Raw genomic sequence first — 54,439 nt, forward strand, 5'->3', positions numbered from 1 at the left:
AACATCAGGAAGGTCGCGGAGAAGATCGTGAGGTGCAGCTTCCAGTGGGTCAGGCCGGCGATGATGGCTTCGCGCGACAGGCGCGCGCCGTGCAGGAAGAACAGCAGGCCGACCGCGATGTTGGTGATCCAGCCGAACACGACCACGCCTTGCCCGTGGGCGGGCACGATGCTGGCGATGATGACGGTGCAGATCAGGTAGAGGGTGAAGCGGTCGGGAAGAAGGCGGGCAAGGCGTGACATGAGGGATGGAAGGGGGAGGGCGGACGGAAAGCGCCGCGGGCGCCGTAAACGGGCCGTATTGTAGTCCCGGGGACGCCTTGCTTCCTGACAGCCAGTTGTCAGCGCTGCTGGGCCACGGCAGGGCCGTGGCGCCGCGCTCAGGGCGTCATGGCCAGCGCCAGGTCGAACGCCGCGACCAGCGAGGCATGGTCGGCCAGGCCCTTGCCCGCGATGTCGAAGGCGGTGCCATGGTCCACGCTGGTGCGTACGAAAGGCAGGCCCACGGTCACGTTCACGCCATGGTCCAGGCCCAGGTACTTGACCGGAATGAGTCCCTGGTCGTGGTACTGCGCCACCACGATATCGAACTCGCCGCGCCGGGCGCGCATGAAGATCGTGTCGCCAGGCCAGGGACCGCTCGCGTCTATGCCTTGCGCGCGGGCGGCGGCGATTGCGGGTTCGATGATGTCGATGTCTTCGCGGCCGAACTTGCCGCCTTCACCCGCGTGCGGATTCAGGCCCGCGACCGCGACGCGCGGCTGGGCAATGCCCATCTGGCGGCAGGCCTGGTCGGCCAGGCGCATGGCGGTCAGTTCCGCTTGCGGCGTGATGCGCGCGATCACGTCGGCCAGCGCCACGTGTATGGTCACCAGCAGCACGCGCAGCTCGTCGTTGGCCAGCATCATCGCGAAGTCGCGCGTGTCCGAGCGCTCCGCCAGGATCTCGGTGTGGCCGGGGTAGTCGATGCCGCCGGCATGCATGGATTTCTTGTTCAGCGGGGCGGTGACGATGGCGCGGATGCGGCCGGCCCGCGCATCGTCGATGGCGGCGCAGACGTAATCGTAAGCGCCGCGTCCGGCGGCCGCGCTGATCTGTCCCAAGGGCAGGTCGGCGGGCAGGGCGGGGCTGCAGGCGATGACGTTGATGTGGTCCGCGCCCGGCGCTGCCTGGCTGACATCGGCGACCTCGACGATCTCCAGCCTGGCGCCCAGCTGGGCGGCTGCGCGGCGCAGCGCGCCGGCGTCGCCATAGACCACACAAGGCGCGTTCAGGCCTTGCGCGTAGGCCTTGACGACGATTTCGGGGCCGATGCCGGCGGCATCGCCCATGGTGATGCCTACGGGCAGGGAGGTGTTCACGATGCGGGGACTGAGGTTGTGTTGCGGATCAGGGCGGGCCGCCGTCTCACTTCGAGGAATTCTTGGGCGGCTCGATGACGCCGCATTCGAAGGTCACGGTGGCGCGCTTGGGCCCCAGGCCGGTCGCGTGGTTGGACGTGATCTTGGGCTTGACCAGCTTGCGGTCGATCGACTGGCAATACTGTTCGGCCCGCAGCAGGGCCTGGTTCTTGATTTCCACCCAGGTCATCATCTGCGAGCCGGAGCTGTGGGTGACGCTGTAGGTGTCCTTGCCGACGGGCGTCACCTCGCTCATGCTGGAACAGGCGGTCAGCAGGGCAAGCAATACGGCGGCGGGGGCAAGGCGTGCAAACATGGGGTGTCCTGAAATGGCGGTTGCCCTCATTACACCATCATTTCATGGCGCGGCCACGGCGCTGCGGCGGTCGAGCTTGCGGCTCAGGACGATGGAAGTCTGGGTCTGCTTGACCCCGTCGATCAGGCCGATGCGATCCAGCAGTTCGTCCAGTTGTTCATGGGTTTCGCAGCGCAGGAAGATGAGGTAATCGTAGGGGCCGCTGACCGAGGAGACCTCCTCGACCTCGGGCATCTTCTCCAGTTCGCGGATCACCGCGGCGGGAGTCTTGGGCAGCACGCTGATGAAGCAATAGGCGCGCACCACCGCTTCTTCCAGCAAGCGCCCCAGGCGTACGCCATAGCCCGCCACGATGTGCTCGCGTTCGAGCCGCGCAATGCGCGCAACCACCGTGGTGCGGGCCAGGCCGAGCTTGCGCGCCAGGATGGCTGCGGGTTCGCGCGCATTGGCTTGCAGCAGGCTGAGCAGTTGCCGGTCGATGGCGTCGAGTCGTTCGTTCATACGGGGATGGGCGGCATGGAGCGAGAGGGCGCGAGTGCCGACGGTACAGGCCCGGGCCTGCCCGCGTCAATGCGCGGCAGCCCGCGCACGCCAGCATGGCGCCGCGCGCTAGCCGTCGGATTCGGGCGGAATGCCGCCCTGATAGATGCGCCCGTCGAACTCGAAACGCGTGATGGTCTTGCGCGCGGCATCGAAGATGCGGTCGCGGCTGGAGTCGTCCAGGCCATCGTGGTCGGCGAAGCTGAAGCGGCACAGATCGATGTCGCTATCGTAGAAGGCCGAATGCACATAGCGGCTGACGTCGGCCTCGTGCGCGAAATGCGCGAACTCGCGCAACTGCTCCATTTCGTGGAAGGAGCCGTTGCGGCTGACCAGCAGCATGCCGAACTTGCGCTCTTCGTCGGCGACGGGTTCCGGCGCGGGCAGGGCGTCGGGATGCCGTGTGTCCTGGTAATCGAAGCGCGCGCCCAGATCGTGCATGGCCGCCAGCACGCGCTGCCATTGCGCTTCGTCCAGCGTGAGACGGGCCGCAACAAAAAACAGGCGCTGGCGGCCCAGCGAGCGCGGCTCGGCGCCGCCGATAAAACTGTGCCAGGGGATGGCTGCGTTCAGTCCGGCCAGCTCCGCCATGCGCGCGTCGCTGTACCCCAGCCGGTCCTGCAGGCGCCGCATGGACTGGGCGTCCGGCGCAACGTAGTTCTGGATCGTCTTCATCGGAAGCCTCCGGTTGCACCGGATGCTCGCGGGCGCGCAGCCCTGGAAACGGAGCCGGTGACGTGCGCCGCCGTGCCTCTGCGGCTACGCTTCATGCTAGCGCGGCGCGCAGGGCTTGCCTAGCATGGGTGGGCGTGGCGCCATGCTAGGATTTGCGCCGACTTCAATGCCAGGAGGCTTACACATGGACATCCAGGAACAAATCGCCGTCATCGTGCACACCATTTCGCATCAGGGCGGCCGCATCGATGCGCTGAACTCGACCGTGCTGTCGATGCTGCATCTGGCCAAGGCCTCGCCCGGCCTGCGCGAGGCCATCGAAGCCCAGCTCGAACAGAACTATTCCAGCCTGCTGGCCCGCTCCGAGAATCCGCAATACGTGGCCGGTTTCGAGAGCGTGCGCGACATGATTCTGGGCGCCCTGAAATAGGCTGCCGTGCGGGTCCAGGCTTGCAAGAGTTACCCACAACTTCTGTGGACAAGCCTTAGGATAGTGCGGGCATAGATGTTCATTTTCCTTTAATTACAAAGGCTTGCATGGGGCGGTCAAACCTGGCTCCAATTGCTCGTTGCGGCAGCGCGCAGCAAGCGCTGCCGCAGGTCATGCAAGCCGGGTAATATGCGGCCCCATGCGGAATCAGTATTCATTGGAATGCCGGGGCGGATCGATCGCGATGCGCGTCTCGGAAGCAGCAAAGCTGGCGGCGTTCGACCCCGGCAAACTTTCCCCCGAGGCGCGCCAGAGCTGGGAGCGCATGGGGCATGGCTTCAAGGCCTGGCACGACTTCGACCAGCGCCATCCCATCCTGCGCCGCCTGGCGCGCTTGCCCCTGGTGGGCCGCTGGTACCGCAACGCGCGGCGCCGTTATGTGCTGCGCGCCAGCGGCAAGCTGGTGGTCTGAGCGCCGTTATTTGCGGCGCTTGCCCAGCAGGTGATACGCCAGCCAGATGAGCGCGCCGATCGCGACGGCCACGGCCAGTTTGGTCTCGACGCCGTGCAGGCGTCCCAGCATGGATTCGATCGTCTGGCCGAACAGATAGCCCAGGGCGCTGAAGCACACCGCCCAGATGGCGGCGGCAATGGCGTTGAGCGCCAGGAAGCGCAGCGGCGGCACGCTCGATACGCCCAGGGCCACCGGCCCCACCGTGCGCAGGCCATATAGAAAGCGCAGGCTGAGAATGAAGCCGTGCGGATAGCGGTCCACCGCCGCCAAGGCCTTTTCGAATGCCGGCTTCTGGCGGACCTTCCGGACGTAGCGATGATCGCGATAGCGGCGGCCCAGCAGGAACAAGACCTGGTCCGCAAGGAATGAGCCGGCGAACGCGCACAGCATTACATAGGGTAGGTGCAGCAGGTGCTGGTGCGCCAGGAATCCGGCGAACACGACCACGCTTTCGCCTTCGAGCAGGGTGCCGGCCAGCACCGCCCACAGGCCGTAGTCGACGATGAACTGGTGCAGGGCGGGATTCATCTGGGCCGCTCGCCCACGATGCGCGCGAGCGTCTGCAGGGCAGCGGTGATCTCGGGCGTGGTGCGCTGCCCGCAGCTGATGCGCAGGAAGTGGTTGTAGCGTATGCCGTTGGAAAACATGGCGCCCGGTGCAACCCGGATGCCCTGGCGCAGCGCGGCTTCGAACACGTCCGTGCCGGAACGTCCATCGGGCATTTCCACCCACAGCAGCATGCCGCCCTGCGGCACGCTCAGGCGGGTGCCGGGAGGGAAGTGCGCGGCGATGGTCTCCGCCGTCTGGTCGCGCTGCATCTTCAGGTGCCGGCGCAGGCGCGACAGATGGCGGTCGTAGGCGCGCGAGCCCATGAACTCGGCCACGGCGATCTGCGCCAACGGTTCGTTGGGCCGGCTCTGGGCGAACTTCAGCATGGCGATGCGGGCCTTCCAGCGCCCGCCCAGCAGCCAGCCCAGGCGCATGCCCGGCGCCAGCGTCTTGTGCATGGACGAGCAATAGATGACATTGCCGGTCGCGTCCCAGGACTTGGCGGCGGCCAGCGGGGTGTCGTCGTCGGTCAGCGCGCCGTAGGTGTCGTCTTCGATCAGGGGCACCTGCTGGCGTTCGCACAGGGCGACCAGCCGCGCTTTTTCCGCATCGGGCATGACGCAGCCCAGCGGGTTCTGGAAGTTGGGCACCACCACTACGGCACGGATGTTGCCGTGGGTCTGGAACGCCAGGTCCAGCGCTTCGATCGACAGGCCGTGCTGCGGGCTGGTGGGGATTTCCAGCGCCCGCATGCCCAGGCTTTCCAGAATCTGCAGCAGGCCGAAGTAGGCGGGCGATTCGACCGCGATCGTGTCGCCGGGACGCGCCACCGCGCGCAGCGCCAGGTTCAGCGCCTCGATGCAGCCGTGCGTGACGATGACGTCGTCCGGCGTGGCGTTGATGCCGTTGGCCAGCGCGCGGCGGGCGAGCACGGTGCGCAGGTCCGGATGGCCCTGCGGCGGAACCGGGCTGACCAGCACCTGTGGCGACTGGCGCAGCGCCCGCGCCATGGCCTGCTTCAGTTCTTCCAGCGGATAGGCCTCGGGCACCGCCGCGGCCAGGGCGAAGTTGGCGCTGACCGGGTGCGCTTCGCACTTGGCCACGAAGTCCGAGACCCGGTCGTGGATGCCCACGTATTGCGCGGCGCCCAGCGTCTGGCGGATGTCCGGCTCGTCCACGGGCGGAATCGTGTTGCGCCGCGGCTTGAGCACGAAGTAGCCCGAGCGCGGCCGCGCTTCGATCAGGCCGTCATCTTCCAGCTGGCGGCAGGCCTGCAAGGCCGTGGACAGGCTGACGTGATGGGTGCGCACCAGGGTGCGGACGGAGGGCATGCGCTGGGCGGGCGCCAGCACGCCCGTCTGGATGGCGCGCCGGTAATGGTTGGCCAGGCGTAGATAAAGCGGTTGCGGATCCATGCGCCGATCATGCTCCCCGAGGTTGGTGTGAGACTAGGCACAGATTCAGGCAAAGTACACCATAACAGCGCATAAATCGAGGATCTGCATCGGTACAGAAACCTTGAGAGTGTGACTGTTGCGCATAGCAGGGCGCGCGTAGTCTGTGGTTGTCCGACAGGAGACGACGATGATTGCGACGTACACCCCCGATGCCCAGGCCCGCCGCCTGGAACTTGCCGCCGGCGCCAGCCGGAAACTGGTCCTGCGCGCCGGCGCCACCCTAGTGTGCGTCAGTGGCAGCGTGCGGATCGAGGAACCGGTGAACGGCCCGGAAGCCGCGGGCGGACTGCCTCGCGCGGTTTCGGTGCGCATCAACGCGGGGGAAGGGCATGGCCTGGGCTACGGCGGCGTGGCGCAGGTCACGGCCATCGGCCCGGCCGAGGTGATATGCATGGACATGCCGGGCTATGCACGGCGCTTTTTTCAGGCGGCTGCCGCATTTTTTCAGCTGAATTTGGCCAAAAACCGAAAAAATTCCCTCGGTGCGCTGCACAAGATTTCAAAATGATGTATGATTCACACATCAGACGCGGGGTGGAGCAGTCTGGCAGCTCGTCGGGCTCATAACCCGAAGGTCGTAGGTTCAAATCCTGCCCCCGCAACCAGTTTCAAGCAGAAGAAAGCCGCGATATTCATCGCGGCTTTTTTTTCGCCTCGCGGCTGGATTTTTGGCGCTGCTTGCTCTGCGTCAAACCTTTGTTCCAGTCCGGACTTTCCCTGGTATGCGCGGCCGCACAGGTCCGCAGCCCTGCGCTACCATGGGTCACGCGCGCTACGTTGCCGCACTCGAGGAGGGTCCATGGGAACAGCAAAATACGATCATCCCGGCTATGTCGCCGATACGGGCGCTGACGGCAAGTACCACGTGGGCATCTGGTGCCCCCACGGCTATCCCGCCCATATTCATATCGGCAGGCCCGCCGAACGCGGCGATCCCCAGGCGCTGCTGCGCCTGCGCATACCGGACGGGGTGTTCCAGTCCTTGCCCGACGATCCTGAAACCCTGTGCCGCCGCGCGCTGGGTCAGGCGCTGGGTGCGGGCCTGCTGCCTTCCGTCTCGGTGGACGGGGAATACCAGGAATTGCGCTTCCAGATCGACGCCGAACCCTGGTCCGGCCCGATGCAGTCTGCCGTCCACGCCTGAATCCCGGCGCAAAAAGCCGACTGAATTACCCACAGCAACTGTGGACAAGCCTTGGGATAGCCTCTGCGCATTTCGGGTTTTCCCTGTGATAACAATGACTTGCTAACACCGGTCAATAAACGCCCCACTGGGGCGTTTATTGCTTCCGTCCTGCCCGACGGCCCGGCTATGCGACAATCTTTTCCCTTCCTGGCGTTCCCGCGCCTGTCTTGCCATTCCCACCCGGTTCGTTCCCCATGCTTAGTGCTACGCGTATCCATTCCTGCGGCCTGAAGGCGCCGTTGCCATGAGCCCGGCTGTCGCGCGCGTCGCCGTCATTGGCGGCGGTCCTGCCGGCCTGATGGCCGCCGAGCGCCTGAGCGCGCAAGGCGTGCAGGTGGATGTGTTCGATGCGATGCCATCGGTCGGCCGCAAGTTCCTGATGGCGGGGCGGGGCGGCTTGAACCTGACCCACAGCGAGCCGGCCGAACCGTTTCTGGCACGCTACGGCGACCGCGCGTCCCATGTCGCGCCCTGGCTGCAGGCGCTGGACGCGGGCGGTTTGCGCGAATGGACCCATGGCCTGGGCATCCAGACCTTCGTGGGCTCGTCCGGCCGGGTGTTTCCCCAGGAGATGAAGGCGGCGCCCCTGTTGCGGGCCTGGCTGGCCAGGCTGCGCGCCAGCGGCGTGCGCTTGCATATGCGGCACCGCTGGCTGGGATGGCCGGCGGGTTCCCGGCCTGGCGCGGGCGCGCTGCGCTTCGACTCGCCCGAGGGGGAGCAGCGCTATGCGGCAGACGCCGTGGTGCTGGCGCTGGGCGGAGGCAGCTGGGCCAAATTGGGGTCGGACGGCGCCTGGGTCGACGGCCTGCAATTGCACGGCGTTGCCGTCGCGCCGCTGCGGCCGGCCAATTGCGGATTCGACGTGGCGTGGTCGGACCATTTCCGCGAACTCTATGCGGGACAGCCCGTGAAATCCGTGGCCATGGCCTGCGAAACCGCAGCCGGCGTGACGCCCGCCCGTCAGGGAGAGTTCGTCGTGTCGGAAACCGGCATAGAAGGCAGCCTGGTCTACGCCCTGTCCGCGCCGCTGCGCGACCGGATCGACGCCCAGGGCCATGCCATCGCCATGCTGGACCTGGCTCCGGACTGGTCGCAGGAAAAGGTGATGGCTGCGGTGACGCACCCGCGCGGCTCGCGGTCGATGTCCAGCCATCTGCAGAGCCGGCTGGGGCTGACCGGGGTCAAGGCGGGATTGCTGCGCGAATGCGCCTCGGCGGAAGACTTCCGCGACCCCGAGCGCCTGGGCCTGCGCATCAAGGCCTTGCCGCTGCGTCTGCTGCGGGCGCGGCCCATGGACGAAGCGATCAGCACCGCGGGCGGCGTGTCGTTCGCCGCGCTGGATTCCGGCCTGATGCTGCGCGAAATCCCTGGCGTGTTCTGCGCAGGGGAAATGCTGGATTGGGAGGCGCCGACAGGCGGCTATCTGCTGACGGCCTGCATGGCGAGCGGCGTGGTCGCCGCGGCCGGCGTCATGGCGTTTCTGCGGTCTGGCGGGCGGGCGTTGCCAGGGGCCTGAGGCCGCAAGGGCTCAGGAGCCCGAGGAGTAGGGCGCCAGGCCCAGCGGCGCGCGCGGCGCCAGATCGCCGACGACGTGGCCCACCACGGGCTCGCCGCCTTCCGGTTGCGTGACGATGCCGATGACGCGGGTAATCGCGCTGGCAGGAATGTCCGTGCCGTGCGCGGGATCCTGCACCAGCTGCCAGATGGTGGCTTCTTCGGGGATGGCGTTCTGCTCGGTCAGGTCGGAGCTGTCCAGGCAACTGCGGGCAAAGGCCGACCAGTCCGAGGCATTGCAAGGCAAGCCGTGAGCGGTGGCCAGGCGGGCCAGGGCCAGCGGCGCGTCCGCCTGGCTGGCCGCATGCTGGGCGGCGGCTCCCAGGGAGACATCCAGCGACAGCAGGCGCAGGAACTCTACGACGTTGTCGGTATTCTTCATTGTGCGGTCTCCTGCGGTGACTGTTCTGGTTATGGCCCTGAGCCTGCTGGCAAGCCGGGCGGCGTTTCAGGCCGGGCCTTGGCCCAGCATCGATACCAATGACTGTTTCAGGCGCGCCGAAAAAATCGGTACCGTATGGGATACCCCATCGCGGTCGACGCCCTCTTTGAGTTCGACCGATTGGCCGAGGAAAATATCCGGTGCGGCGCCAATTTCGTTGTAGCGAGCCAGCAATTCGTTCACGTTCTGCTGCGCGTCGGCCAGCGTGCTGCTTTCAGCCAGCTTGCCGGCGGCATGCGCCTGCAAAATGCGATGGAGATCGTCGATGAAGAGCGCCAAAGCCGCCTGCCCGCGGCATTGCGGCTGTTCCCAGCCCCAGCTCTGGTGAGCCGAACCGGCGCTTTGCGATGTGTGTTTCTTGGTCATGTCCGCATCCTAATCGATTGGCGCTAATTGCGCGACAGGCGAACGCAAGCCTTTCCAACGGCGTTTGGTCCTGGGTCTGGCGCTCATGGCGGCAGCCGCGGCGTCCGGTCTGGCCGGTGCGCAAATGAGGGTCTTTGGGGTATGCTGACTTCACTTTCCAAGCCCAGACAGGAGATGTCCATGAAGAACAAAGTCTTTCTCGTCATGTTGCTTTCGATCGCCGCGCTCTCGGCCGGTTGCAACACCGTAGCGGGGGCAGGCAAGGACATCCAGCGGGGCGGCGAGAAGATAGAGGGCGCTGCCACCAAGTAGGCCTTCGCTCCCTGCGCCGCAATCCGGCCCGCAAGCCGCGAGACATGCCTTGGCATCCCTCTCGCGGCTTTTTTGTTGACGCCCGGCTTCGGGGGAAGGGCAGCAGGCGGGGGCGTCGCGAGGACTCTTCCCCCTGGCATAATTCGAGGAGTTGAATTCGATCGTGGGAAGTGTCATGCGCAAGTCTTTGTGGTTGGGAATGGCGTTTGCGGCCTTGTTGGCCGGCTGCGCGAGCAAAGGGGTCTACGAATCCGATGCCGTGCTGACGGAGACCTTCACTGTCAATACCAACTACGAAGCGGCTTTCCGCCGGGCCGGCGAGTACGTGCGCACCTGCCACGTGCAAGTGCAGCATGCGTATAACGTCGCCTATGCCTGGCGCCACGTGAAGGGTGAAAAGGGGGCGCCGGACGAGGTGCAGCTCTATAAGGTGACGGAGCCCGCCAAGGTGCTGGAACTGATCGCCGCCGAAACCGCCACGCCGTCGACGTCCAAGGTGACCATCACGGTGCTGGGCGAGGGGCGTTGGGACGCTGCTGAAATCGCCGCTGCCCGCGCCTCGATCCAGAGCGCCACGCCGGTCTGCCGCAAGGGCGGGGAAGGCTGATCCGTGGACGCCCGCGCCCAGCAGATACGCGCCAGCGGCCTGTCGTTCTCGCTACTGGCGGGGGCGTTTCGCTTCCTGGGCTGGCTCAATGGCGGCGCGGCGCTGATCCTGACGGGCTTTTCGCTGGGCGTAGTGGGCGGCGACATCGCCGCGCCGGATCTGCAGCTGCCGCTGGCGCTGTTGCTGGGCGGCCTGCTGGCCGCCTGCCTCGGAATCCTGTTTGCTTACCTGGCGCAGGTCAGCCTGTTGCGCCAGGGCTACACCGGACATCTGACGCGCGCCCACTGGCCCGCGCAGCTTCTGGCCATGGTTTGCTATCTGATCAGCGCGCTCGCCTTCTGCGCTGCCTGCTGGCTGGCGGCGGGACAGGCGATCACGGATGCGCCCCAGACGACTACCGCCTACGTGAGACGTTAGTTGCGGGTAAACCCGTGTGCGCAAAAGTGTTGGACTTGAATTTGTGTTGAGAATAATATGCGCAGTGCGTATATAAATCTCCTGTTCGGGGCCCGTCATGACCATTTCCCAGCAAGCCTTCCTGCGCGACGCCATGCGACGCCTGAATCTCACCCGCGACGTGTTCGCAACCCGCATCGGCGTCAAACGCCGCGCGTTGGATACCTGGCTGTTGCCCGAGGGCTCGCAGGAATTCCGCGCCATGCCGGAAGTGGTGCAGCGCTTCGTCAGCGAAATCGTCCAGAACGGCGTCTTGCTGGAAAAATATACGCAAAGCGTACAAGAAGGCCCGCTGCGTGACCGCATCGCGGTGGAAGGCAAGCACCAGTTGCTGTCGGTGGACCAGTTCACCCGCGAATCGGTCGAGGACCTGTTCCGCGTGGCCGACATGATGCAGCCCATCGCCCGCCGCCAGAAGGTGTCCCGCGTGCTGGAAGGCGCGGTGCTGGGCAACCTGTTCTTCGAGGCCAGCACCCGTACCCGCGTGAGCTTCGGTTCCGCGTTCTGCCGCCTGGGCGGCTCGGTCTGCGACACCACCGGCTTCACGTTCTCGTCCATGGCCAAGGGCGAGTCGATCTACGACACCAGCCGCGTCATGAGCGGCTACGTCGACGCCATGGTCATCCGCCATCCGGACCAGGGTTCGGTTGCCGAATTCGCGCGCGCCACCAACATCCCCGTGGTCAACGGCGGCGACGGCCCCGGCGAGCATCCCAGCCAGGCCCTGCTGGACCTGTACACGATCCTGACCGAGTTCTCGCGCCTGGGCAAACTGCTGGACGGCGCCCACATCGCCATGGTCGGCGACCTGAAGTACGGCCGCACCGTGCACTCGCTCATCAAGTTGATGGCGCTGTACAAGAATGTGAAGTTTTCGCTGGTGTCGCCCAAGGGCCTGGAAATGCCGGCATACATCATCGAGCAGGCCAGCCGCAACGGCAACATCATCGAGCAGAAGAGCACGCTGGCCGAAGGCCTGGCCGGCGCCGACGTGATCTACGCGACGCGCGTGCAGAAAGAGCGCTTCGCCAACGAGGAGAACGAAGGCTATACGCCGGACTTCCAGATCAGCCGCGCCATCATCGACGCCTACTGCGGCCCCGATACCATCGTGATGCACCCGCTGCCGCGCGACAGCCGTCCCGGCGCCAATGACCTGAGCGTGGACCTGAACCACGATCCGCGCCTGGCCATCTTCCGCCAGACCGACAACGGCATCCCCATCCGCATGGCGATCTTCGCGGTGCTGCTGGGCGTGGAAGGCTTGGTGCAGCATTCCTTGCGCGACGTGACCTGGCAGCATCCCTCCCACGTCGGTCCGGACGATTCCGCCTTTCACGGACTCGAATAAGCGCGCGGCTCCGGGCCGAATACCCCTCTGAACCAGGCCCCTGCGCGGCCTGGTCGCGGGGTTTTCAAGCATAATCCGCGCTGGCTTTTTTTCTGTCGCGTGTCGTTTCCGGACACGCCGTGGGGCCTGCGGACGGATTATCTATGTCTACAAGCAGTATTGGCGTTCCGCCAACTTCCGATCGTCACGCCGGCTCATCCGGCCAGGCGTGCTACCTGAGCGCGTCCGACGAGCAGGCCTGGATAGCGGTCTACCAGTCGGTTGACGCCTATACGCGCGGGCAGGTCGCCGCGGTGGTGGGCGACAGCCTGTCCGCCCTGGTCGACGCCTTCTATTCCACGCTGCTGGCCGATGCCGAGGCCGGCCCCCGCCTATCCCACGACATCGTGTCCAGCCGCCTGCATGCCGGCATGACCCGCTGGCTCAAGGGGCTGCTGTGCGTGCGCGACCAGGGCGATATCGCCGCCCTGATGGCCACGCAGAAAAAAGTGGGCGAGGTGCACGCCCGCGTCCACATCCCGATCCATCTGGTGATGGCTGGCGCCCGCATCCTCAAGAACGAGATCGCGTTGCGCCTGCGCGCCAGCGACCTGGACGGCATGGCCGCGTCGGTCGCCACCCAGTACGTGTGCAACTTGTTCGACCTGGCGGTCGAGCAGATGAGCCGCGCCTTCATGCGCGACATCAGCCGCGGCGCCCGCAACGACGAGGCCTACCGTCTCTTCGCCCTGGGGCAGAACATTTCCACGGAACGCGAACGCCAGCGCGCCGCCTTGCTGGAGTGGAGCCAGTCGGTGCTGATCGGCTTGCATTACCGCGCGCCGGGGCAAAGCCTGCCGCGGCTGGCGGCCTCGGAATTCGGATTGTGGCTGCAGCACAAGGGCGGGGCGATGTTCGAAAGCGCCCCGGGCCTGCAGCAGATCACGGACGCCGTCGCGCAGCTGGACGGGGTAGTGCTGCCGCAATTGATGCGCGGCGAAGAACAGGGTCTCGCCGCTTCGATGCCGGACCACGTGCGCGAGTTGCAGGAGCTGGTGGCGCGCATCAAGCACCTGCTCAACGGCCTGTTCGACATGGTGGCCGAGATCGAGAGCGGCAGCGATCCGCTGACCAATGTGCTGAACCGGCGCTTCCTGCCCTCGGTGGTCGGGCGCGAAATCTCGATCGCGCGGCGCCAGCGCAGCTCGTTCTCCGTTCTGCTGCTGGACATCGATCATTTCAAGGCCATCAACGACCAGCACGGCCATTCCGGCGGCGACCAGGTGTTGCGCCAGTTTGCGGAAGTGCTGCATCAATCGTGCCGCTCCAGCGATTTCGTGTTCCGCTACGGCGGCGAGGAATTCCTCGTGGTGCTGGTGGATGCGCAACAGGAGGCCGCGCTGGCGACGGCCGAGAAGCTCGGCGCGGAGATCCGCCGCCATGTCTTCACCATTCCCGAGGCAGCGCCGCTGCACATCACGGCCAGCATCGGCGTGGCGACCTTCGACGGCCATCCGGACTATGCCTATCTGATCGACCGCGCGGACCAGGCGCTGTACCAGGCCAAGCAGGCCGGCCGCGACCGGGCCGTGGCGGCCTGAGGCCCAGCTCGCGCGCATGAAAAAGGCCGCCCGGTCAAGGGCGGCCCGCGGTTTGCCTGGCGCCAGGGCGCCTGAGGCTTACACCTTCTTTTCGCCGCCCAGCGCGTCGACCAGCTCGGCCATCATCTTGGCCAGTTCGCCCGTCATCAGCATCATGTCGGAATCGAACTTCTCGTCGTCGTTGGCGGCCACGCCTTCGTTGCCTTCCTTCAGCACGTCCAGGGGCGCGACGCGCTTGACGTCCAGGCCTTCGGTGAGCACGAACGAAATGCGGTCGGCCCAGGTCATGGCCAGGCGGGTGCACTGCTTGCCCGACTGGATATGGCGGCGCACGTCATCGGCGTCGATCGAGTGCTTGACGTAGCGGATCGCCGCGCCGCTTTCGCCCGACGAACGCAGCTCGGTGTCCTGGTCGATCGAGAAGTTGGCCGGAGCCTCGTCCTCGGCCAGCCAGCCGGTCATGGCCGAGGCCGGCGACTGCGCCACGTACAGGTTTTCGAGCGGGAAGGGATCCACGCACTTGGCCAGGAGGCCGATGACTTCGTCGGCCTTGGCCGAAGCGGCCGCATCGATCACCAGCCAATGGTTCTGCGGATCGATCCAGACGCGGGTGTCGCGGTACACGCTGAAGGCGCGCGGCAGCAGCTCGTCGGTGACGCGCTCCTTGATTTCCTTCATCTGCTTGCGGCCCGGCTTGTAGCCTTGCTGCTCTTCGATTTCCTGGGCGCGGGCCTTGGCGACCTGGTTCACCACGGTGCCCGGCAGCAGCTTCTTTTCGGCGCGCAGGCTCAGCAGGATCTGGCCGTTGACCACATGCGCCAGGCCGCCGTTCTCGCGCGGAGGAACCCAGCCCAGGCTTTGCATTTCGAGGTTGTTGCCGCTTTGGTAGGCATGCCGCGCGAGCGTTTCTTCAAGCTGGTCGCCGACCAGCGTCCACGGCGAGGAGAGGCGATAAATCTTGAGATTCTTGAACCACATGAGCGTCGGCCAAAAGGGTTGATTCTATACGACGCGGCCGCTTTGCCGAAGTGCGGCAATACCGCAGCGTGATGCGACACCTTCTGTCACTGACAGCGGCGAGCCGATGCGCTACTGTCCGCGCAGCAAGTCGAACTGGAGATAAAAAATGAAGATCATCGGCGCCATTCTGATCGTTCTGGGCATCGCCGCCCTGGCCTACAAGGGCTTCAACTACAAGTCCGAGGAGACCGTGCTGCAGATCGGTTCGGTGAAGGCCACCGCCGAGACCGAGAAGTCGGTGGCGATTCCGGCCTGGGCCGGCATTGCGGCCATCGTGGCCGGCGTGGTGGCAATCGGCGTGGGCATGCGCCGCTGATTGCGGGCGGCCGCGACCGCTGTCGGCAGGATCCGATCATGGCGACCGAGAGGTCGCCATTTTCACGTGCGCGGCATAAAAAAAAGCGGCCCGGCTCATTGAGGGCCGGGCCGGTACGGGAGCACGCAATACCGCGTCATAAAAGGCTCGCGGGGAACGCGGTATCGGTGTCAGAACACTGGCCCTGCAATCGTCCGACAGGGGGATCAATCGTCGGTCGATCTGGCGCAAGGCCGTAATCTGAGCGCCCAGTCTAATGGGGCGGGTCTGACATGGTCCTGAAAGTGCGGGCCTCTTTTTAGCCCGCTCGCTCCCTGGGGGCCGATCCTGCTTGATTGCGCGCAAAAAAAAAGCTCCATAAGGAGCTTTTGAAAGGCCGGGCGGGCGCAGCAGTCCCGTCCGGCGGGGGATGGCCTTTTAAGCGTTGATGTCGTTGTCCTTGGATTCGCGCACGAACAGCGTGCCGATGACCAGGGTCATGACTGCAATGATGATCGGGTACCACAGGCCGTCGTAGATGTTGCCGGTGGCCGCGACCACGGCGAAGGCGACCGGGGGCAGGAAGCCGCCGAACCAGCCGTTGCCGATGTGATACGGCAAGCTCATCGACGTGTAGCGGATGCGCGTCGGGAACATTTCCACCAGCATGGCTGCGATCGGGCCGTACACCATGGTCACGTAGATCACCAGGATGGTCAGCAGCACCACGACCATGACGTTGTTGCTCTGGGCCGGATCAGCCTTGGCGGGGTAGCCGTGGCTGCGGATCGCGGTGGTCAGGGCCTTGTCCAGTTCGGCGGCCTTGGCCTTGAAGTCGGCGGGGGCCATGGTCTTGCCGTCGAACGAGGCGAACTCGTCGTTGCCGATCTTGACCTTGGCGACCGAGCCGGCCGGCGCCGCTTCGTTCTTGTAGTTCACCGAGTTGCGGGCCATGAACGACTTGACCACGTCGCAAGAACTGGTGAAGGACGAAGTGCCTACCGGGTTGAACTGGAACGAGCAGGTGGCGGGGTCCGCGATCACGGTGACCGGGGCCGTGGCCTGGGCCTTTTCCAGCGCCGGGTTGGCGAAGTGCGTGATGCCCTGGAAGATCGGGAAGTAGGTCGCCGCGGCGATCAGGCAGCCGGCCATGATGATGGGCTTGCGGCCGATCTTGTCCGAAAGCGCGCCGAAGATCACGAAGAAAGGCGTGCCGATCAGGAGCGCGATCGCGATCATGATGTTGGCGGTGTTGGCGTCGACCTTCAGCGTCTGCGTCAGGAAGAACAGGGCGTAGAACTGGCCCGTGTACCAGACCACGGCCTGGCCGGCGGTCAGGCCCAGCAGCGCCAGGATCACGACCTTCAGGTTCTTCCACTGGCCGAACGATTCGGCGATCGGCGCCTTGGAACCCTTGCCTTCTTCCTTCATGCGCTGGAAGGTCGGCGATTCGCTCAGTTGCAGGCGGATCCACACCGAGATGCCCAGCAGGACGACCGAGATCAGGAACGGAATGCGCCAGCCCCAGGCTTTGAAGTCGTCTTCGCCCATGAACGTGCGGATGCCGAGGATGACCAGCAGCGACAGGAACAGGCCCAGGGTCGCGGTGGTCTGGATCCAGGACGTGTAGAAGCCGCGGCGGCCATGCGGCGCGTGCTCGGCCACATAGGTCGCCGCGCCGCCGTACTCGCCGCCCAGCGCCAGGCCTTGCAGCAGGCGCAGGACGATCAGGATGGCGGGAGCGGCCAGGCCGATGCTGGCGTAGCTGGGCAGCACGCCGACCAGGAACGTGGACAGGCCCATGATCACGATCGTGACCAGGAAGGTGTACTTACGTCCGACCAGGTCGCCCAGGCGGCCGAATACCAGGGCGCCGAACGGGCGCACGGCGAAACCGGCCGCAAACGCCAGCAGGGCGAAGATGAAGCCCGCGGTGGGGTTCACACCCGAGAAGAAGTGTTGCGCGATGATGGCGGCTAGCGAGCCGTACAGATAGAAGTCGTACCACTCGAAAACCGTGCCCAGCGACGACGCAAAGATGACGCGGCGTTCATCCTTGGTCATCGGGCGCGGATCCGCGGATGGACCGCGGCCTGCCATGGTTGTTGTGCTCATGATGTCTCCTCGGTTTTATGGCCGGCGGTGGTCCGCCGTGCTGCGCCCGCCGCCGGCGAGCCGACATTGAGCTATATGCAACATTGGGGGGTGAGGCTGACGAGGTTCTGACGGGATACTTACTTGAGTCTTAAAATTGAAACTGAAAGTAACGTATCCCTGGGAGGCTAGGGATAGTCCTAGGAGACGTCGGCGAGGTCTGACAACTCAGCGTAGAGCGGAAAGATCACGCGGATCCGCATGCCGGGCAGGTTCGAATACGTCGTGGGGTGATCGCTGATTTCGACGCTGGCCTGGTGCTTCTGGGCGATCTCGCGCACGATGGCCAGCCCCAGGCCGCTGCCGTCGGACTGGGTGCCCAGCACGCGGTAGAAGCGGTCGAACACGCGTTCGCGTTCCTCGGGCGGAATGCCTGGCCCGGAATCCTCCACCTCCAGCACCGCGTGTCCGTCCTGGACCTGCGCGCGGACCGTGATGTGGCCGCCGCGCGGCGTGTAGCGCAGCGCGTTGTCCACCAGGTTGTTGAGCAGTTCGGCCAGCAGCAGGGGGTTGCCGTTGATCTCCACCGGCTGGTCCGAGCCTTCGAAGCCCAGGTCGGTACTCAGCGAGAGCGCCTGCGGCACCCAGTGCATGGCCTGTTCGTAGGCGATGGCGTTGATGTCCGTGCGCGTCATGCCGATGGCGCTGGGGTTCTCGGCCCGGGCCAGCAGCAGCAGCTGGTTCACCAGGCGCGTGGCGCGTTCGGAGCCGGTCACGAGCTGGCGCAGGCTGGACTGCATTTCCTCGGGGCTGGCGTCGCGCAGGGCCAGTTCGGCCTGCGTGCGCAGGCCGGCCAGCGGGGTCTTCAGCTGGTGCGCGGCGTCCGCGACGAAGCGGCGCTGCGCCTGCACGTTGGACGAAAGCCGATCCAGCAGGTCGTTCATTGCGGCCACCAGGGGCGCGATCTCGGTGGGGGCGGCGCGCTCGTCGATGGGCGACAGGTCGTCGGGCCGGCGGGCCCGCAGGCGCTGCTGCAGCGCATTCAAAGGCGCCACTCCGCGCGACAGCCCGAACCACACCAGCAGCACGGCGACAGGCAGCACCACGAACTGCGGAATGATCACGCCCTTGATGATGTCGTTGGCCAGTTGCGTGCGCTTTTCGACGGTTTCGGCGGCGATCAGCAGCGCCGGCTGGGTATCGGGCAGATGCAGGTCCACCCAGGTGAACGCCAGCCGGACCCCGAAGCCGCGCAAGGTCGCGTCTTCGTACTGGACTTCGCCGGGGCGGGGCTGGCCCACGGTGGACGGCAGGGGCAGGGCGCGGTCGCCGCCCAGGTATTCGCCGCGGCTGCCCAGCGCCAGCCAGAACACGCTATCGGTCTCGTCGGCGTGCAACACCTCGCGCGCGGTGTTGGTCATCTTCAGCACGGCCCGGCCGTCCTGCGCGTGCACCTGCAAGGTCAGTACATGGAGGTTGTTGGCCAGCGCGCGGTCGTAGGGCACGTTGGCGATGTTCTGGGCCACCACATAGGTGATGGCCACGCTCATCGGCCACAGGAGGAACAGCGGCGCCAGCATCCAGTCGAGGATTTCGCCCAGCAGGGAGCGCTGCGGCGGCGCGAAGCTCGGGCCCTTGGCCCCCGCCCGCATGACATCCAGTGCTTCCTGGTTCAGCGCTTCCGGCGGCGCCGCTTCAGCTTGCGAGGTACGCCGCACCCTGGTCCCGCTCAAGACAGTAGCCCAGGCCGCGCACGGTCACGATCTTCACGCCGCTGGGTTCCAGCTTCTTGCGCAGGCGATGGACGTAGACCTCGATGGCGTTGGTGCTGACCTCTTCGCCCCATTCGCACAGGTGGTCGACCAGCTGCGTCTTGCTGACCATGCGGCCGCTGCGGGTCAGGAGGATCTCGAGCAGGCTGACTTCGCGCGCCGACAGGTCCAGGGTCTGGTCGTCGACCATGGCGACGCGGCCGGTCTGGTCGAACAGCAGGCGGCCGTGCTTGATCATGGTGGCGCCGCCGCCCGCGCCGCGCCGGGTCAGGGCCCGTACGCGGGCCTCGAGCTCGGACAGCGCGAAAGGCTTGGCCATGTAGTCGTCGGCGCCCAGGTCCAGGCCTTTGACGCGCTGTTCGATGCTGTCGGCCGCCGTCAGGATGAGTACCGGCAGGGCGGAATTGCGGGCGCGCAGGCGGCGCAGCACTTCCAGCCCGGCCAGCTGCGGCAGGCCGAGGTCGAGGATGAGCAGGTCGAATGCCTGGGCCGCCAGCGCCGAATCGGCCGCCAGTCCGTCGCGCACCGCATCCACGGCATAGCCGTTGTGGCGCAACGAGCGGGACAGGCCGTCGGCCAGGATGCTGTCGTCTTCGGCGATCAGGATACGCATGGGCTACAGTGAGAAAAGGCCCCGCGGCGCAAAGGGGACAAAACGCCGGGTTCGTCTGGCATTCTGGCATAGGGCGCCAAGCTTGCCACTCAGGGTATACGTGCAAAACAGTGGCACACTGGTTTTATGTACAGTATAATCCGATGCCATAATCTGACCCGTTGCTCAAAGCACCCGCCTAACCCTGCGGCACTTCCCTAGACACCAGATACGTTACAGACAGGACTCTACATGGACGACAAAACCACCAAGGCCGCCGCATCGGAAAAGGCCAAGGCGCTTGCCGCCGCGCTTTCGCAGATCGAAAAGCAGTTCGGCAAGGGCTCGATCATGCGCTACGGCGACAACGATGTTTCGCATGACATCCAGGTGGTTTCCACGGGCTCGCTCGGTCTGGACATCGCGCTGGGCGTCGGCGGCCTGCCGCGAGGCCGCGTGGTTGAAATCTACGGTCCGGAATCCTCGGGCAAGACCACGCTGACGCTGCAAGTGGTCGCTGAAATGCAAAAGCTGGGCGGCACCTGCGCCTTCGTCGACGCCGAACACGCGCTCGACGTGCAATACGCCTCCAAGCTGGGCGTGAACCTGGCCGACCTGCTGATCTCGCAGCCGGACACGGGCGAGCAGGCCCTGGAAATCACCGATGCGCTGGTGCGCTCCGGTTCGGTCGACCTGATCGTCATCGACTCGGTGGCCGCGCTGGTGCCCAAGGCCGAAATCGAAGGCGAAATGGGTGATTCCCTGCCCGGCCTGCAAGCCCGCCTGATGAGCCAGGCGCTGCGCAAGCTCACCGCCACCATCAAGAAGACCAATTGCATGGTCATCTTCATCAACCAGATCCGCATGAAGATCGGCGTGATGTTCGGCAACCCCGAAACCACCACCGGCGGCAACGCGCTCAAATTCTACGCCTCCGTGCGCCTGGACATCCGCCGCATCGGTTCCATCAAGAAGGGCGACGAAGTCGTCGGCAACGAAACCCGCGTCAAGGTCGTGAAGAACAAGGTCGCGCCGCCGTTCAAGCAGGCCGAATTCGACATCATGTACGGCGCCGGCATCTCGCGCGAAGGCGAAATCATCGACCTGGGCGTAGCCGCCAATGTGGTGGACAAGTCCGGCGCCTGGTACAGCTACAACGGCAATCGCATCGGCCAGGGCAAGGACAATGTCCGCGAGTACCTGAAAGAACACAAGGAACTGGCCATCGAAATCGAGAACCGCGTTCGCGAGAACCAAGGCATCGTCAGCCGCGCGGCAGAATTCGTGCCGACCGCGGAAGATACCTCCGAAGAGTAATCGGATCGGTGGCGGGCCTGGCGCGGCGCAATTCAGCTTCGCCGCAAACGGCCGGCCTATCGCGTCGGGGCAGCCCGAACAGTTGCGGCAGGCGCCAGGACGGGCCTGCCGTTATGCATAGCAAGCAGGAAACGCATGAGCTGGAAACCGCCGCCCGCTTCAGCCGAACGCCTACGCGCCAAGCTGGACGATGAATTCGAAACCGTGGCCAAGCCCCAGGGCTTGCGCCGCACTTCGGATGCGCGCCGCGATCAGGAAGCGGAATCCAGCAATGCGCCAGATCAGTGGAGCCGCAGCTCGGAAGCCGGCAATGCGCGCCGCGGCCGCCGTGCCGTCGCCGGAGCCGAGGACGGCCCGGATGCGGACGGCCAATCCGCCCGCAAGGGGCCGTCGCTGAAGATGCGGGCCGTGGGCTATCTGTCGCGGCGCGAGCATGCCCGCGAAGAGTTGGCGCGCAAGCTTGCCGCCTACGCCGAGGACCCGGGCGAGGTCGAGGCCGTGCTGGATGCCCTGGAAAAAGAAGGCTGGCTGTCCACCGAACGTTTTGCGCAAAGCCTGGTGCACCGCCGCGCATCGCGCCAGGGGGCGGCGCGCATCGTGCAGGAATTGCGCCAGCATGGGGTGGACGACAACCAGGTCGCCGAATTGCGCGAACAGCTGCGGGCCACCGAGTACGACCGCGCGCTGGAGGTCTGGAAGAAGCGCTTCAGCGCCAAGCCGGAAGACCGCGCGGCCTACGCCAAGCAGGCGCGCTTTCTGGCCAGCCGCGGCTTTGCGCATGACGTGATCCGCCGGATACTGGGCGAGGGCGACGAGGATTGAGCAGCCCTGTGCGGGGCTTGTCCGTACGCCCATGAAAATCCGCCGTGGCGGATTTCCCAAAAAGCGAGGCGACGGGCCTTATTCCTGGATGGCAGACAGGAAATCCGGGTCCTTGGCCAAAGCTTCGGTGCTGAGCCGTATCGAATCGTTTAGCGAAGTGAAGAAATTGGCGAACTTGTTCGTGCGTCGCTTGGTTTCCTTGGTTTGCGTGTACACGGGCTTCTGCGTGGCCTTGTCGGTCACGACATAGGCGATACGCAATGTCCAATCCACCGAATACCCCAGGTCGTCCGCCAGGAATTCCTCGACTTCGGCGGTCAATAGACGGCGCTGTTGGTTGCCATTGACCTTGACGCCGATGAAGCGCAGTTCGGCAAAGGTGGCATCCCGGACAAAGTCCTTGACGTCCTTTTCGAGCAATATGCTGCCGATTGCGGTGTTGCGGATCTGATTCGGAGCGATTTGCGGGGCGCGGTAGCTGCCAGTGGAGTTCGGTGAGCTGGCCTGCTGCGAGGTCGACAGGCCGGCGTTGGCGTAGCGCTGGGGTTTGGGCTGTTCTGCCGCCTCTTTCTTGTTGGGTTCGTAGGTGAAATCGCCGACTTCGACAGCCCCTTCAGCGCTGATCACCGAGGAAGGCGAATACTGCACCGGGAGCGTGTTCGGAACGTTGCCGCAACCCGCCAGCAAGGCGATGGAAGCAAGAATGGCCGAACGGCCGACAACGCGCGCTGAGAACAACGATGGCAAGAGCATGTTTTTGCTGCTGGCTCGAAGGTTTGAGGGAGCAGCATTCTAAGCCTTATGTACTAAATTGAATCTTATTATTTTTTAATGTATCGCGAGTCGGCGACATACGGCAGGGGCGCTATTTTGCTGACTTGATCCCCGACAAGGTCTTGAAGCACACATCCCGGGTAATGGTCAGGAACTGATCGATGTACGAGGCCTCCGTGTCCTCGCTGCGCACCGTCGCATACAGCGTGCGCCACACGCCTTGCGGGCCCAGCCGGCACTGCCGCAGCCAACCCTGATTCATGTATTCCGTCAGCGCCCAGTTGGGCAGCGCGGCCACGCCGCGGTTGCTGGCCACCAGTTGCGCAATGATGGGGGTGAGTTCCGCGCGGCGGATGGCGGCCGGCTCCACGTCGGCGGGGTCGAGGAAGGCCGTGAAAATGTCCAGGCGCTGCTTGTCCACGGGATAGGTGATGAGCGTCTGGTCGGCCAATTGGTCCGGCATGACGAACTTGCTGCCGGCCAGCGGATTGGATTCCGACACGGCCAGCACAAGCTCGTACTTGAACAGCGGCAGGTATTCCACTGCGTCCAGCGGCTGGGGATCGGAGGTGATAACCAGGTCCAGGTCGCCGCGCACCAGGGCGGGCAGGGGAGCGAAGGAAAACGCCGCCGACAGATCCAGCGCCACGTCCGGCCATTGCACGCGGAAGGCATCCAGGGCCGGCATCAGCCACTGGAAGCAGGAATGGCAGTCGATGGCCAGGTGCAGCCGGCCGGTGCGGCCCGCGGCCAACCGCTGCAGGTCCCGTTCCGTGGCGCGGATGCGCGGCAGCACTTCATCCGCCAGCGCCAGCACCCGCAGTCCCGCCGTCGTCAGCCGTGCCGGTCGCGTACGGCGGTTCAACAACGGCGTGCCCAGCCGGGTTTCCAGGTCGCGCAACTGGTGCGACAGGGCTGATTGGGTCAGATGCAGGCGCTCGGCGGCTTCCTGCAGGCTGCCGCCGTCGCGGATGGCGGTAAGCGTTTCAAGATGGCGGACTTCAAGCATGGGTGCCTGCAGGGATGGGAAATAAGCTCATATTTTATGAGATTTTCTCATTCTATAAATGTAGACATTGATTTTGATTCATTTTGATTTGGCCTCAAAATGGCTGTCACTTGAACAAATTTTGTCTAATGGTGGTGATCCATGACTACGATTCATAATTTGGGGTTCCCCCGCATCGGCGCGCAGCGTGAACTGAAGCGCGCGGTCGAAGCCTATTGGGCCGGCCGGCAGACCGCCGGGGATCTTGAGCAGACGGGCCGCGAGCTGCGCGCCAGGCACTGGAAGCTGCAGGCCGCCGCCGGCCTGAAGTTCGTGCCGGTGGGCGACTTCGCCTGGTACGACCAGATCCTGGAATGGACCACGCTGCTGGGCGCCGTGCCTGCCCGCTTCGGCCAGAACGACAGCGAACCCGTCACGCTGGACACGCTGTTCCGCATGGGCCGCGGCCGCGCGCCGTCGGGCAAGCCCGCCGCCGCCTGCGAAATGACCAAGTGGTTCGACACCAACTACCACTACATCGTGCCGGAACTGGCGCCGGGCCAGACCTTCCGCATCGCCCGCGAATCGCTGTTCGAACAGGTCCGGGAAGCGCAGGCCCAGGGTTGCGCGGTGAAGCCCGTGATCCCCGGGCCGTTGACCTGGCTGTATCTGGGCAAGGGCGACGCCTTTGCCGCCGGCGCCGCCGATGAGGGCAAGCTGCAACTGCTGGCCGCGCTGCTGCCGGTCTACCAGGAAGTGCTGGCGCGCTTCGCCAAGCTGGGCGTGCAGTGGGTGCAGATCGACGAGCCCATTCTGGCGCTGGACCTGCCGCAAGCCTGGCGCGGCGCGTTCAAGCAGACCTATGAGCAGCTCTCTGCCAGTCCGGTCAAGCTGCTGGTGGCCACGTACTTCGACGGCCTGAAGGACAATCTGCCGACCGCTCTGGGCCTGCCCGTGGCCGGCTTGCATGTGGACCTGGTCCGTGCGCCCGAGCAGCTGGCGGAAGTGGCCGCCGGCCTGGGCGCCGAGCAGGTGCTGTCCGCTGGCGTCATCAACGGGCGCAACATCTGGCGCACCGACCTGGACGCGGCCATCGCCACGTTGACCCCCATCAAGCAGCAATTGGGCGACCGCCTGTGGCTGGCGCCGTCGTGCTCGCTGCTGCACGTGCCGGTGGACCTGGCGCATGAAACCGAGCTGGACACGGAACTCAAGAGCTGGCTCTCCTTTGCCGCGCAGAAGCTGGAAGAACTGAGCCTGCTGGGCCGCGCCCTGGACCGCGCCACGCAAGCCGCCGCGCAGGACGGCCTGGCCAAGCAGCGCGCCGCGCTCGCCGCCCGCCGCGCTTCGACGCGCATCCACAATCCGGCCGTCGCCCAGCGCATGGCTGGCGCTGCCGCGGTGTCGCGCGACCGCGCGCCGTTCGCCGGCCGCATCGCCCGCCAGCAGGAACAGCTGGGCCTGCCCGCCTACCCGACCACGACCATCGGTTCCTTCCCGCAGACCGCGGAAATCCGCGCCTTGCGCCGCGACTGGAAGTCGGGCGCATTGACGGATTCTGGCTACGAGGCCGCCATCCGCAAGGAGATCGAGGAAGTCATCCGCTTCCAGGAAAAGGTGGGCCTGGACGTGCTGGTGCACGGCGAACCCGAGCGCAACGACATGGTGGAGTACTTCGGCGAGCTGCTGGCCGGCTTCGCCTTCACCAAGAACGGCTGGGTTCAGAGCTATGGCTCGCGCTGCGTCAAGCCGCCTGTCATTTTTGGCGACGTCGCGCGTCCGGCGCCGATGACGGTGGGCTGGTCGTCGTACGCGCAGTCGCTGACCGACAAGCCGGTCAAGGGCATGCTGACCGGCCCGGTCACCATCCTGCAGTGGTCGTTCGTGCGCGACGACCAGCCGCGCGAGCAGACTTGCCGCCAGCTGGCGCTGGCGCTGCGCGACGAAGTGGTGGACCTGGAAGCCGCCGGCATCAGCGTCATCCAGATCGACGAGCCCGCCATCCGCGAAGGCCTGCCGCTGCGCCGCGCCGATTGGCAGGCCTACCTGGATTGGGCCGTGGATTGCTTCCGCCTGTCGACCGCCGGCGTGCGCGACGAAACGCAGATCCACACCCATATGTGCTATTCGGAGTTCAACGACATCATCGAGTCCATCGCCGCCATGGACGCGGACGTGATCACGATCGAAACCTCGCGCTCCAACATGGAGCTGCTCAAGGCGTTCGAGGACTTCCGTTATCCGAACGATATCGGTCCCGGCGTGTACGACATCCATACGCCGAACGTGCCGGAAGTGGATTGGATGGTCGGCCTGATGCAGAAGGCCTCGGCCCGTCTGCCCAAGGAGCGTCTGTGGGTCAATCCTGACTGCGGACTGAAGACGCGCGCCTGGCCTGAAACCGAAGCCGCGCTGATCGGCATGGTGCAGGCGGCCCGAGCCTTGCGCCAGGCGGCCTGAGCAGACAGCTTGCCGCAACGCCGCCGGATCCCCTGGGGCCGGCGCCAGCCCTGATCCGCGCATGCCGCGCGCGGATCAGGGCTTTTTCTTTGCGGCCGCAAGATCCCGGTGATGGCTGCAAGCCACAGCTGGGGCGTGGCGCCGATTTTTTTTCAATCTTGCTTGAACGAATTTCCGCGGCGTGGGTCAATACGCAAAAATCCCATTGCTGGATCCTTGCCGTTCCTATGATTCTCCAAGGCCCCTGTCGGCCCGACCTGCTGCTCGCAGAGACGCTGCCCGACATTCTGGAAGCCACGATCCGCCGGCATCCCGCCGCCGTCGCCATTCATTGGCTGGATCACACTCTCACCTACGACATACTCGGCCAACGCGCCGATCTGGCCGCGCATCATCTGATCGAGGCTGGCGTGCGGCCCGGCGATATCGTGGGCCTGTGCCTGCCGCGCGGCGCCGACCTGCTGGTGATGCAGGCGGCCATCGCCAAGGCGGGCGCGGCCTGGCTGCCGTTTGAATCCGACACGCCGGCGGACCGCATGCTGGTCTGCCTGCAGGACGCGGGCGCTCGCGGACTGGTCGCGGGCGCCGAGGTCCGGCTGGACGGCATGGTCACCTGGACCACCTGGGCGCTGTCGGAGCCGGTCGAGGGCGTTTTGCGCAGGCGGGAAGGGCTGCTGCCCGAGCATCCCGCCTACGTCATCTACACCTCGGGCTCCACCGGCAAGCCCAAGGGCGTGCCCATCAATCACGCCAGTATCTGCCACTTCCTGCGCAGCGAAAACGCGGTGCTGGGCGTGCGCCACGAAGACAAGGTCTACCAGGGTTTCTCGGTCGCCTTCGACATGTCGTTCGAAGAGATCTGGATCAGCTATCTGGTCGGCGCGTCGCTGTGGGTGGCCCCCAAGATGCTGACCACGGACCCGGAAGGCCTGCCGGACGCGCTGGTGCGGGAGGGCATTACCGTGCTGCACGCGGTGCCGACCTTGCTGGCGCTGTTCGCGCGCGACGTACCCGGTTTGCGCATCGTCAACCTGGGCGGCGAGGTCTGCCCGGACTTCCTGGTGCCGCGCTGGGCCACGCCCGGGCGGCGCCTGTTCAATACCTACGGCCCCACCGAGACCACGGTGTCCGCCAGCCTGGCCGAACTCCTGCCCGGGGAGCCCGTGACCATAGGCACGCCGCTGCCCAACTACGGCATGCTGGTGCGCGGCGAGGACGGCGCGGTGCTGCCGCAAGGGCAGGTGGGCGAGCTGTGCATCACCGGTCCCGGCGTGGCCGGCGGCTATCTGGGCCGGCCCGAGCTGACGGCCGAGAAGTTCCTGGCCAATCCGCGCCCGGCTGGCGATTACGACACCCGCATGTACCGCAGCGGCGACCTGGCGCGCATCGATGAACACGGGCAGATCCACTGCCTGGGCCGCAGCGACGATCAGGTCAAGGTGCGGGGTTTCCGGGTCGAACTCGGGGAAATCGAAGCCGCGCTTTACCGACTGCCGGGCGTGGGCGCCGCCGCCGTGGTGCTGCGCGATCTCGCGGGCATCGAGCAACTGGTGGCCTTCCTCAAGCCCGAGGGCGAGGAGCGGCTGGACCCGCACGCGATGCGCGCCGCGCTGGGCGCGGACCTGCCCGCCTACATGATTCCGGCGCGCTTCGAGCTGGTGGCCGACGTTCCCCGCCTGACCTCGGGCAAGATCGACCGCAAGGCGCTGAAGGCGCGCGAACTGGAGGCCGTGTCCGAGCCCAGCGGCGAAGACGACGTGCCCGTCACGGCGGGCGAGCAGGCCTTGTTCGACGCCTTGCGTCCACTGTTCCCAGGGCAGCCGCTGCGGCTGGCCAGCGACTTCTTCCGCGATCTGGGCGGCCACTCGCTGCTGGCCGCGCGTCTGGTGTCGTCGCTGCGCAAGCATCCGCATTTTTCCGCGCTGACCATGCACGAGCTTTACCAGCACCCTGTGCTGGGGACGCTTGCGGCCCGGCTGGACGCGCTGGCCTTGGCCGAAAATGCCGCGGCCCAACCGGCGGGCGTCGCTGGGACTGGCGCCGATCCGGCGCCCGCGCCTGAGTGGCGCCGCTGGACTTGCGGCCTGGCGCAGTTGGCGGCCTTACCGCTGCTGATCGGCGTACGCATGCTGATCTGGCTGACGCCGTTCTTCACTTACCACTACTTTACGGGTGACGAGGGCGACTCCGTCTTGCGCGCGGTGGCCCTGTCCATCGCCAGCTACCTGGCCTGCAATCTGTTGAGCTTCGGCGTGGCCGTGGCCTGCAAGTGGGGAATTCTAGGGCGGCTCAAGCCCGGCAGTTATCCGATGTACGGCTGGCTGTTCTACCGCTGGTGGCTGGTGGACCGGGTGATGGACATTCCGCCCGCGCATCTGCTTGCCGGATCTCCGCTGCAGGTCTGGTATCTGCGGGCGCTGGGAGCGCGCGTCGGCCGCGATGCGGCCATCAGCCGAGTCTCCGTGCGCGCGCCCGACCTGCTGTCGGTGGGCAACGGCGTGAGCATCGGCGCGGCGGTCAACCTGGAGAATTTCTCGGTGCGCGGCGGCGAGTGGACGGTTGCGCCGATCACGCTGGCGGATAACGCCTACATCGGTTCCTATTCGGTGCTGCAAGGCGACGTGGCGATGGGCGAGGGCGCGCGGCTGGACGGGCTGTCTTCGCTGGCGCAGGGGGACCGCGTGCCTGCGGGCCAGATCTGGAGCGGGGCGCCTGCGCGCCACGATCCGCAGGCCCGCGCTCCCGAATTGCCGCCGCGGCCGCAGCGCCAGGGCATCTGGAGCCGGCTCGACTGCATGGCCTATGCGGCCGGCGGCACGCTGATCGCCGCGCTGTTCTTCATGCCGGTGTTCCCGAGCTTCGTGCTGATCGACTGGATCGACGCGCGCTGGCTGGACCTGATGGGCGCGCGCGTACCCTGGCCGCAAGCCTTCCTGAGCTATCTGCTGCTGGCTTTGCCTGCCAGCGCCTTGCTGCTGATGCTGACGGTGCTGGTATCGGCGCTGCTGCGTTGGACGCTGTTGCCCCGTCTGGCCAGCGGCCGCTGGCCGGTGTATGGCCAGATCTACCTGCGGCGCTGGTTGACCAACCAGATCCAGGAATCGAGCCTCAGCGTGCTGCACGGCCTGTACGCTTCGATCTACGCGGGCAACTGGTACCGCCTGCTGGGCGCGAAGGTCGGTCGCGGCACGGAGATTTCCACCGCCATGGGCGTGGTGCCCGACATGCTGACCCTGGGCCGCGACAGCTTCATCGCCGACGGCGTGATGCTGGGCGACGAGGAAATCGACGGCGGCTGGATGACCATGCGGCCCACCGTCATCGGCAACCGCAGTTTCGTTGGCAACGGCGCCTACGTGCCGGACGGCTCGGTGCTGCCCGATGACGTGCTGATCGGCGTGCAGAGCCGCGCGCCGGCCAACGCCCGCATGGCCAGCGGCCAGACCTGGCTGGGCAATCCGCCGCTGGCGCTGCCGGCGCGCGAGCAGACGGCGGGCTTTCCCGCGCACCTGACGTTCCGGCCCAGCCTTGGCCGCAAAGTGCTGCGGGGCGGTGTCGAGGGCATGCGGATGATCCTGCCGCTGGCCGTGGTGATCGCGGTGGGCTATCTGACCGTGATGAAGGTCATCCCCATGGCCGCGCGCGAAGGCTTCGTCGCCGCGTTCGACGAGCTGATGCTGGCCGGCGTGCTGTATGGCGTGGGCGCCTTCCTGTTCCTGGTGGCGCTGAAATGGGCGCTGATCGGCCGCTACAAACCGCGCGCCGAGCCCATGTGGACGCCGTTCGTCTGGAAGAGCGAAGCGGTCACCAGCCTGTATGAGTCCATCGCCGTCCCGAACTTCTTCAACTTCCTGCGGGCCACGCCCTGGCTGCCGTTGGCCTTGCGCTGCATGGGCGCCCGCATCGGCAAGCGCGTCTTCATGGATACCACCGACATCACCGAATACGACTGCGTGTCGATCGGCGACGACGCGGTGCTGCACGCCTGGTCCGGGCCGCAGACCCATCTGTTCGAAGACCGCGTGATGAAGATCGGCATGGTCCGCATCGGCGATGCCGTCAACGTCGGGCCCCGCAGCACCATCCTGTACGACACCCGGGTCGAAGCGGGGGCGCGCCTGGGGCCGCTGACGCTGGTGCTCAAGGGCGAGGCCATTCCGGCGGGCCAGGCCTGGATCGGCAGTCCCGCCACGCCTTGGACGCAGCGGTGACCGGACCGCTGAGGCTGACCGGGGAGGGCGCCCCGGTGGAATTGTGGCTGCTGCACCTGCCAGCGTCCCGGCCAAGGCAGCGCCAGGCCGCCCGGGATTGGCTGGCCGCGGAACTGGCGCGGCGCGACCCGCAAGCCGCGCCCGGTTGGACCGAAACGCCCAAGGGGCCGAGGATGCCCGCGGGCGCGCGCTGGAACAGTTCCTTCTCTTACTATGGCCCCTATATCCTCTGCGGCCTGTCCCGGCTGGGCCTGCCGGGCGTGGATCTGACCGGCGCGCAGTCGTGGACGGGCGATGCGGACGTTATCAGCCTCTATTGCGGTCCGCGGGCTGCCGCCGAGCTGGCCGCCAGTCGGCCGGCGGCGCGGGCGGACGCCTTCGCGCGCGCCTGGAGCGCGCTGGAGGCGCGCCTGAAAGCCTGCCGGCGGGGACTGGAGGAATACTCCCCGGAGCGAGAGCGCCATCTGGCCGCCGCCCGCATCACCTGCCAGCTGCAGCACCAGGGCCTGTGGGTGGCCGCCGCGCTCTGCGGCGGTGCGTCAGGCGCCAGTCAGGAGGCTTGATCGCAGGCCGCCTGCGCTATACTTTGAAGGTTTTGTTGCCGCGCACCATGCGCAGGCATCTCGCCCCGCAGGCCCCCAGCATGCCCTTGCCACCGCCGGACTATCCTCGCCAACCATTGCACACGCGTTCCATACGCGTGCAGTCGTATGCGCGCGAAGACGGGCTCTGGGACCTGGAAGCCGAGCTGATCGACGTCAAGGCGTACGATTTCCCCAAGCGCGACGGCGAGATGTTCAAGGCCGGACAACCCATCCACCACATGCATCTGCGCATCACCATCGACGAGAATTTCGCGATCGTGGCGGCGCAGGCCGTCTATGACGCCGCTCCCTACGGCGAGCATTGCATGGCCATCGAACCGGCTTACACTGATCTGATCGGCATGAACCTGCTCAAAGGGTTCCGCCGGCAGGTCAAGGAGCGGTTCGGGCACGTGGAGGGCTGTACGCACATGACCGAGCTGTCGCAGGTGCTACCCACCGCGGCAGTCCAGACCATGGCCAACCGCCGGCGGCAGGAAAACAACCCGAACCGGCGTCCATTCCAACTGGACGGCTGCCACGCGCTAAGCACCCGCGGCCCGGTGGTGGCTGAGCACTATCCCAAGTGGTACACCGGGGGTAGCGCTGAGGCATCGGCCGATTCGTCCTCCGATTCACCTTCTTTTTCTCATACGTCCTGACAGGTAACACATGAAAATCCACGAGTATCAAGGCAAGGAACTGCTGAAGCAATTTGGCGTCCCCGTGCCGCGCGGGATTCCCGCTCTTTCCGTCGACGAGGCCGTGGCTGCCGCTGAAAAGCTGGGTGGACCGGTGTGGGTCGTCAAGGCACAAATTCACGCGGGCGGCCGCGGCAAGGGCGGCGGCGTGAAGCTGGCGCGCTCGCTGGACGACGTCCGCAAGCTGGCCTCGGAAATCCTGGGCATGCAGCTGGTCACGCACCAGACCGGCCCGGAAGGCCAGAAGGTCCGCCGCCTGTACATCGAAGACGGCGCCGACATCCAGAAGGAATACTACGTGTCGCTGGTCACCGACCGCGCCACCCAGAAGGTTGCCTTCATCGCTTCCAGCGAAGGCGGCATGGACATCGAGGAAGTGGCCCACTCCACTCCCGAGAAGATCATCACCGAATACATCGACCCGCTGACCGGCCTGTCGGCCGAGCAAGCCACCAAGATCGCCAACGCGATCGGCCTGCCCGCTGACTCCACCGCCCAGGCCGTGGACGTGTTCCAGAAGCTCTACAAGTGCTACATGGACACCGACGCCTCCCTGGTCGAAATCAACCCGCTGAACCGCGACAGCAAGGGCAACATCATCGCCCTGGACGCCAAGTTCAACTTCGATCCCAACGCCCTGTTCCGCCACCCGGAAATCGTCGCCTACCGCGACCTGGACGAAGAAGATCCGGCTGAAATCGAAGCCAGCAAGTTCGACCTGGCCTACATCCAGCTCGACGGCAACATCGGCTGCCTGGTGAACGGCGCCGGCCTGGCCATGGCCACCATGGACACCATCAAGCTGTTCGGCGGCGAGCCGGCCAACTTCCTGGACGTCGGCGGCGGCGCCACCGCCGAGAAGGTCACGGAAGCCTTCAAGATCATGCTCAAGAACAAGAGCGTGAAGGCCATCCTGGTCAACATCTTCGGCGGCATCATGCGCTGCGACGTCATCGCCGAAGGCGTGATCGCTGCTTGCAAGGCCGTCAACCTGAACGTGCCGCTGGTCGTCCGCATGAAGGGCACCAACGAAGAACTCGGCAAGAAGATGCTGGCCGACTCCGGTCTGCCGATCATCAGCGCCGACACGATGGCTGAAGCCGCCACCCGCGTCGTAGCCGCCGTCAAGTAAAGAAAAATCCAAGGATTCACAAATGTCGATTCTGATCAACAAGGACACCAAGGTCATCACCCAGGGCATCACGGGCAAGACGGGCCAGTTCCACACCCGCATGTGCCGTGAGTACGCCAATGGCAAGGCCGCTTTCGTGGCCGGCGTGAACCCCAAGAAGGCGGGTGAAGACTTCGAAGGCGTGCCGATCTTCGCTTCGGTGAAGGACGCCAAGGCTGACACCGGCGCCACCGTGTCCGTCATCTACGTGCCGCCCGCGGGCGCCGCTGCCGCCATCTGGGAAGCCGTCGAGGCCGAACTGGATCTGGTGATCTGCATCACCGAAGGCATCCCGGTCCGCGACATGCTGGAAGTCAAGAACCGCATGAAGGCCAAGGGCAGCAAGACCCTGCTGCTGGGCCCGAACTGCCCGGGTCTGATCACCCCCGACGAAATCAAGATCGGCATCATGCCCGGTCACATCCACCGCAAGGGCCGCATCGGCATCGTCAGCCGTTCGGGCACCCTGACGTACGAAGCCGTGGCGCAAGTCACCGAGCTGGGCCTGGGTCAATCCAGCGCCGTCGGCATCGGTGGCGATCCCATCAACGGCCTGAAGCACGTCGACGTGCTGAAGATGTTCAATGACGATCCCGACACCGACGCCGTCATCATGATCGGCGAAATCGGCGGCCCGGACGAAGTCAACGCTGCCGAATGGGCCAAGGACAACATGAAGAAGCCGGTCGTCGGCTTCATCGCTGGTGTCACCGCTCCTCCCGGAAAGCGCATGGGTCACGCCGGCGCGCTGATCTCCGGCGGCGCCGACACTGCCGACGCCAAGCTGGAAGTCATGGAAGCCTGCGGCATCCGCACCACGCGCAACCCGTCCGAAATGGGCAAGCTGCTCAAGTCGGTGCTGTAAAAAGCGCCTGGCCGCTCGTCTGGACGCTGCTTGCGTCCGGCGTGCGGCCTGCTGGCGGAAGTCCCGCTCCCGGCGTCAAACCCCTGGCTCCCGGCGGCTGGCATCCGCCAACCCAAGCCCGCTATGGCGGGCTTTTTTTCGTTTTTTTCCGCAATCCTAGGGAAATCCCGCGTCCATGGCGCGGCCTGGCAAACATACGGAAAGCTGAACGAAACTATAATGAAAGAAATTCCACGCGTACCAAGCAAGAATGCCGCCGGGCTCGCACCAAGGCGGTCAGTACGATTTTTTTATCTTTTTTTCACCCATTCATTTGGTTCGTCCTAGGGGGATCACACCTAGGAAAGAGAGGCATGGAACTCAGTTCAGCGGCATTCTGGATAGCGTTGCTCCAGATCATTTGGGTCAACATTCTGCTATCGGGCGACAACGCCGTGGTTATTGCGCTGGCGGCGCGTTCGCTGCCTCCGGCCCAACAGAAAAAAGCGATCGTGGTCGGCTCCGCCGCGGCGATCATCATGCGTATCGTGCTGACGCTGGTAGCGGCCAAGCTGCTCCTGCTGCCGTGGCTCAAGCTGATCGGCGCGCTGCTCCTGGTCTACATCGGCGTGACGCTGCTGTTGCCCGAAGGCGAGGAAGATGGCGGCGGCAAGACGCAAGGCAATCTGCTGACCGCAATCCGCACTATCATGATTGCCGACCTGGTCATGAGCCTGGACAACGTGGTGGCCGTTGCCGCCGCCGCCATGGGCGACACGACCTTGCTGGTGTTGGGCCTGGCCATCAGTATTCCGCTGGTCATCTTCGGCAGCACGCTGCTCCTGAAGGTCATCGAGCGCTTCCCGGTCATCGTCTGGGTGGGCGCGGCGCTCCTGGGTTTCATTGCTGGCGAACTGCTGGTGGGCGATCCGGCCCTGGAAGAACCCGTGGCGCGCATCGATGCGGCCCTGGGAATCACGCAGCATAGCTTTGCGTTGATGACGGGCGTGCTGGGCGCGGTGCTGGTGCTGGCTATCGGTAAAGTTTTGCTGATGCGCCAGAAAGCTGACTGAAAGCTGAATTATACTAATAAGTTGTACTGAATAAGCTCGCCGCGCCATGCGCGGCGAGCCTTGCCGGACCGGGACCGGCCACTCTTTTCATAATGCCTTCGGGGGTTCATAGTGCTTGAGTTTTTCCAGACGCTGAGTTGGACAGCGGTATTCCAGATCATCCTCATCGACATCCTGCTCGGCGGCGACAACGCCGTCGTGATCGCGCTGGCTTGCCGCAATCTGGCGCCCAAGCAGCGCATGCAAGGCATTCTGTGGGGTACCGCGGGCGCCATCATCCTGCGCGTGGTTCTGATCGCCTTCGCCCTGACGCTGTTGTCGATTCCCTTCCTGAAGGTCGTGGGCGGCCTGCTGCTGGTCTGGATCGGCGTCAAGCTGCTGATTCCCGAGGATGATGCCCATGGCAACATCAAGGGCGGCACATCCATCGCCGCCGCGATCAAGACCATCATCATCGCCGACTTCGTGATGAGCCTGGACAACGTGATCGCCATCGCCGGCGCCGCCCAGAACGCCCACGCCGACCATCAGATCGGCCTGGTCGCCTTCGGCCTGATCGTCAGCGTGCCCATCATCATCTGGGGCAGCACCCTGGTGCTCAAGCTCATCGACCGCTATCCGCTGGTGGTTACGCTGGGCGCGGCACTGCTGGGCTGGATCGCCGGCGGCATGCTGATCACCGACGTGGTTGTCGAACGTCAATTCGGCGTACAGCCCACTGCGGTTAAAATCGGCGCAGAAATCATTGGCGCCTTGCTCGTTGTTGTCCTTGGACGGTGGCTGGCAAGCCGCAAAACCGCTTCCAAGGAATCAGCACATGAGTCTGCGTAGATCCACCGATCCCCAGCAATCCGAATCGGGCCTGAGCCTCCTTCAGGGCCTTTTCGTGCTGGCCATCCTCGGGGTGGTCGCGACGGTCATCGTCTCCAATTTTGTTTGATGCCGTCTCGTGTCTCTACCGCAACGCCTGGTCATCGCGACCCGCGCCAGCCGGCTTGCCCTGTGGCAAGCCGAGCATGTGCGCGACCGGCTGCGCACGCTGTACCCGGCGTGCGCGGTTGAGCTGCTCACCCTGACGACCCGAGGCGATCAGATCCTCGACCGCACGCTCTCCAAGGTGGGCGGCAAGGGTCTCTTCGTCAAGGAACTCGAAAACGCGCTGCTCGACGGGCGCGCCGATCTGGCCGTGCACTCCTTGAAGGACGTGCCGGTCGATCTGCAAGCCCCGTTCGAGCTTTGCGCCGTCCTCGATCGCGCGGATCCGCGCGATGCCTTCGTCTCCAATACCCATGACTCGCTGGCCGACTTGCCGGCGGGCGCCGTCGTAGGCACGTCCAGCCTGCGCCGCGAATCGCAGATCCGCGCGCGCTATCCCGAGCTGGTGGTCAAGCCTTTGCGCGGCAATCTCGACACCCGCCTGGGCAAGCTCGACAAAGGCGAATACGACGCCATCGTGCTGGCTGCGGCTGGCCTGGAGCGTCTGGGTCTGGGATCGCGCATCCGCAGCCTGCTCGAACCGGAAGACAGCCTGCCTGCCGCCGGGCAGGGCGCCCTGGGCATCGAGATCCGCGACGACCGCGACGAAATGCGCGCCTGGCTGGCCCCCTTGATCAGCGCCGGCACCACCTCCTGTGTGGTGGCTGAGCGCGCGGTGTCCCGCAAGTTGGGCGGATCTTGCCAGGTGCCCCTGGCGGCGTATGCCGAGATCGCCGGCGGCACTTTGTCGCTGCGCGCGCTGGTGGCGTCGCCCGACGGCGTGCGCATGGTCCATGCGGCCCGCAGCGGCCCGGTGGGCGAGGCCCAGGCGATCGGCGAGGCCGCGGCGCAGGCGCTGCTGGACGCGGGCGCGCAGGACATCCTGCGCGAACTGCTGCAAGACCCGCCCAGAGCCGACTGATGGCCATGGCGTCCGCTGCCGCCGAACCGCCGCGGGTCGCCATCCTGACGCGGCCCGAAGGTCGCAACGAGGCGCTGGCCGACCGCTTGGCCGGCGCCGGCTGGACGTCCTGCATCCTTCCCGCCCTGGAAATCCAGGCCTTGCCCGCCGCCGCGGGCGGGCCGCCGCGCCCTGCCGACTTCGACATGGTCGTGTTCGTCAGCGGCAACGCGGCCAAGTTGTACTTGGAACAGTGGGCACAGGCCGACGGGGCGGCTCCCTGGCCGGCTGGCGTCATCGCCGCAACGGTCGGGCCGGCCAGTGCCCAGGCCTTGCGCCTATCCCCCTGTTTTGGCGTGAATACAACAGTTTTGCATCCCCCCGAAAGCGCGCCCAGTCACGACTCCGAGGCGCTCTGGGAGGTTTTGCAGGGGTTGCCGCAAATGCCCGCCCGCGTGCTGCTGGTGCGCGGCACGCAGGGCAGGGACTGGCTGGGCGACAAGCTCGAGGCGCACGGCGCTGCCGTGACGCGCCATGCCGCCTATCTGCGGCGCCCCGCGAGCTGGGGCGCGGACCAGGTCGCCAGCCTGCGGCGCTGGGCTGACGCGGGCGTTCCAGCCACCTGGCTGATCACCAGCGGCGAGGGCGCTGAGGCGCTGCGGGCCGGCCTGGACGCGGCCGGGCTGGCGGACTGGTGGGCGCGGTGCCGCTTCGTACTGACGCATCCCTCCTTGGAACGCCGTCTGCCACAGGCCTGTCATGAAGGCGGGGCGCGGCCGATGGTAAAAATCTGCTTGCCCAACGACGAGTCGATATTCCAGGCTTTTGTTGCTGCTTGATTCGTTGCATCGGACTGACACCGAATACAATCGCGTCATGACAGACAAGACTCCCGCTACCGATCCGGTCGTTCCGACGGCCGCCCCGGGTGCAAGCGCGCCCGCATCGGCCCCGGCCGATTCCGTCAAGGCCCGTCCGGCCAAGCGCGGCAGTGGCCCGTTGGTCCCCGCCCTCATCATCCTCATCCTGCTGGCAGCCGGCCTGGGTTACGCCCTCTGGATGCAGCGCACCCAGTTCGTGTCCGCCGGCCGCGAAGTCGCCACGCGCCTCGAAACGCTGACCGCCGACCTGGCGCAGGCCCGCAAGGACACCCGCGAGGCCCTGGCCCTGGCGCAAGCCCAGGCCGGCCGTGTCGGTGAACTCGAAGACACCGTGCGCGAAACGCAAAGCCAGTACAGCGCCCTGCAACTGGCCTGGCAGAACTTCAACGACAGCGCCAGCGACGAACTGCTCGCCAACGACGTCGAACGCCTGCTGACCATTGCCAACCAGCAACTGCGCCTGGCGGGCAATGTCTCCAATGCGATCGTGGCGCTGGAAACGGCGCAATCGCGCCTGGCGCGCGCCGACCGCCCGCGTTTCTCCAGCCTGCAGCAATCCATCAACGGCGACCTGGACCGCCTGCGCGCCGTGTCCACCGTGGATATCCCCGCCCTGTCGGCCCGCATCGACCGCCTGGTGGCGCTGATTGGCAAGGCGCCCCTGCTGGTGCCGGACGCCGCGGCCCCGGGCGTGGCGCCCGCCGGCGAAAGCGCTCCGGCTGCCGCGCCGGCGCCCGCGGTCGATCCGCTGGCCGGCCTGCCGGCCGACGCGCCCTGGTGGCAGCGCTGGCGCGCCGAAATGGCCTCCTGGCCCGGCCGCGCCGGCTCCGCGCTGGCGCATGAACTGGGCGGCCTGATCACGATCCAGCGCGTGGACGAGCCCGCTGCCTTGCTGCTGTCGCCCGAACAGGCCGACCAGGTGCGCGGCACGCTGCGCCAGCGCCTGCTGACCGCGCAACTGGCCATGCTGATGCGCCAGCCCGCCGTCTGGAAGAGCGAACTCGACAACGTCGGCGTCACGCTCGCCAAGTATTTCGACGGCCGATCCCCCGACACCGTCGCGGCCCAGACCCTGGCGCGCGAACTGGCGCAGACCGACATTGCCGTGCGCATGCCGGAAGTGGCCGACAGCCTCAACGCCGTGGCCGCGCTGCGCGCCGCAGGCTTCAAGACCAGCGGACAGGACTGAGGCTTATGCGTACCTGGTTCTGGACTCTGCTGCTCGCCGTCATCGCCGTCGCCTTGGCGGTGGTGCTGCGTTCGCACTCCGGCAACGTGCTGTTGCTGGTCTGGCCGTGGCGCATCAGCATGTCGCTGACGCTGGCGGTCCTGCTGATCGTCGCGGCCTTCATCGTGCTGTACGTGGGCCTGCGCCTGCTGGCATGGCTGCTGGCCATTCCCGACCGCGTGCGGGCCTGGCGCGGCAAGCGCGCCCAGGCGCGCGACCACGAACTGCTGGAACGCGGCTGGATCGGCCTGCTGGAAGGGCGCTACACCACCGCCGAAAAAGATCTGACCAAGCTGCTGGACCAGACCAAGGTCCAGACGCGCCGTGTGCTGGCGGCCTTGTCCGCCGCCCGCGCCACGCATGGCCTGGGCGAGTTCGACCGCCGCGACCGCCTGCTGGCGATCGCGCAGGAACAAGCCGGCACGGACGCCGGCCTGATCGAAGCCACTGCCACCGTGTCGGCCGACATGCTGCTGGACCAGGGCCGCGCCGAGCGCGCGCTGGCCGTGCTGGAGCCGCTGGCCGACGGCGGCGCGCGCCATCTGCACACCATGCGCCTGCTGCTGCGTGCGCACACCGCCTTGCATCACGACGAACAAGTCTTCACGCTGGCGCGCGGCCTGGTACGTCGCAATGCGCTGGCCCGTTCCGAAGCCGATCAGTTGATCGACGCCTCGGGCGCGGCGCGTTTGCGCGCCGCCGCCGCGGGCGGCAGCGATGCCTGGCGCGCCATCTGGAAGGATCTGAAGGCCGAGGAGCGCCTCCTGCCGGAAATCGCGCTGGCGGGCGCGGCGGCGTTTGAGGCTGCCGGCGAAGCCAGCGAGGCCGCGCGCGTGCTGGAAGCCGCGGTCGCCGTGAAGTTCAATCCGGCCCTGGTGGCCGCCTACGCCCGCTGCGAAGCCGAACAAGTCTCGCGCCGGCTGGCCCGCGCCGAGACCTGGCTGCAACAGCGTCCCACCGATCCGGACCTGCTCACCGCGCTGGGCATGCTGTGCCTGAACGGCCAGCTCTGGGGCCAGGCCGAACGCTATCTGCTGCGCAGCCTCAGCCGCCGCAGCGATGCGCAGACGCATGCGCTGCTGGGCAGCCTGTATGACCGCCTGGACCGTCCCGCCGACGCGGTGCGCCACTGGCGTCTGGCAACGGCGGCCAGCATGGCGCTGCCGGTGCTGGCGGCGGATGCCGCCTTGCCGGCAGCGGACACCGGTTCCGATCCTTATCGCGTGGACGCCGAAGGCGGCTATGCGGTGGGTCTGTCCGACGTCGACAGCGACGACACCGAACTCGGCGGCGATTACCCCGCGTTGCCGCCGGCCGTGGCGGCCTCGGCCTCCGACTACGTGCTGGATCCGGACGCCCGCGTGAACAAAGAACAGCGCGAGCGCGCGCTGGCTCCCGAGGACGCTCCGTTGGCCGGCGGCAGCACCTCCGACATCGACGAGTACTTCGACAGCGCCCCCATCCCGGCGGCGGCTTTCGATGATCCCGTGCCCACGTACGCGCCGGCTACGCCCGCAGGGTCCAAACCCGCGCCGGCCGCCGCGCCCGTGCCGGCTACCAAGCCGCCGTTCAAGGACGACGGCTCGATTTGAACAATCCTTCAGACACACAACAAGGTTGAATCATGAGTCTTGATCGCGTCTCCCCTGGCAAGAAGCTGCCGGAAGACTTCAACGTCATCATCGAAATCCCCATGAACGCCGACCCGGTGAAGTACGAGGTCGACAAGGACACGGGCGCGATTTTCGTTGACCGCTTCATGCTGACCGCCATGCACTACCCGTGCAACTACGGCTACATCCCGCAAACCCTGTCCGAAGACGGCGACCCCGCCGACGTGCTGGTGCTGACCCCGTTCCCGATCCAGATCGGCGCGGTGGTGCGCTGCCGCGCCATCGGCGTGCTGGAAATGGACGACGAGTCGGGCGGCGACGCCAAGCTGTTGGCCGTGCCGATCGAAAAGCTGTACCCCCCGTACCGCAACATCAAGTCCTACGAAGATCTGCCGGCGGAAGACATCTCCCGCATCCAGCATTTCTTCGAGCACTACAAGGACCTGGAAAAGGGCAAGTGGGTCAAGGTCAAGGGCTGGAAGGGCCTGGACGCCGCGCACGAGGAAATCGTTCGCAGCGCCGAGCGCTACAACAAGGCCTGATCTCAGGTCTGGACCTGGCCGGCTTTTTTTTTGCCGCCGGGCCGTCCCAAGGCAAAAACGCCCCCTCGGGGGGCGGCAAGCCGAAGGCGCGGCGTGGGGCTATTTTGACCTGGCTGGGGTCTTGATGCGGCGCGGCCGCGACGGCATGATGCCGATCGCCGCCGCGCCGTTGCTTTGCGGGGCCTGCAGATTGCGCGACACCTGCGCGGCCGCGATCTGGATGCGCGCCTGCAGTACCTCCAGCCGCTCGGCCGAGGTGCGCGCTTCCGCGGCGATGAATACCAGGCTGCCCACGACCTTCTGTTCGGCGCTGAAGATGGCCGAGCCTATGCCTATCAACCCCGGGTCGACCTCGCCATGCGACACGTACACCCCGGCCGCGCGCAGGCGCTTGAGGTTGGCGCGGAACTCGTCCCAGTCCTCTCCCAGCCCGGCCTCGCGGATTTCCGCGGCGTGCCACAGCATCAGGTTGCGCAGCTGATACGGCGGCAGGTTGGCCAGGATGGGCTTGGCGGTGGCGCCATGGAACATGGTGTAGGGACGGCCGCGCGCATAGCTCGATTCGATGGAATCGTCGGTCCAGTAGCGGTCCACGCACATGACCTTGTCGCCGTAGTAGTTGCACAGCATCAGGTTGGCGTGCAGCTCGTCGCCGGTGGCGCGCATGACGTCACGCGCCGCGCGCATCAGCGGATCGTGCTGGCGCAGGTGGCGGTCCAGCTCGATGATGCGCGAACCCAGCACATAGGCGCCGCCCGAGGTCGGCGCCAGCAGCCCGCTTTCGGTCAGCGACTTGAGGTAGCGGTAAGCCGTGGCGCGCGAGCAGTCCAGATGCGCCATGACGTCTTCCTGGAACGCGGCGGTGGTGTCGTCGCGAAAGAGGTCGAGGATGGACAACATGCGGTCTGGAGTGCTCATTGCGGGAGGGCGCGCCTAGTGAATGTGGAAGCCGCCATTGACGTCGACCACGATGCCGGTTGAGTAGGAGGACAGGTCCGAGGCCAGGAAAAGTATGGCCTGGGCGACCTCGGCGGGCGAGCCGAAGCGCTGCAGCGGAATGCCCTGTTTGAGTTCTTGTTCCCAATTTTCGCCGAATTTTCCCAGCGTCATGTCCGTTTCGATGATGCCGGGCGCCACGCAATTGGCACGCACCCCGCGCGGCCCCAGCTCGCGGGCCAGCGCCTTGGTGAAACTGATGACGCCGCCTTTGGACGCCGCATAGTGCGAACCGCCCAGGAGACCGCCGCCGCGCAGGGCGGCGGTGGAACCCAGGTTGACGATGGCCGGGCGCCGCGGGCTTTGCAGCAATTCGGGCAGCGCCGCATGCGTGACGTTGTAGGTGCCGGTCAGGTTCACTTCCACCATGCGGCGGAACTCGTCCTCGGGCAAATCCCAGATGCGCGTGGCCGCGACGATGCCGGCGTTGTTGACCAGCACGTCGATGCCGCCGAGCGCTTCCCGGGCGCGCGCGACCGCCGCCTCGCAGGAGGCCGAGCGGGACACGTCGCAGTGCAGGTCGATGCGGCCCGCGGCCAGTGCCGCGTTGGCCCCCTCCGGATAAGCCTGGTCCAGCACCGCGACCGTGGCGCCCTGGGCGATGAAGAGCTCGACGATGGCGGCGCCTATGCCACGGGGGTTGGCGCCCCCCGTGACAATGGCGCGCTTGCCGGCCAGCAGTCCAAGCGCGCCGTCCATCACGATTTCACCAGCGGGCAGGCGCCGTCCTTGAGCGGACGGAAGGCCTGTTCGGCCGGAATCTTGCGCACCAGGTTGTAGTAGTCCCAGTCGCGCTTGGATTCTGAGGGCTTCTTGACCTGGAACAGGTAGAGGTCGCGCATGATGCGGCCGTCCTCGCGGATGCGGCCGTTCTCGGTCATGAAGTCGTTGATGGGCGTCTCATGCATCTTCTTCAGCACCGGTTCGGAAGCGTCCGTGCCTGCGGCCTTGACGGCATTCAGATAGTGCATGGTGGCGCTGTAGTTGCTGGCCTGGACCATGGACGGCATGCGGCCGGTGCGCTTGAAGTAGCGCTCGGACCATTGCCGCGACTTGTCGTCCAGGTCCCAGTAGAAGGGTTCCACCAGGTTCAGGCCCTGCGCGTATTCCAGTCCCACGCTGCGCACGTCCACGATGCTCATGAAGAGGGCGGCCACGCGCTGCTTGCTGCCCATGATGCCGAATTCGAACGCCTGCTTGATGCTGTTGATGGTGTCGCCGCTGCCGTTGGCCAGGCCGATCACCTGGGCCTTCGACGCCTGCGCCTGCAACAGGAACGAGGAGAAGTCCGCGCTGGCGATGGGGTGGCGCACGCTGCCCACGACTTGGCCGCCCTTGGCCTTGACCACTGCCATGGCATCGCGTTCCAGCGAATGTCCGAAGGCGTAGTCGGACGTGATGAAGTACCAGCTCTTGCCGCCGTCTTCCATGACGCCGTTGGCCACGCCGGTGGCGTAGGCGTAGGTGTCGTAGGTCCAGTGCATGCCGTTGGGCGAGCAGGCCTTGCCGGTCAGGTCGGCGGAGCCTGCGCTGGTGAAGATGACCACGCGCTTCATCTGGCGGGTCAGGTCCTGCACCGCCAGCGCGATGGCGGAGTTGGGCACGTCCAGGATCAGGTCCACCTTGTCGTTCTCGTACCAGCGGCGCGCGGTCGCCACGCCGATGTCGACCTTGTTCTGGTGGTCGGCCGAGATCACTTCGATGGGCTTGCCCAGCACGGTGCCGCCGAAATCCTCGACGGCCATCTTCACGGCTTCCACGCCGAACTTGCCGGACAGGTCGGCCATCATGCCGGACTGGTCGCCCAGCACGCCGATCTTCACGACGTCATCGGACACCTGGGCCTGGGCGGATACGGACAGGGCGCCCAGCACGCAGGCGGCCAGGCTGTTCTTCAAACGGGTCTTCATGGGTATGTCTCCTCGGGGGCTAGTTTCTGTGCGCGCCATCCTGTGCCGGACGGTCGCGCCGGGGCCGCTTACTCCAGCGTCTGGCCGGCGTAGGCGTCGATGAACATATTGGGTTTCAGGAAGAAGCTCAGCACCAGGGCGCCGTTGGGCGCGCGCGCCACGTGCCGGTTGCCGCGAGGGCGCCACACGTAGTCGCCGGCGCAGACCTCGCCTTCGGCGTCGACGATCGAGCCTTCCAGCACGAAGGTCTGTTCGACTTCCACGTGCTCATGCAGCGGCAGCTCGGTGCCGGGCTGCCAGCGGAACAGGGCGGTCAGCAAGCCGGTCTCCTTGTCCTGCATCAGCACCTTCATGTCTATGCCTTCCACTTGCGTCGGTTTCCATGGCAGATCGGCAACCTTGAGGAAGCGTGAAGCCAGGGGCGGCAAGGCGTTGGCTGCGGGGCAGCCGGGAGTTTCCAGGGCCATGATGTCTCCTACCAGAACTCTTTATGAGAGATAAAGAAAAAATCTTGTTATTGAGTGTTTAAAAATAGTCGCGTATATTGAGATTTATGTCAATCATGTTTTCGCCGGACGGAAGCATGCAGCGACACAGCCGGGCCAAGAAATCCGGCATATATAAAACCAAGGAGACAAGCTTGAAACACGACTATCTGGACCGCACGTTCGGTCTGGCGGGGCGCGTCGCGCTGGTGACGGGCGCGGCAAGGGGACTGGGCTACGCCATCGCGAGGGCATTGGGGCAGGCAGGCGCCCAGGTGGTAATCAACGATCTGTCCGGCGAAGCCTGCGCCGCCGCCTGCGAGCGCCTGGCGGCCGAAGGCATCAAGGCCCATGGGGCGCCTTTCGATGTCGCCGACGAACAAGCCGTGGCCGATGCCGTCGCGCAACTGGAGAGCGCCGGGCTGGAAATTGATGTGCTGGTCAGCAATGCCGGCAACCAGAACCGCAAGCCCGTGGTGGAGATGAGTTCCGCCGAATGGCAGGCCTTGCAGAACGTGCACGTCAACGGCGCCTTCCATTGCGCGCGGGCCGTGCTGCCCGGCATGGGCAAGCGCGGCTTCGGCCGCATCGTGCTGATGTCGTCCGTGGCGGGGCAGGCCACCATGCCCAATATCGCCGCCTGCGCCACCGCCAAGGGCGCCATCGCTGCCTTCACCCGCGCGCTGGCGGTCGAATACGGCGCCAGCGGCATCACCTGCAATGCGCTGGCGCCCGGCTTCGTGCGTACCGATTTCACGCAGGGGCTGCAGGACAATCCGCAGTTCCAGTCCTTCCTGGCCACGGCGGTGCCGACTGGCCGCTGGGCCGCGCCGGAAGATATCGCGCCTGCCGTGGTCTACCTGGCCTCGCCGGGCGCTTCGTTCGTCAACGGACACGTCCTGGCGATCGACGGCGGCCTGCTGGCCCGCATGTAGGAGCGCGCCCATGAACACCCCAGCGGTCCTGTCCGCGCAGGGATTGGTCAAGCGGTTCGGCGGCTTCAATGCCGTCGACGGCGTGTCCTTGTCCCTGCGCGAAGGCTCCATCCATGCCTTGATCGGCCCCAATGGCGCAGGAAAAACCACCTGCTTCAACCTGCTGACCAAGTTCCTCACGCCCGACGCGGGCGTCATCCATTACCGCGGCCGCGACATCACGGCGCTGGCGCCCGAGCAGATCGCGCGCCTGGGCATCGTCCGCTCGTTCCAGATATCCGCCGTGTTCCTGGGCCTGACGGCGCTGCAGAACATGCGCGTGGCGCTGATGCGCCAGCACGGCGACGGCTGGCGCTTCTGGCGCAGCCGCAGCAGCATCGACCGCCTGAACGGCCGCGCCATGGAACTGCTGGACGCGGTCGGCCTCTCCGGCCTGGCGCACACCACGGCGGCGCTGCTGCCTTACGGCCGCAAGCGCGCGCTGGAAATCGCGATGACCCTGGCGCTGGAACCGGAAATCATGCTGCTGGACGAGCCCATGGCGGGCCTGGGCCAGGAGGACGTGACCCGCATCGCCGCGCTGATCCGGCGCGCGTCCGCCAACCGCAGCATCCTGATGGTCGAACACAACCTGTCGGTGGTGGCGGATCTGTCCGACACCATCACGGTGCTGGCGCGCGGCGCGGTGCTGGCCGAGGGCGACTACGCCACCGTGTCCAGCGACGAGCGCGTCATCACGGCCTACATGGGCTCCGACGAGGAGGCGCACTGAGATGCTGGTTATCAAGGACCTCAACGCCTGGTACGGCGAATCCCACGTGCTGCACGGCGTGGACATGGAAGTCAGGCGCGGCGAGCTTGTCACCATCCTGGGCCGCAACGGCGCGGGCAAGACCACCACGCTGCGCGCCATCATGGGCATCATGGACAAGCGCCGCGGCTCCATCCGCCTGAACGGCCAGGAGACCGTGGGCATGGCGGCACACCGCATTCCGCGGTTGGGCGTGGTGTATTGCCCCGAAGAACGGGCCGTGTTCCGCAGCCTGGACGTGACCGAAAACCTGATGCTGCCGCCGCGCCTGGCCGATGGCGGCATGTCGCTGGACGAGATCTACACGCTGTTTCCCAACTTGCGTGAACGCAGCGCCAGCTCCGGCGGCAACCTGTCCGGCGGCGAACAGCAGATGCTGGCGATCGCGCGCATCCTGCGCACCGGCGCCCAGCTCATCCTGCTGGACGAGCCCACCGAAGGCCTGGCGCCCGTCATCGTGCAGCAGATCGGGCATGCCATCCGCACCTTGAAGGAGCGGGGCTTCACCATCGTGCTGGTCGAGCAGAACTTCCGTTTCGCGACCAAGGTGGCCGACCGCCACTACGTCATGGAGCACGGCTGCGTCGTCGACCAGCTGTCGGCAGAAGAAGCGCGCAACGATCCCGAGCGGATCAAGCGCCGTCTGGGCGTCTGAGGGGAGAGTCCACGTGTTCGAAATATTCGGCGTGCCGTCCACGGCACTATTCGGCCAGCTCCTGCTCGGCCTGATCAACGGTTCGTTCTACGCGCTGCTGTCGATCGGGCTGGCGGTGATCTTCGGCCTGTTGAACATCATCAACTTCGCCCACGGCGCGCAATACACGGCGGGCGCGTTCCTGGCCTGGATGCTGCTGAACTACCTGGGCGTGAACTACTGGGCCGCCCTGGTGCTGGTGCCGCTCATCATGGCCGTGTTCGCCATCGTGGTCGAGCGCCTGCTGATCTCGCGCACCTACCGCATGGACCACTTGTACGGCCTGCTGCTGACCTTCGGCATCGCGCTGCTGATCGAAGGCGGCCTGCGCCAGGCCTATGGCGTATCGGGGCTGCCTTACACGATACCCAAGGCGCTGTCCGGCGGCGTCAACCTGGGCTTCATGTTCCTGCCCTGGTACCGCGGCTGGGCGGTGGCGGTATCGCTGGTGCTGTGTCTGGCCGTCTGGGTGCTGATCGAGAAGACCCGCGTGGGCGCCATGCTCCGCGCGGCCACCGAGAATCCGACGGTGGTGCGTTCCTTCGGCATCAACGTGCCGCTGCTCATCACGCTGACCTACGCGCTGGGTGTGGCGTTGGCGTCGGTGGCGGGCGTGATCGCCGCGCCGATCTACCAGGTCAGTCCGATGATGGGCTCCAACCTGGTGGTGGTGGTGTTCGCGGTGGTGGTGATCGGCGGCATGGGTTCCATCATGGGCGCCATCATCAGCGGCTTCGGCCTGGGCATCATCGAAGGCCTGACCAAGGTGTTCTATCCCGAGGCCGCCAACCTGGCGATCTTCATCATCATGGTGCTGGTGCTGCTGTGCAAGCCCGCGGGCCTGTTCGGCAAGCCCCTGCAGGTGCAGAACGTGCTGGCAGCCGAGGCGACGCGCGAGCCGGTGCAGCTGAGCCGCCGCGGCATGCGCGTGGCAATGGCGGCGCTGGCCGTGGCCGCCCTGGCCGCGCCCTGGTTCATCTATCCGACCTTTCTGATGAAGGTGCTGTGCTTCGCGCTGTTTGCCGCGGCTTTCAACCTGCTGGTGGGCTACGTGGGCCTGCTGTCGTTCGGCCATGCCGCGTTCTTCGGCGCGGCTGCCTACGCGACCGGCATCGTGATGAAGCTGCTGAGCGCCACGCCCGAGCTCGGCCTGCTGGCCGGGGTGCTGACGGGCGGCCTGCTGGGCCTGGCGTTTGGTGCCGTCGCGATCCGGCGCCAAGGCATCTACTTCGCGATGATCACGCTGGCGTTGTCGCAACTGGTCTACTTCATCGCGGTCCAGGCGGGCTTCACCGGCGGCGAGGACGGCCTGCAAAGCGTGCCGCGCGGCAAGCTGTTCGGCATCTTCGATCTTGAAGGCGTGATGCCCATGTATTACTTCACGCTGGCCGTGTTCGCGCTGGGCTACGCCTTCGTGCTGCGCGTGTTGAACTCACCCTTCGGTGAGGTAATCCGCTCGGTGCGCGACAACGAGCAGCGCGCCCGCTCGCTCGGCTACTCCACTTCGCGCTACAAGCTGATGGCGTTCACGCTGTCGGCCTCGGTGGCGGGGCTGGCCGGCGGCCTGAAGGTGCTGGTGTTCGGTGTCGCTTCGCTGACGGACGTGCACTGGCATGCCAACGGCGAAGTAGTGCTGATGGCGCTCCTGGGCGGCATCGGCACGGTGTTCGGGCCGCTGGCCGGCGCCTTCACCTTCGTGTCGCTGCAAAACTACCTGGCGCCGCTGGGCTCCTGGGTGCTCATCGTCCAGGGCGCGATCTTCGTCCTCTGCGTCCTCCTGTTCCGCGACGGCATCATGGGACTGGTCTCGCGGGCCTGGCTGGCGCTTACCCGCAAGAAAAAGGAATCCTGATGTACTTGCATGTCGTAATGCTGCAGCTGTCGGAGGCCGCCGACGGCCGTTTCCATGACCGCGTCCAGGGCTATTGCCAGCGCATCCTGGCCGAGTGCGATGGCGTGGCGGGCTACTCTTTCCGGCCCAACGAGGCCAGCCGCTCTGATGGCCTGACCCATGCCGTGGTGGCGGCTTTCGCGGACAGCCCCGCGCATGACCGCTACCAGGTCTCGCCCGCGCACGAGGAGATGAAGGCCTACATGGCCGGCTTCATCGAGCGCCTGGTGGTGTATGACGGGGAAATTCCTACGTTCAGCTGAATAGCCCGAACCGCGCCCAGCCCCCCGGAAAGGGATAAACTCGCGGATGACTTTTCATCGTCTGGCCGCCCGCAGGGAAGGCCGCCCGCGGTAGCGGGCGCCTCGCGGGGCTGGCTGTTTTCTATTGCCGGATTCCGGCCACGTATTCTTCATAGGTCGAGTGAACATGGACTACGTATTGCCCCCTCAGCCGCCCGTCGCGGTTCCCGTTGCCGGCAGCGCCGCGCTGTTTCCGGTGCGCCGCGTCTATTGCGTCGGCCGCAATTACGCCGAACACGCCAAGGAAATGGGCTTCACCGGCCGCGAGGATCCGTTCTTCTTCTGCAAGCCGGCCGACGCCGTGCTGAGCGTGGCCGACGGCGAAACCGGCAAGATGCCGTATCCGCCCAAGACCTCCAACCTGCACTACGAAATGGAACTGGTCGTGGTGCTGGGCAAGGGCGGCCGCGACATCCCGGTCGAACAGGCCAATGATTGCGTGTGGGGCTATGCGCTGGGCCTGGACATGACCCGCCGCGACCTGCAGGGCGAAATGAAGAAGCAGGGCCGTCCCTGGGAAATCGGCAAGGCCTTCGATCTGTCCGCGCCGCTGGGCCCGATCCATCCGCGCAGCGTCGTCGGCACCCTGGAAAAGGGCGCCATCTGGCTGGACGTGAACGGCCAGCGCAAGCAGTCCAGCGACATCTCGCAGATGCTCTGGAACATTCCGGAAAGCATTTCCTACCTGTCCGGCCTGTTCGAGCTGCAACCCGGCGACATCATCTTCACCGGCACGCCTGAAGGCGTGGGCGCCGTGCTGCAAGGCGACGTGATCACCGGCGGCGTCGAAGGCCTGGGTGAACTGCGCGTCCAGATCGTTTAAAGTACGCCCCGGATCCGTTTTCACCACTTCAGGAGCGCCAGCATGCGCAGCAAGATCGTGCTGACCGCCTTTGTCGTGTTCGGCTTCGTGCTCGCCGGTTGCAACACCGTCGCGGGCATGGGCAAGGACATGTCGAAGGCAGGCAACGCCATTACCAACGCCGCTGACAAGTAATTGCCGGGGGCGGGTTCGAGAAGGCCTGAGCCGGGGATCGCGCCCCGCTCAGGCCTTTGTACGTTCAGGCGCTAAGAAGCAAGGTGTGCTTCGGCGCCCGCTATAAAAACCCTGAGTGAGAAATCGAGTTGCTCAGGCCCGTAGGTGTCGATTCCCAGCGCGACGGCCTGGCGTAGCCGTGAATAGGACTTTCCATCGACCGAGTCCAGCCATTTCTGCAACTGGCGAGGTCTGGTGCGCTCAACCGCCGACCTGGCTTGCCAAATATCCTTCACATGGCCAACGCAGAGGGCGGCAAGCAGCACGGCCAAGCGCACCGAGGCGGCTTCGCTGAAGCCCGCCCGATTCAGCTGTTCGAGCAATTCCTCGGTCGGCAGCAGGTTCCAGCTCATCAACTCGGAATCGTCAAAGCGCAGGTGTTCCGCCAAGCTTCCCATGGCGACGGCTGCGTCGACCAGGTGGGTCGCGTAGGTCCTGCATGCGTCTTGCCATGTGGGCGCGCGAGCGATGTCGGCGCTGCTGAAGCTCGCAGTCAGTGTGTCCTTCGCGACGAGCGCCAGCAGAGTCTGGCGATCTTTCACATGGTAGTTGAGCGCCTTCCGGTCCACATTGAGCGCGTCCGCAAGCGCCTGCATCGACAATTTGTCGTGACCGATGCGCCTTGCCGCCTGCAAGATCCGGGCCAGATCAAGGCCGGCACGTTCTCCTCTTCCGCGCTCAACTTCCCCTAAAACATCTTTTTTCATCGTCTTTTCGGCGTGATGTTTGGTCAACAAGCAGGCCGCCTCAAGCCCCGCTTGTGCGCGGAAAACATGACGCGTCCTGAGGAAAACCCTGCTTGACTGGGGTTCATCGTAACACTAACTTCAACGCCATATTCCCGGCCGGGAATATGGCGTTGAAGAGGCGAGACACCGATCAGCAGGGTGCATCGAACGCTGCCAACAACGTCGTGACCAGCAGAGACTGCACGGAATGGAGGTGGTTCGCCCAGTGATCAACTTTCGAAACCGGTCGGCATGAAATATCTCAATTGGCCCCGGGCTATTGAGACGGCTGCGGACGCTCTATCGGGATGCCTCCTCTCCCCGAATTCTTGCATCGACCATGACCAATGCGTACATGCCCGATTGTTATGTCTAAACAATCCGGATTTTGCGGAGTACGAGCGAGAAATCCGGGATTGAAGGAGGCCGCATGCCAAACCAGATCATCAGTTCGCGCCAGGTCAAAGTGCCGGCGCACTCGCTTGTGTCGATCTTTGCCGCCATGGGGGCGATTGCATGGGACTGCAATGCCTCTGAATCTCGAACGGGGCTCGAGCGCGGAACGGTCGCTCAGCTACGGCCATCATCCGAGTCCTCTGCCGTGGACGCCGCGCCGCAGCCTGCGTCTGATTTTGCGTCTCTTGAGCGCCTGATGGAGCAGGGCGCGCTGGTTCGGATTCCATCGATTCGGGACACGGTGCTGCGTGACGCCGGCGGATTCCGTTCCGATCTGGCGCGGCACGGGATCGGCTTTCAGATCGTCAGCTTGAACTCCGCGGCTTACGACCTCAGGGGCGAAAACCCGAGGACGCATCGCAAGCAGTCGTACAACGGCCAGGTTCCCACGTTCGCGGAGACCCAGCAGCTAGTCCTGACTTATGACCTGGGGCAGCACGGAAACGATCAAAGCCAATTGATTTTCAGCGCCGTGACGGGTCACGCGAGCTGGGCGCCGAAGGGGCCTTCGGCGGACATCGCGCTGAGCCGGCTGGCGTACTTCACCACCTTCAACAACCGTCAATGGGAGTTGAAGGCAGGCTATCTCAGCAATGCCCTGGAGTTCGTGGGCTTGTACGTTGGCGGTTCATTGGCGGTCGGGGCGCAAGGGATGAATTCCATCATTCCCTTTCAGGTCGGCCTGTCACGCCTGCCTTTTGCCACCCCGGGCGTGAATCTGACCTACAACGGATCTGGCGGCTTCTACAACAAGACCGGAATTCAGCGCAGCACCAGCCCCTACGGCGCGGAGGCGGAAGAGTCAGAACACCAGCATGGGCTGAAGTGGAAAACCCCAGGTAGCGGATGGCTGGCCATCAACGAAATCGGAGTAAAGCAACAAGCGAGTCCCGACAATCCCTCGAGATGGTTCCGGATTGGGGGAATATTCAATACGTCCGACTATGCCAGGTTCGATTCCCGCGAGCGTAGTTCGAACAACTACGCGCTTTATGTCGCGGGAGACCAGCAGATTTCGCGGCCGACGCCCAACTCATCTTCCGCGCAGGGATGGTACGCCGGCCTTTCCTTGCACCTGGCTCCCCCGGATCAGAATCTGTACACCAAATTCGTGGAAGCCAGGCTATACACGATAGGCACGTTTCCATCGCGACCCTATGACATGTTGTCGGCCACGGTCACCTGGTCGGATTTCAGCGATACCGCGAAGGACGCCTACGGGAAAAGGGGCGTGGATACGGCGAATTCGAGCAGTGCGGCCATGGTGTCCTACATGGCGCGTCTCTATCCCGGCGTCTATCTGAGCACGGGGCTCAGCTTCATTCGATCCCCGTCATTCGTGCCCGTGGACAAGAACGCCTTGAATCTTCTGGTGGGGCTCAACATGTTCATGTAGGGGCATTCGCGCTTCCTGTGCGAACGCAATCGTGAACAACTCTTGAGCCTCTGCAAAAAAAAACGCCCGATGAAGGTTCATCGGGCGTTCGTTCATGGGCAAAGCCTATGCTGGCATGGAGTGTAGGGGCTGGGCCTACAGCACATCTCCGGCATAGTCGGCCAGGCGCGAACGTTCGCCCCGCTGCAGCGTGACGTGCCCGGAATGCGGCCAGCCCTTGAAGCGGTCGACCACGAAGGTCAGGCCGGAACTGCCTTCGGTCAGGTAGGGCGTATCGATCTGGGCGATGTTGCCCAGGCAGATCACCTTGGTGCCGGGACCCGCGCGCGTGACCAGCGTCTTCATCTGCTTGGGCGTCAGGTTCTGCGCCTCGTCGATGATCAGGTACTTGTTCAGGAAGGTGCGGCCGCGCATGAAGTTCAGCGACTTGACCTTGATGCGCGAACGGATCAGGTCCATGGTGGCGGCGCGGCCCCAGTCCCCGTTGCCTTCGCCTTCACCCATGTTAAGGACGTCCAGGTTGTCTTCCAGGGCGCCCATCCAGGGCAGCATCTTCTCTTCTTCCGTACCCGGCAGGAAACCGATGTCTTCGCCGACCGGCACCGTGACGCGGGTCATGATGATTTCGGTGTAGCGCTTGGTTTCCAGTACCTGGGTGATGCCCGCGGCCAGCGCCAGCAGCGTCTTGCCGGTGCCCGCCTGGCCCAGCAGCGACACGAAGTCGCATTCCGGATTCATCAGCAGGTTCATGGCGAAGTTCTGCTCGCGGTTGCGCGCGGTGATGCCCCAGACGTTGTTCTTGCCGTGGGTGTAGTCGCGCAGCGTGGCCAGCACCGCCATCTTGCCGCTGACCTCGCGCACCTGCGCATACAGCGGCATCTGGCCTTCGAAGTAGACAAACTGGTTGACCACGAACTGCGAGCACAGCGGGCCATGGATGCGGTAGAAGGTGGTGCCGCCCTGTTGCCAGGATTCGACATCCTTGCCGTGCTTGTTCCAGAAGTCCTCGGGCAGCTGCATCACGCCCGAATACATCAGGTCCGAGTCCTCCATGACCTGGTCGTTGTAGTAGTCTTCCGCGGCCATGCCCAGCGCGCGCGCCTTCAGGCGCATGTTGATGTCCTTGGACACCAGCACGACTTCGCGTTGCGGGTACTTTTCCTGCAGGGCGCGGACCACGCCCAGGATCTGGTTGTCGGCCTTGCCCATGGGCAGGTCGGAGGGCAGCGTGCTGTGGATCGCGGTCGTCTGGAACATCAGCCGGCCGGTGGCGTCCTTGTTGCCCAGCTTGGTCAGCTCAAGTCCTTCGTCCAGCTGGGTCGCGTCCTGCACCAGCGCGTCCAGCGAACGGCTGACCTGGCGCGCGTTGCGCGCCACTTCGGACATGCCCTTTTTCTGGTGATCCAGCTCTTCGAGCGTCATCATCGGCAAGAAGATGTCGTGCTCTTCGAAGCGGAACAGCGAACTGGGGTCGTGCAGCAGCACGTTGGTGTCCAGCACGAACAGCTTGCGCGGCTCGTTCTGGGCGCGCGCCTTGGCGCGTTTGGTTGGAGCCGGAGTGGTCTTGGCGCGGCGCGTCTCGGCGCGCGGGGCGGGGGCCGCGGGCGCCGGCGGCGGCACCTGGCGGGCGGGCGCCGGGATCTGCGCCTTGCGGGCCGGGGCTGCCAGGCCCTCGAGTTCGGGCTGGACGAGCAACTCGTTGTCGTCGTCCCCTGCGAGGACTGCCTGGGTACTGGACCGCGCAGCGGCGGTCTTGGTGCTGCGGGCCTGCGCCCGGGCGGATTCGCCCGAGGGGAAGGTCAGGATGGCTGCGGGACGGGTGGGCAACTTCGGAAGCGGCATATTTGTCACTCTCCAGTGTGGGCCGGCTATAGCGCCTGACGGGTAAAACCTGTGCTGACGGCTAACCGATGCTCTTCGCTGCTTGCAGGACTTCCTTGGCGTGACCCGGGACCTTCACTCCGCGCCACTCCTGCACCAGCACGCCATAGGCATCGATCAGGAAGGTGCTGCGTTCGATGCCGCGCACCTGCTTGCCGTACATGTTCTTCTGCTTGATGACGCCGAACAGATTGCAGACGGTTTCGTCGGCGTCGGAGATGAGGGGGAAGGGAAGCTCGTACTTGGCCTTGAAGTTCTCGTGCGACTTCAACGAATCGCGCGAGATGCCGATGACCACCGCGCTGGCCGCCAGGAACTCGGCGTGC

General features: G+C 65.6%; 57 protein-coding genes and 1 tRNA gene (2 of these 58 only partly in view). 36 read left to right on the plus strand and 22 right to left on the minus strand.

The features are described 5' to 3' along the window. The 5 genes from ACZ5YA_RS32030 to ACZ5YA_RS32050 form a co-directional block, all read right to left on the minus strand. Positions 1-242, minus strand: the 5' portion of a protein-coding gene (locus ACZ5YA_RS32030; RefSeq protein ID WP_054451031.1) for a bile acid:sodium symporter family protein. Its footprint begins 736 nt before the window's first position; 242 of the gene's 978 nt are visible here — the first part of the coding sequence; it begins with the start codon at positions 240-242; the stop codon falls past the left edge of the window. Between the two features lie 137 nt (positions 243-379). Beyond that, a complete protein-coding gene (pdxA, locus tag ACZ5YA_RS32035) occupies positions 380-1,360 on the minus strand; it encodes a 4-hydroxythreonine-4-phosphate dehydrogenase PdxA (protein ID WP_251877196.1) in 981 nt (326 codons plus the stop codon). Between the two features lie 46 nt (positions 1,361-1,406). Further along, positions 1,407-1,715 (minus strand): hypothetical protein, encoded by a 309-nt coding sequence (locus ACZ5YA_RS32040; RefSeq protein ID WP_118933351.1) that lies wholly within the window; start codon positions 1,713-1,715, stop codon positions 1,407-1,409. A gap of 42 nt (positions 1,716-1,757) precedes the next feature. Next, on the minus strand, positions 1,758-2,216 hold the full coding sequence (locus tag ACZ5YA_RS32045) for an Lrp/AsnC family transcriptional regulator (protein WP_464091722.1): 459 nt from the start codon (positions 2,214-2,216) through the stop codon (positions 1,758-1,760). A 108-nt stretch (positions 2,217-2,324) separates the two neighbouring features. Continuing rightward, the gene (locus tag ACZ5YA_RS32050) at positions 2,325-2,930 is read right to left on the minus strand and encodes a hypothetical protein (RefSeq protein WP_464091723.1); all 606 of its coding nucleotides are present in this window, start codon (positions 2,928-2,930) and stop codon (positions 2,325-2,327) included. Positions 2,931-3,114: 184 nt separating this feature from the next. Here ACZ5YA_RS32050 and ACZ5YA_RS32055 point away from each other — a divergent pair, with 184 nt between their 5' ends. Then, positions 3,115-3,360 carry a hypothetical protein gene (locus ACZ5YA_RS32055; RefSeq protein WP_054451036.1) on the plus strand — a complete coding sequence of 82 codons (246 nt, stop codon included), beginning with the start codon at positions 3,115-3,117 and terminating at the stop codon, positions 3,358-3,360. Between the two features lie 244 nt (positions 3,361-3,604). After that, entirely contained in the window at positions 3,605-3,832 is a 228-nt protein-coding gene (locus ACZ5YA_RS32060; protein ID WP_223283424.1) for a hypothetical protein, read from the plus strand. Between the two features lie 6 nt (positions 3,833-3,838). On the opposite strand, the gene ACZ5YA_RS32065 is transcribed toward ACZ5YA_RS32060, so the two are convergent. After that, a complete protein-coding gene (locus tag ACZ5YA_RS32065) occupies positions 3,839-4,402 on the minus strand; it encodes a DedA family protein (protein ID WP_118933349.1) in 564 nt (187 codons plus the stop codon). Continuing rightward, positions 4,399-5,838 (minus strand): aminotransferase-like domain-containing protein, encoded by a 1,440-nt coding sequence (locus ACZ5YA_RS32070; protein ID WP_251877194.1) that lies wholly within the window; start codon positions 5,836-5,838, stop codon positions 4,399-4,401. The genes ACZ5YA_RS32065 and ACZ5YA_RS32070 overlap by 4 nt, the downstream gene beginning before the upstream one ends. Positions 5,839-6,007: 169 nt before the next feature. Here ACZ5YA_RS32070 and ACZ5YA_RS32075 point away from each other — a divergent pair, with 169 nt between their 5' ends. From ACZ5YA_RS32075 to ACZ5YA_RS32090, 4 genes are all read left to right on the plus strand, one after another. After that, positions 6,008-6,388: a hypothetical protein gene (locus tag ACZ5YA_RS32075; protein WP_118933348.1), complete on the plus strand. Its 381-nt coding sequence runs from the start codon at positions 6,008-6,010 to the stop codon at positions 6,386-6,388. A gap of 20 nt (positions 6,389-6,408) precedes the next feature. After that, positions 6,409-6,485: transfer RNA gene (locus tag ACZ5YA_RS32080), tRNA-Met, on the plus strand. Positions 6,486-6,679: 194 nt separating this feature from the next. Further along, positions 6,680-7,024, plus strand: a complete 345-nt coding sequence (locus tag ACZ5YA_RS32085) for a hypothetical protein (protein WP_119450553.1) — start codon at positions 6,680-6,682, stop codon at positions 7,022-7,024. A gap of 286 nt (positions 7,025-7,310) precedes the next feature. After that, a complete protein-coding gene (locus ACZ5YA_RS32090; protein ID WP_464091724.1) occupies positions 7,311-8,582 on the plus strand; it encodes a TIGR03862 family flavoprotein in 1,272 nt (423 codons plus the stop codon). A gap of 12 nt (positions 8,583-8,594) precedes the next feature. Here the strand turns inward: ACZ5YA_RS32090 and ACZ5YA_RS32095 are convergent, their stop codons facing one another. Both ACZ5YA_RS32095 and ACZ5YA_RS32100 read right to left on the minus strand, forming a co-directional pair. Next, positions 8,595-9,002, minus strand: a complete 408-nt coding sequence (locus tag ACZ5YA_RS32095; RefSeq protein WP_118933345.1) for a hypothetical protein — start codon at positions 9,000-9,002, stop codon at positions 8,595-8,597. Positions 9,003-9,068: 66 nt separating this feature from the next. Next, positions 9,069-9,428, minus strand: coding sequence for a hypothetical protein (locus ACZ5YA_RS32100; protein WP_059379234.1), 360 nt, complete (start codon positions 9,426-9,428; stop codon positions 9,069-9,071). A gap of 180 nt (positions 9,429-9,608) precedes the next feature. Between ACZ5YA_RS32100 and ACZ5YA_RS32105 the strand changes: the two genes are divergently transcribed. From ACZ5YA_RS32105 to ACZ5YA_RS32125, 5 genes are all read left to right on the plus strand, one after another. Beyond that, entirely contained in the window at positions 9,609-9,740 is a 132-nt protein-coding gene (locus tag ACZ5YA_RS32105; RefSeq protein ID WP_042792633.1) for an entericidin A/B family lipoprotein, read from the plus strand. Between the two features lie 175 nt (positions 9,741-9,915). Then, on the plus strand, positions 9,916-10,347 hold the full coding sequence (locus tag ACZ5YA_RS32110) for a BPTD_2524 family lipoprotein (RefSeq protein ID WP_059379232.1): 432 nt from the start codon (positions 9,916-9,918) through the stop codon (positions 10,345-10,347). 3 nt (positions 10,348-10,350) lie between these two features. After that, complete coding sequence (locus tag ACZ5YA_RS32115; RefSeq protein ID WP_059379231.1) at positions 10,351-10,764, plus strand: hypothetical protein; 414 nt, start codon at positions 10,351-10,353, stop codon at positions 10,762-10,764. A gap of 97 nt (positions 10,765-10,861) precedes the next feature. Continuing rightward, positions 10,862-12,154 carry an aspartate carbamoyltransferase gene (locus tag ACZ5YA_RS32120; protein WP_054451047.1) on the plus strand — a complete coding sequence of 431 codons (1,293 nt, stop codon included), beginning with the start codon at positions 10,862-10,864 and terminating at the stop codon, positions 12,152-12,154. 143 nt (positions 12,155-12,297) lie between these two features. Further along, positions 12,298-13,734, plus strand: coding sequence for a diguanylate cyclase (locus ACZ5YA_RS32125; protein ID WP_059379228.1), 1,437 nt, complete (start codon positions 12,298-12,300; stop codon positions 13,732-13,734). A gap of 78 nt (positions 13,735-13,812) precedes the next feature. Here ACZ5YA_RS32125 and ACZ5YA_RS32130 read toward each other — a convergent pair whose 3' ends face one another. Then, complete coding sequence (locus ACZ5YA_RS32130) at positions 13,813-14,712, minus strand: recombination-associated protein RdgC (RefSeq protein ID WP_054451049.1); 900 nt, start codon at positions 14,710-14,712, stop codon at positions 13,813-13,815. Positions 14,713-14,860: 148 nt separating this feature from the next. Here ACZ5YA_RS32130 and ACZ5YA_RS32135 point away from each other — a divergent pair, with 148 nt between their 5' ends. Further along, complete coding sequence (locus tag ACZ5YA_RS32135) at positions 14,861-15,070, plus strand: hypothetical protein (RefSeq protein ID WP_059379226.1); 210 nt, start codon at positions 14,861-14,863, stop codon at positions 15,068-15,070. A gap of 417 nt (positions 15,071-15,487) precedes the next feature. Here the strand turns inward: ACZ5YA_RS32135 and ACZ5YA_RS32140 are convergent, their stop codons facing one another. The 3 genes from ACZ5YA_RS32140 to ACZ5YA_RS32150 all read right to left on the minus strand — a co-directional run bounded on the left by ACZ5YA_RS32140 (position 15,488) and on the right by ACZ5YA_RS32150 (position 19,528). Then, positions 15,488-17,149, minus strand: coding sequence for an MFS transporter (locus tag ACZ5YA_RS32140; protein ID WP_059379225.1), 1,662 nt, complete (start codon positions 17,147-17,149; stop codon positions 15,488-15,490). 194 nt (positions 17,150-17,343) lie between these two features. Beyond that, the gene (locus ACZ5YA_RS32145; RefSeq protein WP_464092884.1) at positions 17,344-18,723 is read right to left on the minus strand and encodes a sensor histidine kinase N-terminal domain-containing protein; all 1,380 of its coding nucleotides are present in this window, start codon (positions 18,721-18,723) and stop codon (positions 17,344-17,346) included. Between the two features lie 115 nt (positions 18,724-18,838). Further along, a complete protein-coding gene (locus ACZ5YA_RS32150; protein WP_013392535.1) occupies positions 18,839-19,528 on the minus strand; it encodes a response regulator transcription factor in 690 nt (229 codons plus the stop codon). 231 nt (positions 19,529-19,759) lie between these two features. Here ACZ5YA_RS32150 and recA point away from each other — a divergent pair, with 231 nt between their 5' ends. Together recA and recX are read left to right on the plus strand one after the other, a co-directional pair. Then, positions 19,760-20,824 carry a recombinase RecA gene (gene recA / locus ACZ5YA_RS32155; RefSeq protein ID WP_059379220.1) on the plus strand — a complete coding sequence of 355 codons (1,065 nt, stop codon included), beginning with the start codon at positions 19,760-19,762 and terminating at the stop codon, positions 20,822-20,824. Between the two features lie 135 nt (positions 20,825-20,959). Next, positions 20,960-21,646 (plus strand): recombination regulator RecX, encoded by a 687-nt coding sequence (gene recX, locus ACZ5YA_RS32160; protein WP_464091725.1) that lies wholly within the window; start codon positions 20,960-20,962, stop codon positions 21,644-21,646. Between the two features lie 78 nt (positions 21,647-21,724). Here the strand turns inward: recX and ACZ5YA_RS32165 are convergent, their stop codons facing one another. Then, positions 21,725-22,399 (minus strand): hypothetical protein, encoded by a 675-nt coding sequence (locus tag ACZ5YA_RS32165; protein WP_464091726.1) that lies wholly within the window; start codon positions 22,397-22,399, stop codon positions 21,725-21,727. Positions 22,400-22,511: 112 nt separating this feature from the next. Continuing rightward, a complete protein-coding gene (locus tag ACZ5YA_RS32170; protein ID WP_464091727.1) occupies positions 22,512-23,429 on the minus strand; it encodes a LysR family transcriptional regulator in 918 nt (305 codons plus the stop codon). Between the two features lie 141 nt (positions 23,430-23,570). Between ACZ5YA_RS32170 and metE the strand changes: the two genes are divergently transcribed. From metE to ppa, 14 genes are all read left to right on the plus strand, one after another. Further along, positions 23,571-25,868: a 5-methyltetrahydropteroyltriglutamate--homocysteine S-methyltransferase gene (metE, locus tag ACZ5YA_RS32175; RefSeq protein WP_118933342.1), complete on the plus strand. Its 2,298-nt coding sequence runs from the start codon at positions 23,571-23,573 to the stop codon at positions 25,866-25,868. A 227-nt stretch (positions 25,869-26,095) separates the two neighbouring features. Beyond that, a complete protein-coding gene (locus ACZ5YA_RS32180; protein ID WP_464091728.1) occupies positions 26,096-30,079 on the plus strand; it encodes a Pls/PosA family non-ribosomal peptide synthetase in 3,984 nt (1,327 codons plus the stop codon). Next, entirely contained in the window at positions 30,076-30,642 is a 567-nt protein-coding gene (locus ACZ5YA_RS32185) for a 4'-phosphopantetheinyl transferase superfamily protein (RefSeq protein WP_464091729.1), read from the plus strand. The genes ACZ5YA_RS32180 and ACZ5YA_RS32185 overlap by 4 nt, the downstream gene beginning before the upstream one ends. 80 nt (positions 30,643-30,722) lie before the next feature. Then, the gene (locus ACZ5YA_RS32190) at positions 30,723-31,325 is read left to right on the plus strand and encodes a DUF2889 domain-containing protein (RefSeq protein WP_059379336.1); all 603 of its coding nucleotides are present in this window, start codon (positions 30,723-30,725) and stop codon (positions 31,323-31,325) included. Between the two features lie 10 nt (positions 31,326-31,335). Continuing rightward, on the plus strand, positions 31,336-32,496 hold the full coding sequence (gene sucC, locus ACZ5YA_RS32195; RefSeq protein ID WP_059379204.1) for an ADP-forming succinate--CoA ligase subunit beta: 1,161 nt from the start codon (positions 31,336-31,338) through the stop codon (positions 32,494-32,496). Positions 32,497-32,518: 22 nt separating this feature from the next. Continuing rightward, positions 32,519-33,400 carry a succinate--CoA ligase subunit alpha gene (gene sucD / locus ACZ5YA_RS32200; protein ID WP_013392545.1) on the plus strand — a complete coding sequence of 294 codons (882 nt, stop codon included), beginning with the start codon at positions 32,519-32,521 and terminating at the stop codon, positions 33,398-33,400. Positions 33,401-33,753: 353 nt separating this feature from the next. Beyond that, positions 33,754-34,452 carry a TerC family protein gene (locus ACZ5YA_RS32205; RefSeq protein ID WP_118933340.1) on the plus strand — a complete coding sequence of 233 codons (699 nt, stop codon included), beginning with the start codon at positions 33,754-33,756 and terminating at the stop codon, positions 34,450-34,452. Between the two features lie 111 nt (positions 34,453-34,563). Further along, on the plus strand, positions 34,564-35,283 hold the full coding sequence (locus ACZ5YA_RS32210) for a TerC family protein (protein WP_059379201.1): 720 nt from the start codon (positions 34,564-34,566) through the stop codon (positions 35,281-35,283). Beyond that, positions 35,270-35,392, plus strand: coding sequence for a hypothetical protein (locus tag ACZ5YA_RS32215; RefSeq protein ID WP_042792647.1), 123 nt, complete (start codon positions 35,270-35,272; stop codon positions 35,390-35,392). The genes ACZ5YA_RS32210 and ACZ5YA_RS32215 overlap by 14 nt, the downstream gene beginning before the upstream one ends. Before the next feature lie 9 nt (positions 35,393-35,401). Further along, the gene (gene hemC / locus ACZ5YA_RS32220; protein WP_464091730.1) at positions 35,402-36,349 is read left to right on the plus strand and encodes a hydroxymethylbilane synthase; all 948 of its coding nucleotides are present in this window, start codon (positions 35,402-35,404) and stop codon (positions 36,347-36,349) included. After that, a complete protein-coding gene (locus tag ACZ5YA_RS32225) occupies positions 36,349-37,167 on the plus strand; it encodes a uroporphyrinogen-III synthase (protein WP_059379199.1) in 819 nt (272 codons plus the stop codon). The genes hemC and ACZ5YA_RS32225 overlap by 1 nt, the downstream gene beginning before the upstream one ends. A gap of 37 nt (positions 37,168-37,204) precedes the next feature. After that, positions 37,205-38,398: a uroporphyrinogen-III C-methyltransferase gene (locus ACZ5YA_RS32230; protein WP_059379198.1), complete on the plus strand. Its 1,194-nt coding sequence runs from the start codon at positions 37,205-37,207 to the stop codon at positions 38,396-38,398. A gap of 5 nt (positions 38,399-38,403) precedes the next feature. Beyond that, entirely contained in the window at positions 38,404-40,029 is a 1,626-nt protein-coding gene (locus tag ACZ5YA_RS32235; RefSeq protein WP_280014713.1) for a heme biosynthesis HemY N-terminal domain-containing protein, read from the plus strand. A gap of 32 nt (positions 40,030-40,061) precedes the next feature. Next, positions 40,062-40,592 (plus strand): inorganic diphosphatase, encoded by a 531-nt coding sequence (gene ppa / locus ACZ5YA_RS32240; protein WP_013392552.1) that lies wholly within the window; start codon positions 40,062-40,064, stop codon positions 40,590-40,592. A gap of 99 nt (positions 40,593-40,691) precedes the next feature. Here ppa and ACZ5YA_RS32245 read toward each other — a convergent pair whose 3' ends face one another. The 4 genes from ACZ5YA_RS32245 to ACZ5YA_RS32260 form a co-directional block, all read right to left on the minus strand. Then, a complete protein-coding gene (locus ACZ5YA_RS32245; protein WP_059379194.1) occupies positions 40,692-41,510 on the minus strand; it encodes an IclR family transcriptional regulator in 819 nt (272 codons plus the stop codon). A 15-nt stretch (positions 41,511-41,525) separates the two neighbouring features. Then, complete coding sequence (locus tag ACZ5YA_RS32250) at positions 41,526-42,287, minus strand: SDR family NAD(P)-dependent oxidoreductase (protein ID WP_280014714.1); 762 nt, start codon at positions 42,285-42,287, stop codon at positions 41,526-41,528. Beyond that, the gene (locus ACZ5YA_RS32255; protein ID WP_059379190.1) at positions 42,287-43,498 is read right to left on the minus strand and encodes an ABC transporter substrate-binding protein; all 1,212 of its coding nucleotides are present in this window, start codon (positions 43,496-43,498) and stop codon (positions 42,287-42,289) included. Before ACZ5YA_RS32255 ends, ACZ5YA_RS32250 begins: the two co-directional genes overlap by 1 nt. 68 nt (positions 43,499-43,566) lie before the next feature. After that, entirely contained in the window at positions 43,567-43,965 is a 399-nt protein-coding gene (locus tag ACZ5YA_RS32260) for a cupin domain-containing protein (protein ID WP_054451069.1), read from the minus strand. Positions 43,966-44,138: 173 nt separating this feature from the next. Between ACZ5YA_RS32260 and ACZ5YA_RS32265 the strand changes: the two genes are divergently transcribed. From ACZ5YA_RS32265 to ACZ5YA_RS32295, 7 genes are all read left to right on the plus strand, one after another. Continuing rightward, the gene (locus ACZ5YA_RS32265) at positions 44,139-44,918 is read left to right on the plus strand and encodes an SDR family NAD(P)-dependent oxidoreductase (protein WP_464091731.1); all 780 of its coding nucleotides are present in this window, start codon (positions 44,139-44,141) and stop codon (positions 44,916-44,918) included. A gap of 10 nt (positions 44,919-44,928) precedes the next feature. Then, entirely contained in the window at positions 44,929-45,690 is a 762-nt protein-coding gene (locus ACZ5YA_RS32270) for an ABC transporter ATP-binding protein (RefSeq protein ID WP_054451071.1), read from the plus strand. Between the two features lies 1 nt (position 45,691). After that, positions 45,692-46,384 carry an ABC transporter ATP-binding protein gene (locus tag ACZ5YA_RS32275; RefSeq protein ID WP_054451072.1) on the plus strand — a complete coding sequence of 231 codons (693 nt, stop codon included), beginning with the start codon at positions 45,692-45,694 and terminating at the stop codon, positions 46,382-46,384. Between the two features lie 13 nt (positions 46,385-46,397). Next, on the plus strand, positions 46,398-48,275 hold the full coding sequence (locus ACZ5YA_RS32280) for an ABC transporter permease (RefSeq protein WP_059379186.1): 1,878 nt from the start codon (positions 46,398-46,400) through the stop codon (positions 48,273-48,275). After that, positions 48,275-48,577 (plus strand): Dabb family protein, encoded by a 303-nt coding sequence (locus ACZ5YA_RS32285; RefSeq protein ID WP_464091732.1) that lies wholly within the window; start codon positions 48,275-48,277, stop codon positions 48,575-48,577. The genes ACZ5YA_RS32280 and ACZ5YA_RS32285 overlap by 1 nt, the downstream gene beginning before the upstream one ends. A gap of 166 nt (positions 48,578-48,743) precedes the next feature. After that, entirely contained in the window at positions 48,744-49,439 is a 696-nt protein-coding gene (locus tag ACZ5YA_RS32290; protein WP_042792659.1) for a fumarylacetoacetate hydrolase family protein, read from the plus strand. 42 nt (positions 49,440-49,481) lie between these two features. After that, on the plus strand, positions 49,482-49,613 hold the full coding sequence (locus ACZ5YA_RS32295) for an entericidin A/B family lipoprotein (RefSeq protein WP_042792660.1): 132 nt from the start codon (positions 49,482-49,484) through the stop codon (positions 49,611-49,613). 71 nt (positions 49,614-49,684) lie between these two features. Here ACZ5YA_RS32295 and ACZ5YA_RS32300 read toward each other — a convergent pair whose 3' ends face one another. After that, positions 49,685-50,389 carry a TetR/AcrR family transcriptional regulator C-terminal domain-containing protein gene (locus ACZ5YA_RS32300; protein WP_118934936.1) on the minus strand — a complete coding sequence of 235 codons (705 nt, stop codon included), beginning with the start codon at positions 50,387-50,389 and terminating at the stop codon, positions 49,685-49,687. Between the two features lie 421 nt (positions 50,390-50,810). Here ACZ5YA_RS32300 and ACZ5YA_RS32305 point away from each other — a divergent pair, with 421 nt between their 5' ends. Further along, on the plus strand, positions 50,811-52,232 hold the full coding sequence (locus tag ACZ5YA_RS32305; protein WP_464091733.1) for a carbohydrate porin: 1,422 nt from the start codon (positions 50,811-50,813) through the stop codon (positions 52,230-52,232). Between the two features lie 135 nt (positions 52,233-52,367). On the opposite strand, the gene ACZ5YA_RS32310 is transcribed toward ACZ5YA_RS32305, so the two are convergent. Beyond that, the gene (locus ACZ5YA_RS32310; protein WP_464091734.1) at positions 52,368-54,074 is read right to left on the minus strand and encodes a PhoH family protein; all 1,707 of its coding nucleotides are present in this window, start codon (positions 54,072-54,074) and stop codon (positions 52,368-52,370) included. Positions 54,075-54,135: 61 nt separating this feature from the next. Continuing rightward, positions 54,136-54,439 carry the 3' portion of a peroxiredoxin gene (locus tag ACZ5YA_RS32315; protein WP_054451079.1) on the minus strand. Its footprint extends 161 nt past the window's final position, so 304 of the gene's 465 nt are visible here — the last part of the coding sequence; its start codon lies off the right edge, out of view — the gene reads right to left on this strand; its stop codon occupies positions 54,136-54,138.

It is taken from the genome of Achromobacter sp. JCM 18799, assembly GCF_055395645.1.

What these genes read in the sequence shown, in the direction of transcription:
- ACZ5YA_RS32055 (WP_054451036.1), top strand. Translation starts at nt 3,115, where the DNA reads ATGGACATCCAGGAACAAATCGCCGTCATCGTGCACACCATTTCGCAT.
- ACZ5YA_RS32075 (WP_118933348.1), top strand. Translation starts at nt 6,008, where the DNA reads ATGATTGCGACGTACACCCCCGATGCCCAGGCCCGCCGCCTGGAACTT.
- recA (WP_059379220.1), top strand. Translation starts at nt 19,760, where the DNA reads ATGGACGACAAAACCACCAAGGCCGCCGCATCGGAAAAGGCCAAGGCG.
- ACZ5YA_RS32290 (WP_042792659.1), top strand. Translation starts at nt 48,744, where the DNA reads ATGGACTACGTATTGCCCCCTCAGCCGCCCGTCGCGGTTCCCGTTGCC.
- ACZ5YA_RS32045 (WP_464091722.1), bottom strand. Translation starts at nt 2,216, where the DNA reads ATGAACGAACGACTCGACGCCATCGACCGGCAACTGCTCAGCCTGCTG.
- ACZ5YA_RS32130 (WP_054451049.1), bottom strand. Translation starts at nt 14,712, where the DNA reads ATGTGGTTCAAGAATCTCAAGATTTATCGCCTCTCCTCGCCGTGGACG.
- ACZ5YA_RS32065 (WP_118933349.1), bottom strand. Translation starts at nt 4,402, where the DNA reads ATGAATCCCGCCCTGCACCAGTTCATCGTCGACTACGGCCTGTGGGCG.
- ACZ5YA_RS32245 (WP_059379194.1), bottom strand. Translation starts at nt 41,510, where the DNA reads ATGAGCACTCCAGACCGCATGTTGTCCATCCTCGACCTCTTTCGCGAC.
- ACZ5YA_RS32120 (WP_054451047.1), top strand. Translation starts at nt 10,862, where the DNA reads ATGACCATTTCCCAGCAAGCCTTCCTGCGCGACGCCATGCGACGCCTG.
- ACZ5YA_RS32260 (WP_054451069.1), bottom strand. Translation starts at nt 43,965, where the DNA reads ATGGCCCTGGAAACTCCCGGCTGCCCCGCAGCCAACGCCTTGCCGCCC.
- ACZ5YA_RS32140 (WP_059379225.1), bottom strand. Translation starts at nt 17,149, where the DNA reads ATGGCAGGCCGCGGTCCATCCGCGGATCCGCGCCCGATGACCAAGGAT.
- ACZ5YA_RS32110 (WP_059379232.1), top strand. Translation starts at nt 9,916, where the DNA reads ATGCGCAAGTCTTTGTGGTTGGGAATGGCGTTTGCGGCCTTGTTGGCC.
- ACZ5YA_RS32190 (WP_059379336.1), top strand. Translation starts at nt 30,723, where the DNA reads ATGCCCTTGCCACCGCCGGACTATCCTCGCCAACCATTGCACACGCGT.
- ACZ5YA_RS32205 (WP_118933340.1), top strand. Translation starts at nt 33,754, where the DNA reads ATGGAACTCAGTTCAGCGGCATTCTGGATAGCGTTGCTCCAGATCATT.
- ACZ5YA_RS32040 (WP_118933351.1), bottom strand. Translation starts at nt 1,715, where the DNA reads ATGTTTGCACGCCTTGCCCCCGCCGCCGTATTGCTTGCCCTGCTGACC.
- ACZ5YA_RS32150 (WP_013392535.1), bottom strand. Translation starts at nt 19,528, where the DNA reads ATGCGTATCCTGATCGCCGAAGACGACAGCATCCTGGCCGACGGCCTG.
- ACZ5YA_RS32090 (WP_464091724.1), top strand. Translation starts at nt 7,311, where the DNA reads ATGAGCCCGGCTGTCGCGCGCGTCGCCGTCATTGGCGGCGGTCCTGCC.
- ACZ5YA_RS32230 (WP_059379198.1), top strand. Translation starts at nt 37,205, where the DNA reads ATGACAGACAAGACTCCCGCTACCGATCCGGTCGTTCCGACGGCCGCC.
- ACZ5YA_RS32165 (WP_464091726.1), bottom strand. Translation starts at nt 22,399, where the DNA reads ATGCTCTTGCCATCGTTGTTCTCAGCGCGCGTTGTCGGCCGTTCGGCC.
- sucC (WP_059379204.1), top strand. Translation starts at nt 31,336, where the DNA reads ATGAAAATCCACGAGTATCAAGGCAAGGAACTGCTGAAGCAATTTGGC.
- ACZ5YA_RS32235 (WP_280014713.1), top strand. Translation starts at nt 38,404, where the DNA reads ATGCGTACCTGGTTCTGGACTCTGCTGCTCGCCGTCATCGCCGTCGCC.
- ACZ5YA_RS32135 (WP_059379226.1), top strand. Translation starts at nt 14,861, where the DNA reads ATGAAGATCATCGGCGCCATTCTGATCGTTCTGGGCATCGCCGCCCTG.
- ACZ5YA_RS32285 (WP_464091732.1), top strand. Translation starts at nt 48,275, where the DNA reads ATGTACTTGCATGTCGTAATGCTGCAGCTGTCGGAGGCCGCCGACGGC.
- ACZ5YA_RS32060 (WP_223283424.1), top strand. Translation starts at nt 3,605, where the DNA reads ATGCGCGTCTCGGAAGCAGCAAAGCTGGCGGCGTTCGACCCCGGCAAA.
- ACZ5YA_RS32255 (WP_059379190.1), bottom strand. Translation starts at nt 43,498, where the DNA reads ATGAAGACCCGTTTGAAGAACAGCCTGGCCGCCTGCGTGCTGGGCGCC.
- recX (WP_464091725.1), top strand. Translation starts at nt 20,960, where the DNA reads ATGAGCTGGAAACCGCCGCCCGCTTCAGCCGAACGCCTACGCGCCAAG.
- ACZ5YA_RS32170 (WP_464091727.1), bottom strand. Translation starts at nt 23,429, where the DNA reads ATGCTTGAAGTCCGCCATCTTGAAACGCTTACCGCCATCCGCGACGGC.
- ACZ5YA_RS32215 (WP_042792647.1), top strand. Translation starts at nt 35,270, where the DNA reads ATGAGTCTGCGTAGATCCACCGATCCCCAGCAATCCGAATCGGGCCTG.
- ACZ5YA_RS32250 (WP_280014714.1), bottom strand. Translation starts at nt 42,287, where the DNA reads ATGGACGGCGCGCTTGGACTGCTGGCCGGCAAGCGCGCCATTGTCACG.
- ACZ5YA_RS32125 (WP_059379228.1), top strand. Translation starts at nt 12,298, where the DNA reads ATGTCTACAAGCAGTATTGGCGTTCCGCCAACTTCCGATCGTCACGCC.
- sucD (WP_013392545.1), top strand. Translation starts at nt 32,519, where the DNA reads ATGTCGATTCTGATCAACAAGGACACCAAGGTCATCACCCAGGGCATC.
- ACZ5YA_RS32295 (WP_042792660.1), top strand. Translation starts at nt 49,482, where the DNA reads ATGCGCAGCAAGATCGTGCTGACCGCCTTTGTCGTGTTCGGCTTCGTG.
- ACZ5YA_RS32225 (WP_059379199.1), top strand. Translation starts at nt 36,349, where the DNA reads ATGGCCATGGCGTCCGCTGCCGCCGAACCGCCGCGGGTCGCCATCCTG.
- ACZ5YA_RS32105 (WP_042792633.1), top strand. Translation starts at nt 9,609, where the DNA reads ATGAAGAACAAAGTCTTTCTCGTCATGTTGCTTTCGATCGCCGCGCTC.
- ACZ5YA_RS32180 (WP_464091728.1), top strand. Translation starts at nt 26,096, where the DNA reads ATGATTCTCCAAGGCCCCTGTCGGCCCGACCTGCTGCTCGCAGAGACG.
- ppa (WP_013392552.1), top strand. Translation starts at nt 40,062, where the DNA reads ATGAGTCTTGATCGCGTCTCCCCTGGCAAGAAGCTGCCGGAAGACTTC.
- ACZ5YA_RS32085 (WP_119450553.1), top strand. Translation starts at nt 6,680, where the DNA reads ATGGGAACAGCAAAATACGATCATCCCGGCTATGTCGCCGATACGGGC.
- ACZ5YA_RS32050 (WP_464091723.1), bottom strand. Translation starts at nt 2,930, where the DNA reads ATGAAGACGATCCAGAACTACGTTGCGCCGGACGCCCAGTCCATGCGG.
- ACZ5YA_RS32310 (WP_464091734.1), bottom strand. Translation starts at nt 54,074, where the DNA reads ATGCCGCTTCCGAAGTTGCCCACCCGTCCCGCAGCCATCCTGACCTTC.
- ACZ5YA_RS32070 (WP_251877194.1), bottom strand. Translation starts at nt 5,838, where the DNA reads ATGGATCCGCAACCGCTTTATCTACGCCTGGCCAACCATTACCGGCGC.
- ACZ5YA_RS32305 (WP_464091733.1), top strand. Translation starts at nt 50,811, where the DNA reads ATGCCAAACCAGATCATCAGTTCGCGCCAGGTCAAAGTGCCGGCGCAC.
- metE (WP_118933342.1), top strand. Translation starts at nt 23,571, where the DNA reads ATGACTACGATTCATAATTTGGGGTTCCCCCGCATCGGCGCGCAGCGT.
- ACZ5YA_RS32095 (WP_118933345.1), bottom strand. Translation starts at nt 9,002, where the DNA reads ATGAAGAATACCGACAACGTCGTAGAGTTCCTGCGCCTGCTGTCGCTG.
- ACZ5YA_RS32100 (WP_059379234.1), bottom strand. Translation starts at nt 9,428, where the DNA reads ATGACCAAGAAACACACATCGCAAAGCGCCGGTTCGGCTCACCAGAGC.
- ACZ5YA_RS32275 (WP_054451072.1), top strand. Translation starts at nt 45,692, where the DNA reads ATGCTGGTTATCAAGGACCTCAACGCCTGGTACGGCGAATCCCACGTG.
- ACZ5YA_RS32270 (WP_054451071.1), top strand. Translation starts at nt 44,929, where the DNA reads ATGAACACCCCAGCGGTCCTGTCCGCGCAGGGATTGGTCAAGCGGTTC.
- ACZ5YA_RS32145 (WP_464092884.1), bottom strand. Translation starts at nt 18,723, where the DNA reads ATGCTGGCGCCGCTGTTCCTCCTGTGGCCGATGAGCGTGGCCATCACC.